Genomic DNA, 55,458 nt, shown 5'->3' on the forward strand with positions numbered 1-55,458 from the left:
CCGGAGGGTGCTCATGCGGGGGAAGAGGGCGATGGCGGGGGAGGTGGCGAAGAGGCCCAGGAACATCTGGAAGACCACCTCCGCGTTGTAGAAGCCGGTGACCGCGGCCTGGGGGTAGCGGGTGAGGATGTGGGTGAGGACCAGGTTCAAAAACTGGCGCAAGGAGGTGGTGAAGGCGAAGGGCCCGATGCGGAGGAGGGCCTCACCCAAGGCGGGGTGCCAGCGCCACTCGGGGAAGAAGCTCCGGAGGAAGGGAAGCTGGACCAGGGCCTGGAAAAGCCCCCCTAAGGCCACGGAAAGCCCTAGGGCCGTGGGGTCCCCCGGGAAAAGGGCCATGAGCAGGATGGCCGCCAGGTTGAAGGCGATGGGGCCCAGGGCGTAGGGCAAAAAGCGCTCCTCCGCCTGCAACAAGGCGGAAAAGAGGGCGGCCAGGGAGATGCCGAGGAGGAAGGGCAGGAGGAGGCGGACCAGGCGCACCGTTTCCTGGAAAAGGCCGGGCTCGCGGAGGTGGCTCTCCTGGGCCACCAGGAGGTCCACCAGGAAGGGCGCAAGGAGGTAGCCCAGCCCCAGCACGAAGAGGTTCACCCCCAAGAGGAAGGCATAGAAGCGGCGGGCGAAGGCCCGGGCCTCCTCCGGGGGGAGGCCTTTAAGGAGGGGGATGAGGGCGTTTTGCACCGCCCCTTCCGCAAGGAGCTCCCTTAAGAGGTTCGGCACCCGGTAGGCCACGTTGAAGGCGTCCTTAAGGGCATCGGGGTAGAGGGCATTGAAGACCGCCTGGCGCACCAGGCCCAGCACCCTCGAGGCCAGGGTGCCCCCCATGACCAGGAGGACCTTACGGAGCATCCTTCTCCAGAACCTCCTGGAAGGCCTCGAGGAAGTTCGCCTGGTTCACCACCGTGAGGCCGTGGAGGGCGGAGAGCTCCTTGGCCCGGGTCTTTTCCATGCCCAGGAGGACCAAAAAGCTCTCCCGCCCGGAGAGGCCCAGGGTCTTCTTGAGGGCGGCGTACTTGGCGATGTGGGCCTGGAACTCCCCCGTCTTGGCCTCAAACCAGAAGAACCGCTCCCCCACCCGCACCAACACGTCCAGCTCCATGGCCTCGCCCCCCGGGAGGGTCACCTGGTAGCCCACGGCCACCTCGTGGGGCAGGTTCTTGGAGCGGAGGAACTTCTTGAGCTTTTCCGCCACGTAGCGCTCCAGCCAGCCCCCGGTGAGGAAGTTCTGCACCCAGCCTTCGGTGCTGGCCTTGGCCCGGATGCGCCGCTCCTCGCTCTTGTAGTGGTAGCTGGTGAGGAGGGCGTACTGCTTGAGGAGGGTGCAGAACTGGGTGGAGTTGGCGATCTCCTCCTGGGAGGCCTCCGCCAGGGAAAGCTCAAACTGGCGCTTGGTGGAAAGGCTTTGCTTCAGGCGCTCGTAGAGCTTTTCCAGGCTGGGGTAGCGGTCCCCCAGGAAGAGGGCCAGGCGGGTGAGGACCTTTTCCTTTTCCTCCTCCTGGGCTTCCGGACGGCGCACCACCTGGATGCCCAGGCCCGAAAGCCACTCCTCCAGACTCCCGGGGCCCTTTTTGGGCTTTTCGGGGGGCCTTTTCTCCTCCAGAAAAGGCTCCCTAAGGAGGCGCCACATCTCCTGGGCCAGGGCGAAGAAGCGGGTCCTTACGGGGTCCTCGGGGGCCTCGAGGCCGGGGGGAACCACCCCCTGGCGCAAGGCCTCCAGGAGGTGGGCCTCCAAGGCCTCCTGCAAGGCGGCGCGGGCCGCCTCCAGGTGCTCGGCCTCCACCTTGAGGCCCAGCTCGGGGATCTCGCCCACGTAGCGGCCCGGACCCAGAAGGTCGTAGCGGGCCCGGGCTAGGGTGGCGGAGAGGTACCGGGTGAGAACGCCCACGGGCTCCATGCTACAAGAGGACGGGGCCCTTAGGCCCACTCCACCCAGCTCCCCCTGGGGGTCTTGCGCACCTTTAGCCGGGCGGGAAGGCGCTCCGCCAGGGCCTCCACGTGGGTGACGATGCCCACCAGCCTGCCCCCCGTGGGCAGGGCCTCCAAGACCCCGGCCACCATCTCCAGGGTCTCCCCGTCCAGGGTGCCGAAGCCCTCATCCAGGAAAAAGGCCCCAAGCCGCCCCTTGGAGAGCTCCTCGGAAAGGGCCAGGGCCAGGGCCAGGCTCACCAAGAAGCTTTCCCCGCCCGAAAGGGTGCGCACCGGGCGCTCCACCTCCGCCCAGCGGTCCAGGACCAGGTAGTCGTCCCCATCGGCCAAAAGGCGGTAGCGGTCCCCGGAAAGGGCATGGAGGAGCTCGTTGGCCCGCGCGAGGAGGGCCTCCTGGCGCTGGCCCAGAAGGTAGGCGGGGAAGTTGTCCTCCTGGAGGTCCTGCGAAAGCTTGGCCCAAAGGTCCAGCTCCTGGACCAGGCGGGCCAGCCTGCCCTCCACCTCCCGGCGCCGCTTCAGGGCCTCCTCCAGGGCCTCAAGCCGCTCCTGCAACCGCCCCCCCTCCTGCACCAACGCCTCCCATCTCGCCCTCAGCCCATCCAGTTTTTTCCGGAGTTCCTCCACCCTTTTTACCGCTTCCTCCAGGGTGGGAAGGGGTTCGGAAGGGGAAAGGCGCGCCCGAAGCGCCCTCTCCGTCTCTTCCAGGCCCCTTCGCGCCTCCTCCAGGCCCCGCTCGTGCGCCCTAAGGCGGGCCTCGAGGGCGGCCCTTTCCTCCGGGGCAAGGACCTTGGCCTTGGCCTCCTCATAGGGCATGAGGCCCTGGGTGCGGGCCTCGGCCTCCTTCAGGGCCTTCTCCTGCTCCTCCTTGCGGGCGGAGAGGGCCTTGAAGTCGCCCTCGAGCTCCAAAAACTTCTGGGAAAGCTCCTGGAAGCGCCGCCCGGCCCACCTAAGCGCCTTAACCCTCCCCTCCAGGGCCTTCAGGTGGGCCTCCACCCCCTTCCCCCCCGTGGCCTCCTCCAGGTGGGCCCTAAGCCCGAGGGCCAGGTCGGCCCTTTCCCTCTTGAGGTGACGCTCCTCCTCCTCCAAGGCCCTAAGCCGGGCTCTAGGGTCCTGGACCCCACCTTGCCGGGCCTTTTCCTCCTCGCCTTCCAGCCTGGCGATCTCCCGTAGCAGCTTCTCTTCGTCTCGTAAAAGCGATCCGTAAAGTGTCCGGAGTTCCTGCAACTCCCTATCCTTCTCCGCAAGCCGCTCCTTCAACGCCTCGGGATCGCCGGGCCGGGGCTCGGCCTCGAGGGCCCTAAGCTCCTGATCGAGGCGGTCCTTTTCGGCCTCCTTGCGGGAGAGGAGGGCCGTGAGGGCTTTGATCTCTTCCTCGAGCGCCCGCTTGGCCTTGGGATCGAAGGCCCGCCCCTGGGGCACCTCGGGGAGGGCGTGAACCACCCCCCCGCAAAGGGGGCAGGGCGCTCCCACCTGGAGGAGGTCCCGGTAGGCCAGCACCCCCTGCCTCCGTTCCTCCAAGCGCAGGGCCTCCAGGGCCCGTTCCTTCTCCTCTAGGCCTTCCCGTAGGCCAGAGATCTCCCCTTCCAAGGCCTTGAGGGCGTCCTTGAGCGTCCAGGCCAAAGCTGCCCGGTAGGCCCCCTGTAGCTCGTCGTAGAGCCTGCGGGCTTCTTTCCCCTTGGCCTCCACGGCCCGGCGCTCCTCCCCAAGCGCCAAAAGCTGGGCCCTTAGGTCCTCCAGACGATCCAGGAGGGCCGCCCAAGCCTGTAGGGCCGTCCGCTCCACCTGAATCTGGACCAGCCGTTCCAGAACCCCCTCCAGGGCCTCGGGGTCAAACCTCGGGGCCAAGGCGCCTTCGCTGGGACCCGCCCGCCGGAGGAGGGCTTCCAGCGCCTTCAGGCCCTGGGCCTCCTGCAGGGCGGTTTGCGCCTCCTCCAAGGCCTCCGGGTCAAAGCCCAAAAGGGCGCGCTCCTCCTCCAAACGGCCCCTTTCCCCTTCCAGCTTGGCGAGGCCCTCCAGGGTTTCCCTCAACGCCTTCTCCTTAGCCAGAAAGTCTTCCCAAAGAGGCAGGGCCTTGGCCGCCTCCTCTGACTTTTCCAGGCGGAGCCGGAGCTCGGCCATACGGGGGGCCTCGGCCTCCAGGGCCTTCAGGCGGGCCAGGAGGCGGTGGCGGTCTTCCAGAAGCGCAAGCAGGGCCTCCGCCCCCTTAAGGGCCTCCTCCACCGCCCCCACCTCCCCCTTGAGCCGGGAGGCCTCCCTCTGCACCCCCTCAAGCCCCGTTTGCAGCTCCGCCTGGAGCTCAGGGGTGGCCCACTCCAGGGCCTTGGCCTCCCCCTCCAGGGCCTCTTTCTCCAGGAGGAGGGCCTTTCGCCGCTCCTCGGCCTTGGCCCGGGCCTTCTTGAGCTTCTCCAGCTCAAAAAGCTGGAGGAGGAGCCCCCTCCTTTCCCGGGCCTCCCCCTTCAGGAAACGGTCAAACTCCCCCTGGGGGAGGAGGAGGGCCCGGGTGAACGCCGTGTAGTCCAGGCCCAAGAGGTCCTCTAGGGCCTCGTCCACCTGCCTGAGCCTTTCCAGGGGGATCAGCCTATCCCCCTCGTAGAGCCGGGCCTCGCTCCGCCGCCCCCGGGTGCGCTCCACCCGATAGACCCGATCCCCCAGGGCGAAGGTGAGGGCCACCCAGGCCTCCTTGGCCGCGGGGTGTTTGAGGTCCACCCCCCGGTCCACGCGGGGGGCCTTGGCGTACAGGGCGAAGGCCATGGCCTCCAAAAGGGTGGACTTTCCGCTTCCCGTGGGGCCGGTGATGGCGAAAAGCTCCACGTCGGAAAAGTCCACGGACTGCTCTTCCAGATAGGGGCCAAACCCCTTAAGCGTCAGGCGCAAGGGCCTCACGGTCCACCTCCTCTAGCACCTCCCCAAAGCGGGCCAGAAGCCCCTCCTCCTCCCGGCCCTTGGCCTTGAGGTACGCCCGGTAGGCCTCCACCAGGGAAGGGGGGCCTTGGGTGGGGGCGGGAAGGGGCTCCTCGCCCCCAAAGTGCTGGACCTCCAAAAGCCCCGGCAGGGCCCGGAAAAGGCGCTCCTTCACCGGGGGGGAGAGCCGCCCCTCCACCACCACCTTGAGGTACCCCGGGAACCCCCGAAGCTCCTCCAGCCGCCCGTCCAGCTCCTCTGGGGCAAGCCGCAGGGTCCTTAAGGGCTTCCCCCAGCGCTCCCTTATGGGGTGGACCCGTGGGGGCCCCGAGGGGGGAAGCTCCACCAAAAGGGCCCCCCGCTCGGCGCCCTCCCCCTCCCCGAAGTCCAGCTGGACCAGGCTCCCCGGATACCAGGCCAGGGGGGCCTCCGAGGCCTGCTGCTGGCGGTGGATGTGCCCCAAGGCCAGGTAGCGGGCAGAAAGGGGCAGGGCGGAGGGGGGCACCGCGTAGCTCCCCGCAAGGTGGAAGAAGAACTCTCCCCCTCCGGGCCTCGCCCCTTCCAAGGCGAAGTGGGCCAGGATCAGGGGGCTTTGGAGGTTATCCAGGATGCGCCGCATGGCCTCCGCGTAGCTCCGGTGGCGCTCCTCCTCTTCCTGGAAGACCCGCTTCACCAGGATCCGTTCGGAGACGAAGGGAAGGAGGGCGGCCCTAAGGCCCTTCACCTCCACCACCCCCCCTTCCTCCCGGAAGAGGGGCCGGCCCCGCACGGTGGCCCCCACCCCGGCGAAGAGAGGGCTTAGGGCCTCGAGGCGCTCCTTGGGGTCGTGGTTGCCGGCGATGACCAAAGCGGGCACCCCAAGCTCCCTGAGGCGCAGGAAGAACTCCACCGCGTGGGCCTCGGCCTCCGCGGAGGGTTGGGGCCGGTCAAAGAGGTCCCCCGAGACCAGCACCAAATCCACCCGCTCCTTCTTTACGATCTCCAGGAGGGCCTTTAGGGCCCCTGCGACCTCCGGGGTGCGGTCGATCCCCTTCAAGACCTTGCCCAGGTGCCAGTCCGCGGTGTGGAGGAGGCGCATGGGAGGGATTTTAACCGCAAGCTTGCACCTAGTGCGGATGGGGGTGGTCGGGCGCCCCGCCCCGCCCGCCCCGAAAGGCCCAGGCGGCCACCAGGGTGGTGAGGGGCACCGCCAAAAGAAGCCCCAAGGAGCCCAGGAGCATGGCCACGATCTCCGCGGCAAAGGGCTCGGTGTTGAGGAGGAAGCGCCAGGGGGTGGGGTCCTTGGTGAGGAGGAGGAAAAGGGGCAGGCTGCCCGCGCTGTAGGCCAGGACCAGGGTGTTCACCAGGCTCCCCATGTGGTCGTAGCCCACCTCCATGGCCCGGCGGTAGAGGAGGCGGAAGGGGGCCTTGGGGTCCGCGTGGGCCAGGGCCTGGACCACGGCGGCCTGGGTCACGGTGACGTCGGTCAGCGCCCCCAAGGCCCCCACCACCACCCCCGCCAGGTACAGGGCCAGGAGGTCCACCCCGCCCCACTGGTGGAGGAGGAGGGCCTCCTCCGAAGCCAGGCCGGTAAAGCCCAGGGCCCGCACGAAGAAAAGGGCCAGGAGGAGGACCACGAAGGCGGAAAGGAGGGTGCCCAAAAAGGCCGCGGTGGTCTTCCGGTTCACCCCGTGGACCAGGTAGACGGTGAGGAGGAGCACCCCCAGGCTCCCCAAGAGGGCGTAGAGGAGAGGGTTCCCCCCATGGGCCAAGTGGGGCACCACCCAGAGGACCAGGACGAGAAGGCTTAAGAAGGTGCCGAGAAGCCCCCGCACCCCCTTCCCCCGGGCCAGGAGGGCGGCCAGGAGGGCGAAGAGGGCGAAAAGGGCAAGGAGGGCCGGCATCCGGTCGGGCTCCGTGAGGTAGAGGCGCCCTCCCTCCTCGTAGAGCACAGCCCGCATCCCCGGGGCGAACCCCCCGCCCCCCTGGGGCAGGAGGGCCTCCCGCACCTCCGCGCCCACCTGGACCCGGGCGGTGCCGGAAAGGGGGTCCACCTCCAGCACCCGCCCCACCAGGTAGCCCTGGGCCAGGGCCAGCCCCAAAAGGAGGAAGAGGACCACCGCGCGCATGCCCCCCACTTTGCCAGCCCGGGGATTAGAGGAGATGAAAACCCCTTCTCACTGGTATCCTGGAAGCGATGGAACGCTCCACCCGCCAACGCCGGGCCATCCGGGAGGCCTTCCTGGAGGCGGGCCGCCCCCTCTCCCCCCAGGAGGTCTTGGACCTGGCCAGGAGAAGGGTCCCCAGCCTGGGCCTGGCCACCGTGTACCGCAACCTGAAGGCCCTCCTGGAAGAGGGCTTCCTGGCCCCGGTCCACCTCCCGGGGGAACCCCCCCGGTACGAGCCCGCAGGGCGGGGGCACCACCACCACTTCCACTGCCGGGTCTGCGGCCGGGTCTTTGAGCTTCCGGGGTGCGCCCTCGAGGCCGAAGCCCACCTCCCCCCCGGCTTCCGCCCCGAGGGGCACGAGGTCACGGTCTACGGGCGCTGCCCCGACTGCCCCTAATCCAGGGCGTAGCGGGCCCGGGCCTCCTTGAGGCTCCAGCGGACCTCCTCCAGGGCCCCGTCAAAGCGGAGGAGGGCGGCCAGGCGGGATCGGGAGTACACCCGGTGGGGCTCTTTGGGGATGAAGGCGGTGACGATGTCCACCCGCCTGGGCGGGGTGTAGTCCAGGACCACGTGGAGGGGCAGCCTGAGCCTCGGGGGGAAGACCATGTACCCCAGGACCAGCATCCGCCCGTCCTCGGGGTAGATGGCCAGCTCCCGGCCCCATTCCAGAGCCTTCAGGACATCCAGCTCCGTGAACCCCTCCTGGAGCATGTGCTTGGCCACGTGGGGGCCAAGCCGGTAGCGGCCTTCCTTGAGGTGGGGGAGGAGGTCTTCCAGGCGGCGAAGCTTCTTCATGGAACCCCCCTTTGACCCCCAGTCTAGCCGAGCCCCCCTGGGGGAAAAGGCGCTTGGCCCACTTAGCGGTAGGGCCCCAGGGCCTTGGGGCCCTTAAGGGCGATGAAGGCCCCGTACACCCTCTCCGCCCCGGCCTCCAAAAGGGCCTCCTCCGCCCTCAAGAAGGTGGCCCCGCTGGTGAGGACATCGTCCACCAGAAGCCAGGCCCCCTCTACCCGCCCCCTTGGGCGGAAGAGCCCTTCCGGGAGGCGGGCCCGCGCCCTTCCCCTCACCAGGGGGCGGCTTGGGGCGTAGCGGGCCCGGTAGAGCACCGGGCGGTAGAGAAGGCCTAGGCGCGCCGCCAGGGCCCGGGCCAGGAGGTCCGGGGGGTTATACCCCCTTCGGAGAAGGCGGGGAAGGAGGGTGGGAACCGCGGTGACCCCCTTTAGGGGCCAGCCCGCCTCCTCCACCCCCAGGGCCAGGGCCTCCGCCAGAATAGGGGCCAGGCCCCACCGCCCCCCGTACTTCAGGGCCCGCACCAGGCCCCCCACCCGGCCGTAAAGGCCCAGGTAGACGAAGCGGTCCGTGCGGAAAGGCCTCAAGCTCCCTCGGCAGAGGGTGCAGAGCAGGGGGCGGTCCAAGGGGCCCCCGCACCCCGGGCACCGGTGCCCCAATAGCGCCTCAAGAAAGGCCCAGGGCACGGCGGAGGGCCTCGCCAAAGGGGGGGTAAAGCACCCCCTTTTCCGTGATGATCCCCGTGAGGTAGCGGTGGGGGGTCACGTCAAAGGCGGGGTGGTAGGCGGGAAAGCCCTCGGGGGCGATGGGAAGGCCCCGGAGGTGGGTCACCTCCTCGGCGGGGCGCTCCTCTATGGGGATGCCCTCCCCGCTTTCAAGCTTTGGGTCCACGGAGGAAAGGGGAAGCGCGGCGTAGAAGGGAATCCCGTGGTGGTGGGCCAGGACGGCCAGGGCGTAGGTGCCGATCTTGTTGGCGAAGTCCCCGTTTAGGGCCATGCGGTCCACCCCCACGATCACCGCGTCCACCTGTCCCCTCGCCATGAGGAAGCCCGCCATGTTGTCCGCGATGAGGGTGGCGGGGACCCCGGCTTTCATGAGCTCAAAGGCGGTGAGCCGGGCCCCCTGGAGGTAGGGCCTCGTCTCGTCCACCCAGACGTGGCGCACAAGGCCCCGGCGGTGGGCCTCGAGGATGGCCCCCAAAGCGGTGCCGTACCCCCCGGTGGCGAGGGGTCCGGTGTTGCAGTGGGTGAGGACCTGGCCCCTTAAGACCTCCGCCCCGTGGCGGCTAATCGCCGCTTCCGTCTCCTCCACCTCCCGCCAGAGGGCGTAGGCCCCCTCAAGGGTCCCCTCCAGGCTCCCCCAGTGGGGCCGGAGGCGGTCTAAGGCGTGGAAGAGGTTCACCGCCGTGGGGCGGCTCGCCCGGAGGAGCCGGTCCGCCTCCTCGGGATCCTCCCCGGAAAGGTGGGCCAGGACCATGCCGAAGGCCGCGGAAACCCCGATGGCCGGGGCCCCCCGCACCACCATGGCCCGGATGGCCTCGGCCATCCCCTTGGCCGTGCGCACCGGGACCCAGACCTCCTCCTGGGGCAGGCGCCGTTGGTCCAGGAGCCAGAACACCCCCTCTTCCCGGTCAAAGCGGAAGGGCAGAAGCCTCATGCCCCTAAGGTACCCCACCCCAGCACCCTCCCCGTGGAAAAACCCCCACCCAGGGGAAGAAGGCAGCCTAAAGGCCCTTCCCTTGGGGCGCTTAGAAAGCCCGGATCTCCACCCCGTGGGCCAAAAGGGCCTCCCGCACCGCCCGCACCACCAGGGGGGCGTTGGGGTTATCCCCGTGGATGCAAAGGGTTTCCGCCCGCACCTCCACCTCCCCCCCGTCCAGGGCCTCCACCCTCCCCTCCAGGACCATGCGCACCGCCCGCCGGGCGGCCTCCTCGGGGTCGGTGATCCAGCTTCCCGGCATGGAGCGGGGGGCAAGCTGGCCGTTTTTCAGGTAGGCCCGTTCGGGAAAGGCCTCCAGGACCACCCTAAGCCCCAAGGCCCGGGCCTCCTCCTCGTAGACCGTGCCCGGGAGGACCACCAGGGGCAGGGCGGGGTCAAAGGCCCGCACCGCCTCGGCGATGGCCCGGGCCGTCTCCCGGTCCCGGCAGGCCTTGAGGTAGAGGGCCCCGTGGGGCTTCACGTGGTGGAGGGAAAGGCCCTCCGCCTTGAGGAGGGCGGAAAGGGCCCCGATCTGGTAGAGAACGTCCGCGTAGACCTCCTCCGGGCTTAAGGCCATCTCCCGCCGGCCGAAGCCCACCAGGTCGGGAAAGCCGGGGTGGGCCCCCACCTGGACCCCATGGGCCTTGGCCAGGCGCAGGGCCTCGAGGATGCGCGTGGGGCTTCCCCCGTGGAAGCCGCAGGCCAGGTTGGCCGAGGTGATGTGGGGGAAGACCTCCCGGTCGTGCCCGTAAAGGAAGGCCCCGTAGGACTCCCCCGCGTCCGCGTTCAGGTCCACCCGCATGTCCCCCACCCTAAAGCCAAGAGGAAAGCCAGCGCAACCAGTTCCCCCCGAGGAAGGCCTCGTCCCCCAGGCGCTTCAGGTCCCCATGGCCCTCGAGGCCCAAGGGCACGCTCTCCAGGCCGAACCCCCCGTCCCAGTCCGAGCCCAAGCCCACCCCCTCCCGCCCCAGGAGGCCCTCCGCGTAGGCCTTGTGCTCCAGAAAGCGGGCTAGAGGCAGGCGGGGCATCCCCCTTTTCCAACCCGCATCCAGGAAGGCGTTGAAAGGGACGAGGCCCAGCACCCCGCCCCGCGCCCTAAGGGCAAGGAGCATCCCGTCGGAGAGGTTTCTCGGCGTGGGAGCGAGGGCGCGGGGGTTGGCGTGGCTCACCAGCACCGGCCCCTCGTACCGCTCCAAGGCCTGGAAGAAGGCCTCGTCCGCAAGGTGGGATAGGTCCAGGGCCACCCCGAGCTCCTCCATCTTGAGGAGGAGGGCCTCCCCCATGGGGGTGAGGGGGCCAGGGTGGGCGTTTCCCCCGGCGTAGGGGCTCCCCGTGGCCCAGGCGGGGCCGAGAAGGCGCACCCCTTCCCGGTAAAGGTCCTCCAGGGCCTCCGGCTCCGGGAGGGGGTGGGCCCCTTCCAGGAGGAGGACCAGGCCCAGAACCCCGTCCCTGGGGTAGGCCTCGAGGTGGCACTTCAGGTCCTCCCCGTCCCGGAGGAGGCGCACCAGGCCCCTTTCCTCCCAGGCCCGGTACAGGGCCACTTGGCGCCGGGCCTCCTCCCAAAGCCGGCCCGCGTGGGCCTTGGGGTCCACGAACACCGTGGCGAAGGCCAAGCCCACCCCCGCTTCCTTCAAGGCGGGGAGGGTCACCATGGGGGTTTCCTCCCCCTCTCCCTTCCTCTGCCGGAGCTGGGAAAGGGGGAGGGTGAGGTCCCGCCCCAGGTCCAACGCGTTATAGGCCAGGTCTAGGTGGGCGTCCACCATCATAGGAGCCTAAGGATCCGGTCGTCCCCCGGGCGCACCCGGCCCCGGCCGTCCCGGTTGGAGGTGGTCACGTAAAGGGCCCCCTCGGGCCCCACCCGGACCTCCCGCAGGCGGCCAAAGCCCTCCAGGACCCGCTCCACCCGCGCCACCCGCCACCTTCCCTTGCCCCCTTCCAGCACCAGGCGCAAAAGGGCCTCGCCCCGGAGGCCCGCCACGTAAAGGGCCCCCCTCCAAAAGGCCAGGTTCCCCGGGGGGAAGCCCTCGGGCCAGAAGTAAAGGGGGTCCTGGAAGCGGGGGTCTCCTCCCCGCCCCACCACCTGGGGCCAGCCGTAGTTTTCCCCGGGAAGGATCAGGTTCACCTCGTCGTGGCCAAAGCCCTGCTCCCCGCTGGGCCCGTGCTCCGAGGCAAAGAGCTCCCCCGTCTCGGGGTGCCAGGCCAGGCCCTGGGGGTTGCGGTGGCCGTAGGAATAGATCTCGGGCCGCGCCCCCCTCTGGCCCAGGAAGGGGTTCCCCGGGGCGGGGGCCCCCTCGGGGGTGAGGCGGAGGATCTTGCCCCCTAAAGAGGCGAGGTCCTGGGCCAGGGCCCGCTCGTAGACCTCCCCCGTGGTCACGTAGAGCATCCCGTCGGGGCCGAAGGCGATGCGCCCCCCCGAGTGGAGGCCGTGGGGGCGGGCGGGGATCCCGTCCAGGATGACCCGCTCCAGAACCCCCCGGCTCCCCTCGTGGCGCAGGCGCACCACCTGGTTCCTCAGGCCCCCCTCCTCCACGGTGCGGTAGGCGTAGACGTAGGGGGCCTCGGGAAAGCGGGGGTGGAGGGCGAGGCCTAAAAGGCCCGACTCCCCCCGGGCGTAGACGGGAAGCTCCGCGTAGGGGGTAAGCCTTCCCCCTCGGAAAAGCCGGATCCGCCCCGGCCGCTCGGAGACCAGGAAGCCCCCGTCCGGGAGGAAGGCCAAGGCCCAGGGCGCCTCGAGGCCCCCCACCACCTCCTCCACCCGCCCCTGGGCCCGGGCCAGGGGCAGGGCCGCCAAGAGGGCGAGCACCCGCCTCCTTGAGAGCATGCCCTAAGGATACCCTAGGCCTTGGGGTCCAGGATGACCTTCACCCCCTGCCCCTTTTCCAAGAGGGCGAAGGCCTCCTGGTAGCGGCTTAGGGGCAGGCGGTGGGTGATGAGGGGGGTGAGGTCCACCCGGCCGGAGTAGACCAGGGCGGTGCCCTGCATCCAGGTCTGCCAGAGCCTGCGGCCGGCGATGCCGTAGGCGGTGATCCCCCGCATGACGAGCTCCCCCGCCAGGTCAAAGCGGATGGGGTCTGAGGGGATGCCGAGGATCCTGGCCTCCCCCCCGGGGATGAGGGCCTTCAGGCCCTGGTGGATGGCCGCCTCGTTCCCGGAAAACTCCAGGAGGACCTCCACCCCGCTTCCCGTAACCTGCCGCACCACCTCCAGGAGGTCTTCCTCCAGAGGGTTCACCAAGCGGTCCGCGTAGGGGCGGGCGAAGCCCAAGCGGTAGGGGTTGGGGTCGGAGACCAGGATGGGGCCGGCCCCGCTGGCCCGGGCCACCATGGCCGCCATGAGGCCGATGGGCCCCGCTCCCGTAATGAGGACGCTCTTCCCCGAAACCCCGCTTCCCGCGTAGACCGTGTGGACCGCGTTGCCAAAAGGCTCCAGGATGGCCGCCACCTCAAAGGGGAAGCCCTCCGGGTGGACCCAGGCGTTTTCCGCCGGGACGAGGGCGTACTCGGCGAAGCCCCCGTCCCGGTCCACCCCCAGGATCTCCGTGTTCAGGCAGACGTGGTAGTGGCCCACCCGGCAGGCGGGGCAGGTATGGCAGACCACGTGGCTTTCCAGGCTCACCCGGTCCCCCACCTTGGGCCTTTTCACCCCCGGGCCCACCGCCTCCACCACCCCGCTGAACTCGTGCCCCAGGACCAAAGGCGGGCGGATCCGCCCCTGGGCCCAGGCGTCCCAGCGCCAGATGTGGAGATCGGTGCCGCAGATGCTGGCCGCCTCCACCCGCACCAGGATCTCCCCGGGGCCGGGCTCGGGCACGGGGCGTTCCACCAGGGTTAGGCCAGGGCTTCCTTCCAGTTTGGCGAGCGCGCGCATACCGGGGGCATCCTACCACCGGTAAAGGGCCCCCACGCTGAAGCGCACGGTGTCGGAGGCCTCGAGGCCGAGGGAGAGGGCCAGGTCCGGGGCGAGGTCGTAGCCCAGCTCCAAGTCCAGGCGGCTCAATCGCCCGTCCCCGAAGAGGAAGGTAGAGCCCAGGCTCACGGTGAGCCCGTCCCGGCGGTAGCCCACGGAGAAGGTCTGCGCCCCCTGCAGGTCCAGGGTGTAGCCCAGGAAGAGCTCGGGGCTTAAGTATTTGCCGATGGAGAAGCGGGTGTCCTCCAAAGCCCCCCCCTGGAGGGCGGGCAGTTCCACCCGGAGCCGGTCCAGCCCCAGGGCGCGGGCCAGCTCCCGCTCCAGCTGGCCCACCAGGAGGTTTTCCAACACCGCCCCCAGGGCCACCTGGGGGAAGGTCTCCGCCAGGCGGGTCACGTCGGGGGTGCCGAGGGCGAGGAGGGCGTAGATCTCCGGCTCGGAAAGGGGGGGCTCGGAGGTGAAGCGGGGCTCGAGGCGCACCTTCACCCGGCCGTTTTCCCGGAGGAACTCCCCTTGGGCCTCGAGGGCCACGGCGTAGCCCCGCACCTGGGCCGAGGCCTTTAGGGCGAACTCGGGGAGGAGACCCCGGTCCGGGCGGAAGCGGAGGGCGCTTTCGGGCTCCAAGGCAAACTGGGCGTCCCACAGGCGGAAGGCCCCCCAAAGGGGCCGGACCTCCCCCACCAAATAGGGGTCGGCGTAGGGGCCCTCCAGGTACACCTCCCCCTTAAGCTCCCCCTGGGCTAGGCTCTCCTGGACCAAGATCCCCCGCTCCGCGTAGATCCGCACCCCCTCAAAGCGGAGGGGGAGGGGCGCCCCTGGGGCCTCCCCGGTGGGCACCCCCTCCTGCACCAAGGCCCGCTGGCCCGCCTCGGGGATGGCCAGGCGGGCCCTCAAGACCTCCGCGTTCCCCGTAAGGTGGTAGGTGCCCTTCTCCTCGTAAAGGAAGAAGCTCTTCACGTCCAGCAGGCCCTCTTGCAGGTAGTAACGGGGGTAGTAGAGGGGAAGCTTGCCGTAGCCCGCAAGCCGCAAGGGAAAGAGGGTGCCCGAGGCCTGGGCCTCCCCTAGGGCGATCCCCACCCCGTAGCCGGGGTAGCGGAGGGCGAGCTCCGCAGGGGTGGCTTCCTTAAGGCCGGGCAGGGAGACCTCCCCCCGGGCCAGGACCCGGAAGTCCTCTAAGGTGCCCTGGAGGCCCAGCCGGGCCCGCCCCGGGAAGGGCTTGGAGAGGAGGAGCTCCCCCTCCGCCCTAGCCCCCCCGTTTAGGGCAAGGAGGCCCTTGGGCACGCGCCCCTCCAGGGGGCCTAAGCGGAAGGCGAAGTCCTCCAGGTCCACCCGGAACCCCTCCCCGGTAAGGCGAAGCTCCAGGGTGCCCGAGGCCTGGGGCCGGTAGGGCTTTAAGAAGGGCACCACCTGGAGAACGGGGGTGTAGACGGTGTCCTTAAGGGTGAGGCGGAGGTCGCTCCCCTCCGGGCTCCAGTAGCCCGCCCCCTCCCAGCTCCCCCGGCCCGAGAGGCGGAGGTGGTCCACGGTAAGCCGCCTTCCCCCGTAGCGGAAGGCGGCCTGCCCCCTAAGCTCATCCCCCCCGCCCCGGAAGACCAGGCTCTCCCCCACCAGCACCCCCTCCCCCGCCCAGGGGTCCCCAAGGGGCAGGCGGAGGCGGAGCGCGCCCGTCCAGTAGGCCTGGCCCTCCAGGGGGCCCGCCACCGCGGCGAGGAGGAGGTGGAGGGGGAAGCCCCGGGGGTCGGCCCGGAGGTCCAGAACCCCCCGCTCCCAGGCCAGGGCCAGGGGGGTGCGCCCCAGGACCCCCAAAACCTCCACCCTGGGGCCAAAGCCGCCCTGCAGGCTAAAGGGCAGGGTCTCCCCCGCCACCCCCACCTGCCCCTCCAAGCGGGCCTCTCCCCTACCCCCCTTAAAGGCCACCTCCCCCGAGGCCCGGCCCTTCAGGTAGGGGGCGTATCGGCCCAAGAAGTCCTCCAAGGCGGCGTCTTCCAGGCGAAGGCGCCCCTCCAGGGGAAGAAGGGTGCCCTGCCCCTGGAGCCGGCCCACCTCCCCCGAGAGGACCCCCTCCACGGGGAAGCCCGGGCCATCCCGCACCTCCCCCAGGAACCGGGCCCCCAAGGGGGCCAAGGGCAGGTCCACCTTCAGGACCCCCCCACCCTCCCCGGGGTAGCGGAGATGGCCCCGCAGATAGGGGCCCTCCGCCTTAAGCTCCACCTCCAAAAAGCGCCCCGATAGCTCCACGGCCTGCGGGCCCGCCCGGTAGTGGACCCGGTAGCCTCCGGCCAGGTCCACCCGCCCCTCCAAAGCCCCCTCCCCCGCCGCCCACCAGGGATGGGCCGGGTGGGCCCCCTCCAGGAAAACCTCCTTCCCCTTCCCCTCCAGGCGCAAACTGAGCCCGGAAAGGGGCAGGGCCAGCGCCCCGGACACCTCCCCCCCCTGGTAGCGCAGGGCCCCCTCCCCAAAGGTGGCGGAGAGGGTGAGGGCCAGAGCCTCCAGGTCCAAGACCCCCCGCACCTCCCCTTCCGCCAAAGGGTTTGGGGGCAGGGTAAGGGCCAGGGCCACCCTTCCGCCCTCGCCCTCCACCCGGATGGGGGGGAGGGAAAGGACGCGCACCTCCCCCGACCCCCGGGCCTCCCGCCGGGCCAGGTCCACCCCCACCCCCCCCACCTCCAAGAGGGGCCAGGCCAGGCGGAAGGCCTGGCCCAAGGCCTCCCCCTCCAGGAGAGGCACCCCCCGCCCGGAAAGCCGCGCCCGCCCGTAGGGGAAGGCCACCTCCCCCTCCCAGGCCCCCCGGTAGGCCACCTCCCCCTCTAAATCCCCCGAAAGGCGGGCCTCCAAAGCCCCCTCCCTCCAAGCCCCCTCCGCCTCCGCCCGCCGCCCAAAGGCCTCCAGAAGGAGGCGGCCCTTTAGGTGGGCAAAAGAACCCTCCACCCCCCCCGTGAGGCGCAAGGGGCCGTAGGCAAACCCCTGGAGGCGGAGGCCCACCCCGCCGGGTCCCACCTCCCCCGAAACCCCATCCCCCTCCACCCTCAGGCGGAAGCCGGGAAGGCCCGTGAGGGCCAAGGCCACCTCCCCGTACCGGTAGACCCCCTTAAGCCACACCCCCGGATAGGCCCCCTCCGCCTCCAAAACCCCAAGGCCCCAGGGCAAGGGCCCCTCGTACCGGTAACGCAGGGCCAAAGGGGAAAGGTCCAGCCGCCCGGTAAGGGGAAGGTCCACCCCCAAAAGGTCCAGCCCCAGCCCCCGCCCCACCGCCCGCACCGCCCCGTAGGGGGTGGAAAGCACCCCCTCCCCGGCCACCCCCCCCTGGTAGCGGTACGCGCCCCGGAACCCCACCCCCCGGTAGGCCAGGTCCAGTCGCGCCCCCCCTTCCACCCCCGCGCAAGGCCCCAGGGGCCGGGGCAGGCAGAAGACCCCCTCCCCACCCCCCTCCAAAGCCCCCTCGCCCCTCAGCAGGATGCGCCCCGAGCCTAGGTCCGCCTCCGCCAAAACCGCACCCTCAGGCACCGGGTAGCGCACTTGGAGCCGCCCAGAAAGCCCCTCCCGGTAAAAAGCCTCCCCCCTTACCCTAGGCCCCAGGAAGCGCGCCCATAAGCCCCCCTCCCCATACCCCGCCTCCAGGGCCTCCCCGAGGAGGGTTCCCCTAACCTCCGCCCGCAAGGGGGAAAGCCAAAGCCGCCCCGAGGCCTCCCCTTCTAAACCCAGCCCCGCCCCCGGACGGAGGGTGAGGGAAAGGGGCCCTGTCCAAGGCCCTTCCCCGGAAAGCCCCACGAAGAGGGGCAGGCCCAAGGGGGTGAGGTCCAAACCCCCTTGGGCCTTTAGGCGCCCTCCCTCCAGGGCCAGGTCCAGCCCCTCTCCCCGGGCCTCCAGGCTTAGGGCCTCCACCCCGTAAGCCCCTCCTCCCTGCCGGTAGGCGAGGCGGAAGGGAAGCCTCAGGCCCTCCCCTTCCAAGGCCCCCCGCCCCTCCGCCCGGAGGTCGGGGAGGGTGCCCAAAAGCGCCACCTCCCCCTTTAGGGCCCCTTTCAGAAGGGGAAGGTCCAGCCCCACCCGTCCGGAAAGGGAAAGGCCCTGGAGGAGGCCCTCCCCCCGGACCGCCCCCGGCCCCACCCGCCCGGAAAGCCTGAGGCGCAAGTGACCCTCCCCCACGCCCTCCAGGCGAAGCCCAAGCCCCTCCGCCCGAAACCCCCCCCGGTAGCCCCCGGGACCGTAGGCCAGGTCCGCTTGGAGGGCCACCCCCTCCACCGCCCCCTGCCCTTTCAAGTGAAGGTGCAGCCCCTCCTCGTAGCGGGCCTCCAGGGCTAAGGGCGCATGCCAGGTCGCCCGCACCCTGGCCCCCTCCCCCAGGAGCTCCACCGGCCCCTCCTGCTCCAGATAGGCCAGGCTCCGGAGGAAGCCCTGCCCCCGGTACCCCGTCCCCGACCAGAGGAGGTCCAGCGCCCCTTCCGCATAGGAAGAGCGGTGGCGGAGCCGGCCTTCCCCCTTCTGGGCCAGGAGGTCCAGGCGTGCCGAAAGGCGGGTTTCCCCAAGCCCCTCCCCCGCGTGGCGGGCCTCGAGCCCCAGGGCGCTCCAGGGGCCTTCCACCTGAAGCTCCCAATCCTGGTAGCGGAAAGCCCCCTCCAGGCGCCTTCCCCCAAGGTCCAGCCGGCCCGTTCCGGAAAGCGCCCCCAGGCCCTGTAGCGCCCCCGTTCCCGGGGTCCAGGCCAGGCCCACCTCCCGCCAGAGGAGCCGGAGCGTCCCCTCCCCATAGCGGAAGCGGAAGGCCTCCCCGCCGTAGGCCACCTCCCCCTGGGCCTCCCCCCCGCCCCTCAGGTCCAGCGCCCCTTCCGCCCGCCCCCCCAAGGGGAGGCCCAGGGCCTTCCCCAAAGGCCCGAGGTCCAGGCGGAAGGCCACCTCCTCCCCCAAAAGGCGCAGATGGGAGCCCTCGTAGGCCACCTCCAGGAAGGTCCCTTCCCCGTACCCTCCCCGGAAGCGGAAGGGAAGCCCGGCCCAGACCCCCTCCCCCTCGCCCGAAACCTTAAGGCCCTCCCCCCGGAAGGCCCCTTCCAGCGCCCCGCCGCGCTCCAGGAGGCGGAAGGGGAGGCGGAAGGCCCCCCGGTAGCCAAGCCCCTCCCCCTCCAGCCGGATGGGACCCTCCAGGGCGTAGCGGAAGCGGCCCCCCTCGAGCCGGGCCCTCCCCTCCAGGTCCACGGGCTCCAGGTAGGGCGCTTCCGCCCGGCCCTTCAGGGCGAAGGCCAAGGCGGTCCAAGGCCCCCCGCCCGAAGCCTCCAGGCGGAGGGCCACCCCCCCTTGGCGGTAGCCCCCTTCCAGACGGGCGGAGAGGCCTTCCGGGGAAGCCTCCCCCTCCCCTTCCCCATAAGGCCCCTGGAAGCGGAGGCGGGCCTTTAGAAGTTCGTGCCCTAAGGCCTCGAGGCGCCCGTAGGGGGTCTCCCAAAGGAGCCTTCCACCCCCCTCCCCCCAGGCCCCCGAGACCTTCCCGAAAAGGCCAAAAGGGCTTAGGTCCAGGCCCTCGGCCCTCAGGTCCAGGCGAAGGGCCCCCTCGTACCCCCCGGAAAGGCGAAGCCCCGGCCCCGCCCCCTGGAAGCGCACCCGAAGGCCCTCCCCCGAGAAGGCCAGGGCCAGGGCGGAGAACCGGGCCTCCCCCCGGTAGCGGAGGGCCAAGAGGTCCGCCTCGCCCCGGAGGGCCCCCGCCCCCAGGGCGGGAAGCCGGGCCTCGCCCTGGAGGCGAAGCCCCCGCCAGGGCCCCTGGGCGGAAAGGGCCCCGTACGGGGTCTTGAGGGCAGCCCTCCCCCCCTGGAGGTCCCCCTCCGCCTCCAGCACCCCTTCCTGCCCCCGGTAGGCGAAGGGGAGGCGGAGCCGGAAGGGGAACCCCCCCCGGAAGGCCACCTCCCCCACCCCCTCCACCCTTAAGCCCTCCCGGTCCAACTGGAGGGGGAGGGGCGGCAGGGCGAGGCCCTCCACCGCCGGGGGGATCAGGCGCCCGGAAAGCCGAAGGCTAGGGTAGACCTCCCCTTCCGCCTCCACCCACCCCCAGGTGGAAAGGGAAAGCCTAGGCCCCTCCCCCAGGAGCCTCCCTTCCACCCCGTAGGCCCGGAAGCGGGCCCAGCCGGAAAACCCCTCCCGGTAGGCCAGGTCGGCCTCCAAGAGGAGGGGGCCCAGGCCCCCCTTCCCCACCACCCGTAGGCCCTCCCGGTAGCGCACCCCGAGCCCCCCGGCCCGGAGGTCCAGGCCCCTTTCCGGGTCGTAGACCCCCTCCAGGGGCACCCGGCCCAAGGGGGTGAGGGCCGCCCCCCTAAGCTCCGCCCCCAGGCCCCGGAGATGGGCCTCGGCCTCGAGGTAGCGCCCTTTTAAGGAGAGGCGCCCCGAAAGCCCTTCCCCCCCATACCGGGCCCGCCCCGAAAGGCGGAAGGTGTCCAGGAGGGAAAGGGGGAGGTCCCTCAGGGCGAGGTCCAAAACCCCCTTCCGGTAGCGCCCCTCCCCGTAGGGGCTTAGGAAGCGGAAGCCCCCATCCTCCTGGACCACAAAGAGGGGAAGGCGGGCGTAAGGGGAGTCGTAGCGGAGGTCCGCCCGAAGCCGCCCCAAGCGGAGCCGCCCCTCCCCCTCAAGCGCCCCCAGGAGGAGGGGCGTGGCCTTCAGGCTTAGGGCGAGGTCGGACCAAGGGCCAAAGAAGGCCAAAGGCCCAAGCCGCCCCCTCACCCTTCCCCCTTCCCCCTCCAGGCTTCCGGAAAGGTCTAAGGGCTGGAAAAGGGGAAGCCGCACCCCGGGGCTTTCCACCCCCACCCGGAAGCGGCTCCCCTCGCTCAAAAAGCGCACCCGGGCCAGGCCCTCCAGGGGCCTGGGCCAGGCCACCGCCCCTTCCCCTCGGGCCTGGACCCCCTCCCCCTCCAGGCGGAGGGCGCTTCCCAGGCTGTCCCGGAGGTGGGCCCGGTAGGCCTGGCCCCTCAGGGCGAAGTCCAGGGCGTAGGTCCGGTCAAAGAGGCGGCCCTCCGCCAGGGCCTCCAAGGAGAAGACCCCGTCAAACCCGAGCCTTCCCCGGTGGCGGAAAGGCTCCCCCAGAAGCCGCCCCTCCCCCTCAAAGGCCCCTTCCAGGGCGAGCCTCTCCCAGCCCGAGCCCTCGAGGCGGAGAAGCCCCTCCCCCTCCAAGGGAAGCTCCAGCCCGTAGTGGCGGGCCAGGGCCTGGAGCCTGGGGCGGCCCTCTAGGCGGAAGCGGTAGAAGGCCCGGCCCCAGTCCACCTCCGCCCAGGCGGTCAGGGGCCCCTCGAGGCCTTCCCCCCTAAGCTCCGCCTCCGCCCGCCCCCCAAGAAGGCGCACCTCCCCCCCCACCCCGCTGAGGCGGAAGCCCACCAGCTCCACCGCGCCCCCCTCCACCCGCGCCCGGCCCAGGACCCCCTTGGGCCCCACCTCCACCTCCCCGGAAAGGGCCCCGCCCAAGAGCCCCGGGTAGAAGAAGGAAAGGGCCCCCACCCCGCCCCTGAAGGCCACCCGCCAAGCGGAAAGGTCTTCCGCAAGAGGCCGGGCCTCCCCCTCCAGGGTCCCGCCGGGCAGGCGGGCCAGGAAGCGGTAGGGGTTTTGCCCCTCCAGGGTGAGGCGCAAGGGGGGGAGGAAGAGCCTTTCCCCTTTTGGGAGCTCCACCGCCACCTCCTCCAGGACCAGGCTCCGGAAGAGGGTCCTTATGGGGGGCGGGGGGCCCGGCTTTTCCGGAATCAGGGCCTCCCAGGTGGGCCGGATGAGCCCCTTCCGCACCCTAACCCTTAAGGGGAGTTCCCGGCGGAGCAGGCCCAAAAGGTCATAGGCCACCTCCACCTCCTCGGCCTTCAGGCTCAGGCCCTCCCCCCTAAGGTCCACCCCCCGGAGCCGGAGGCCCAGGAGGAGGTAGCCCCGAACCCCCTCCACCTTCCCGGAAAACCCTGCTCCCTCCAGGCCCCAGCGCACCACCCCCTGCAAAAGGGGGGGCCAGGCAGGGAGGGCCAGGAGAAAGAGGAGGGGAAGGAGGAAGAGGAGGCGCCGCACTCCTCCCGTAGGATAGACCCCCAGTGTGAAAAGGTCATGGAGGGGGGTTTAAAATGCCCCCATGCCGCGCCTGGTGGCCTTGGTCAGGGGAAGGGTGCAGGGGGTGGGGTACCGGGCCTTCGTGCAAAGGAAGGCCCTGGAGCTCGGGCTTTCCGGCTACGCGGAAAACCTTCCGGATGGGCGGGTGGAGGTGGTGGCGGAAGGCCCCAAGGAGGACCTGGAAGCCCTCCTCCACCACCTGAAACAGGGCCCAAGGCTGGCCCGGGTGGAGGAGGTGGAGGTGCAGTGGTCGGAGGAGACGGGCCTGAAGGGGTTCTACGTGTACTGAGCCCAGGCCTGGGGCCGCACCCCCGCCCGGAGGAGGGCCTCGGCCAGGGCCTCCCTTAGGGCGGGAAGGCCCGTGCCCTTCAGGGCGGAGACCGCCACCCCCCCCAGCCGCTCCTGGAGGTAGTAGAGGTCGTAAGGGGCCGCCCGGTCCGCCTTGTTCAGGGCCAGGACCCGGGGGGCCTCCACGGAAAGCTCCCGAAGAAGCTCCTCCACCACCCCATACCGCCCCAAAGCCCCATCCTCGGAGGCGTCCAGCACGTGGAGGAGAAGATCGGCCTCCCGCACCTCCTCCAGGGTGGCCCGGAAGGCCTCCAGGAGGGTTTCCGGCATCCTGCGGATGAAGCCCACGGTGTCCGTGAAGAGCACCTCCCCCACCCCGGGCAGGAAGCCCCGGCGGGTGAGGGGCCTCAGGGTGGCGAAGAGCTTGTCCTCCCCCGGCTCCCCGCCCCGGGCCAGGGCGGAAAGGAGGGTGGTCTTGCCCGCGTTGGTGTAGCCCACCACGGCGATGAGGGGAACCCCCCGGCGGCGCCGTTGCCTTCTCGCCTCCTCCCGCCGCTCGGCGTAGCCCTTCAGGCGGTGGGTGAGGTGGACGATCCGTTCCTGAAGCCGCCTGCGGTCCACCTCCAGCTTGGTCTCCCCGGGGCCCCGGGTGCCGATCCCACCCCCCAGGCGGGAAAGCTCCTTCCCCTTGCCCACGAGCCTAGGGAGGAGGTACTTGAGCTGGGCCAGCTCCACCTGGTCCTTGGCCTCGGGGGTCTTGGCGTGGAGGGCGAAGATGTCCAGGATGAGCTGGGTCCGGTCCAGGACTTTAAGGCCCGTGGCCCCCTCTATCTCCCGGGCCTGGGTGGGGGTGAGGTCCAGGCTGAAGATGAGGGTGGAGGCGTTCTCGTGGTAGGCCAGGCTTTTCAGCTCCTCCAGCTTCCCCAGGCCCACCAGGTAGCGGGGGTCCAGCTCGAGGCGGTAGACCAGGACTTTCCGCACCACCACCCCCCCTGCGGTGCGGGTGAGCTCGGCGAGCTCCTCTAGCGCGGCCTCCGCCTCCGGCCCCTCCCCCCGGTCCACCCCCACCAGGATGGCCCGCTCCCGCCCCCCGTCCTGGATCTCCAGCACCCGGGCCTGGCGGGCAAGCTCCTCCTCCAGGGCGTTCACCTCCGCCCAGAGGTCAAAGTCCAGGTACTGGTGGAAGGGCCTGGGCGGGAGGATGCGCCAGTCCTCCTCCTCCGCCTTGGGGGGGGAGAGGAAGGCCACGTGGAGGAGGCCGGGCTGGCCCCCCTCCACCTCGAGGGCCGCCAGGCTGTCCAGCCGGTTCAGGAAGAGGACGGAGAGGTCCGGCCGGGAGAACCCCCCCGGGGCCAGGTGGGTGTGGAGGAGGCGGTAGCCGGAAAGCCGCCGCTCTGTCCTAGCCCCCTCGGGCAGGGGGAGGTCCTTGGCGTCCCCCACCCCCACCCGCACCACCCGCCCCTCCCGGTCCAGGAGGAGGGCCACGGGCCGGCCCATCTCCGCGGAAAGGGCGGCCAGGGTGTGGGCCAGCTCCGGGGTGAGGAGCCGCTCCTTGGGCACGCGCCTGCGGTACAGGTTGGAAAGCTTCTTAAGCTCGCTCTTCTTGAGCCCTTGGGTCTTGCCGAAGATCTTCTCCACTTGGCCCCCTCAGTATACCAGAAAACCCCAAGGAGGGCGTAGATTGGGGGGCGTGTGGGTGCTCCTTCTCCTGGCCCTGGCCCTGGCCCAGTACGACTGGATCGTGGTCCTGGGGGCCGCCCAGTACGGGGGTAGGCCCTCCCCCGCCCTGGAACGTCGGCTCCTCACCGCCTTGGAGCTTTACCGGAAGGGGGTGGCCCCCCGCATCGCCGTGACCGGGGGCAAGGCCCCGGGGGACCGGCTGAGCGAGGGGGAGGTGGGCTGCCGCTACCTCCGGGCGCGGGGCGTGCCCGAAGAGGCCCTTCTCTGCGAGGGGAAAAGCCAGAACACCTTCGAGAACCTCCTCTTCCTGAAAGGCAGGGTGCGGGGGCGGCTCCTTTTGGTCACCGACGCCCCCCACCTGCCAAGGGCCCTCTTCCTGGCCCGGCTTCTAGGCCTAAAGGCCCAGGGGCACCCCGTGCCTGGGCGCTACCCCCTGGGCTACTGGGCGCGGGAGGCCCTCTACCGCCTCTGGCTCTACCTGGGCCTGAAACCCCTTCCCAGGTCTATAGCCTTTCCAGGGATTCCAGGTACCCTTGCAAGAGCGCTTTAAACTGGCTTAGGAAAAGGGCCTTTTCCTGCCGCGCCCGCTCGATCTCCCCCCGAAGGCGCTTGAGCTCCTCCGCCGCCTCCCTTAGGACCTGCTCCTTGGCCGCTTCCGCCTCCTTGCGGATGAGCTCGGCCTCCTTTTCCGCCTGGGCCTTGAGCTCCCGGGCGATCTTCTCCGCGGCCACCACCGCCCGCTTCAGGTCCGCTTCGGCCTCCTTAAGGCGGGCGTTCTCCTCTTCCAGGGCGCGGATCCTCTCCTTAAGGGCTTCGCCCTCCCGGACGAGGCCCTCCAAGACCTCGGCCACCTGGCCCAGGTAGGCCCGCACCGCGGCCTTATCGTAGCCCCGGAAGGCGGTGGGGAACTCCTGGTAGCGGACGTCCAAAGGGGTTAGGTCCATGCCCCTTCAGTCTACAAAAAGGGCCCGCCCCACCCGCACGTAGGTGGCCCCCTCCTCCACCGCCCACTCAAAGTCCTCGGACATGCCCATGGAGCGCTCGGGAAGGCCGTAGCGGTCGGCAAGCTCCGAAAGCCTCCTGAAAAGGGGGCGCACCAGGCCCTCGGGGCCTATGGGGGGCACGGTCATGAGGCCAAGAACCTCCAGGTGGGGCATCTCCTTAAGGCGCGCCAGGGCCTCGGGGAGCTCCTCTTCCAAAAAGCCATGCTTCTGGGGCTCCCGGCCCAGGTTCACCTCTACGAGCACCCGAAGCCGCACCCCCGCCTTGGCCCCCACCCCCTCCAGGGCCTCCGCCAGGCGCAGGGAGTCCAGGGAGTGGAGGAGGGCGAAGCGGGGGGCGAACTTGGCCTTGTTGCGCTGAAGGGGGCCGATGAGGTGCCACTCCGCCTGGAGGACCTCCATCTTCTTCAGGGCCTCCTGCACCCGGCTTTCCCCCAAGGGGAAGGCCCCGTGGCGGAGGACCTTCTCGGCGATCTCCTCCGGGCTCCGCCCCTTGGTCACCGCCACCAGCCGGACCCCCCTAGGGTCCCGCCCGGCGCGGCGGCAGGCCCTTTCTATGCGTTCCAGGACTTCGGGAAGGCCCATCAGAGCGCGGCGAGGATCCCCCGCACCAAGCGGCGGAATACCGGCCCCGTGGCCTCCGCCACCCGCAGGACCTCCTCCTCCGTGGCGTGGTGCTCCCGCTCGGGCACCGCCATGTCGGTGATGGTGGAAAGGCCTAAGACCCTGGCCCCAAGGTGCCTCAAGGCGATGACCTCGGGCACGGTGGACATGCCGATGGCGTCCGCCCCAAGCTCCCTTAAAAGCTTAAGCTCCGCCCGGCTGGCGAAGGCAGGCCCCATGAACCAGGCGTACACCCCCTCAAAGAGGTGGAGGTCCTGGGCGCGGGCCACGCGGCGGGCAAGCTCTATAAGCTCGGGGTCATAGGCCTCAAACATCACGGGGAAGCGGGGGCCTAGCCGCTCGTCGTTTGGGCCCCTTAGGGGGTTCGCCCCGGCGAAGTTGATGTAGTCCAGGTGGAGCATGATGCCCCCTGCGCGGAAGCGGGGGTTGAGCCCCCCAGCGGCGGAGGTGAGGAGAAAGGTCTTGGCCCCCAGGAAGTAGCCCACCCGCACGGGGAAGGCCACCTCCTCGGCGCTGTAGCCCTCGTAGTAGTGGACCCGGCCCTTGTAGACGAGAACGGGTTTGCCCTCGAGGCGCCCCAGGATGAGCCGGCCCGCGTGCCCGGGGGCGGTGGAGAGGGGGAAGTGGGGGATCTCGGCGTAGGGGATCTCCGCCACCTTCTCCACCTCCTCCGCCAAGGGGCCAAGCCCCGAGCCCAGCACGATCCCCACCTCGGGGGCGAAGTCCGTCCGCTTGCGGATGGAGGCCACCGCCTCCTGGATCTTCTCGTACACGCCCATACCCGCCCATTTTACTCTCACCGCCCCTTCACCCCTTTCCGGTATGCTTTCCGCCATGAAGCGTTTTCTGACCTTAGCCCTCTTCGGCCTTCTGGCCCTGGCCGCCCCCTTGGAGGAGGTGGCGGTGGAGGGGGCCGACCCCGTGCTCCAGGCCCTGGCCCGGGCCGCCCTCCCCTTTGGGGTGGGGGACGAGCCCGGGGATCTGGAGGCGGCCCGGAGGGCCATCCTGGCCACGGGCTACTTCAAAGCGGTGGAGGTCCGGCTGGAAGGGCGGGTCCTGCGGGTGCGCCTCGTCCCCAACCCCCCCCTAAAGGCGGTGCGGGTGGAGGCCAAGGCCTTCCCCGAGGCGGGCCTCCTCCGCTTCCTGGAGGAGAACTTCGCCCTGGGCCCCGGGGCCACCTACAACCCCCTAAGGGCGGAGGAGGCCGCCAAAGGCCTGGCCCAGGCCTACCGCCAGGCGGGCTTCCCCTTCACCCCCAAGGTGGCCCTGGAGGCCAAGGAGGAGGCGGACGGGGTGAGCCTGGCCTTCCGGGTGGAGGAGGGCCCGGAGGTGAAGGCGGTGCGCCTGGAAGGGGTCTCCCTCCTGCCCGAAGGGGAGCTCCTCCGGCTCCTGGAACCCCTCAAGGGCCCCTTTGACTTCGCCCGCTACCAGGAGGCGCTAAGGGCCATGGCCGAGCGCTACGAGCGGGCGGGCTACCGCTTTAGCGGCCCTGACCCCGCAGGGAGCACCCTGGAGGAGGGAACCCTGCGGGTGGCCGTGCGGGAGCTCAAGGTGGCGCGGCTGGAAGGGGAGGGCCTGGACCTCAGCGCCTTTCCCCTAAAGCCGGGGGACTACCTGAACTACGAGAAGCTCCTGGAAGGGGTCCAGGCCCTCTCCCGGGCCCTTTCCCGGGTGGTGGAGTTCGCCCTCCTCCCGGAAGGGGAGGGGGTGGCCGTCCGCCTCCAGGTGGGCCCCGAAGGGGGGCGGATCGCCGGGGTGGAGCTTACGGGGGTGACGGCTTTCCCCCAAGAGACCGTCTTTGCCCTCCTCCGGCTGAAGCCGGGGGAGGTCTACACCCCCACCCTGGCCCAGGAGGACGCCCGCCGGGTGGCCGCCTTCTACCGGGAAAAGGGCCTCGAGGTGGCGGACGTGCGCCCCGGCTTCCGGGAAGGGGTGTACCGCCTCGAGGTGGTGGAGCTCAAGGTGGGGGGGTACCGGCTGGAGTGGGCGGGCGAACACCGCACCCAGGACGAGGTCATCCTCAGGGAGCTCCCCAAGCCGGGAAGCCTCTTCAGCGTTCCCGCCCTGCGCCAGGCCCTGGCCCGGCTCATGGCCACGGGGCTTTTGGCGGAGCCCCCGAGGGTGGGCCTGGCCCCCGGGGAGAGCCCGGAGCAGGTCACGGTGGTCTTGGGGCTTAAGGAGGCCCGCACCGGGCTTTTCCAGCCGGCCATCGGTTGGAGCTCTTTGGAGGGCTGGTCAGGGAGCCTCTCCTTCAAGGAAACCAACCTCTTCGGCCTGGCCCACCAGATTTCCCTGGACCTGGCCTTCCTGCAAAACGACGCCCGGGACAACTTCTCCTTGAGCGCGGGCTACACCGTGCCCTGGCTCTACCTGGACTTCGCCGACCTCAAAGAGGTGCGCACCAGCGTCTCCCTAAGCGCCTTTTCCAACCCCATCGGGAACAACAAGCTCCTCCAGGGCTCCACGGACACCGGCTGGGAGTACACGGAAAGGCGCACGGGGTTTGGGGTAAGCCTAAGCCGCCCCTTCTCCAAGGAGCTGGAAAACCTCCGCCTCTCCACGGGGCTAAGCCTCCGCCGCTCCTCCTACGCCCTCGAGGTCTACGACCCCAACGCCCCCTGCGACCCCAGCGTCACGGACACCACGAGCCCCAAGTACTGCGACGGGACGGGGTATAAGGACGTGAACCTGGCCCAAGGCCTCCTCCCCACCCCGGGCTGGACCCTGAGGCTGGACTTGGGCGGGGCGTACGTGGACGTGGACAACCCCCGCTTCCGCACCCAGGGGTACGAGGCGGGGCTTTCCACGGGCCTCGGCCTTTCCCTGCCGGACACGGGGGGGCGGAGCTTCTTCGTGCCCCTGGTGGCCACGGCCAAGACCTACCTCCCCCTGGACGAAGCCCGGCGGCAGGCCCTGGCCTTCAAGGTCTCCCTCGGCACCCTCCTCGGCTACCCCCCGGAAGGGGAGCGGTTCTACCTCTCGGGGGGCGGGGGGGAGGCCTTCCTCCTAAGGGGCTACGAGGACCGGAAGTACGGGGGGCTTTCCTTCGCCACGGGGAACGTGGAGTACCGGTACGACTTCAACCTCTCCCCCCAAGGGGGGACGAACCTCTACGGCATCCTCTTCGCCGACCTGGGCCTCGCCGACAACACCGGGGGGGCCAAGTGGGGGGTGGGGCTTGGCTTCCAGCTGGACCTGGACGTCTTCGGGGCCCTCCTCCCCTCCCTGAGGCTGGACTACGCCTTCAGCCCGGAGAAGCCCACCGGCATCCTCCACTTCCGCATCGGGCCCATGTTCTAAGCCCCTCTAAGGCAAAATGGGAAGCGTGAAGGCGTACCTCGGCCTCTACACCGCCCGGCTGGAAACCCCCGCCCGGAGCCTCAAGGAGAAGCGGGCCCTGGTGAAGCCGGCCCTGGAAAGGCTTAGGGCCCGCTTTCCCGTTTCCGCCGCCAGGCTTTACGGCCTGGACGCCTGGGGGTACGAGGTGGTGGGCCTGAGCGTCTTGGGGAACGACCCCGCCTGGGTGGAGGCCACCTTAAGGGAGGCCGCCCGGTTTTTGGCCCAAAACGGGGCCTTCCAGGTGGCCCTGGAGGAGTTCCGCCTCGAGGCCTTTGAGCTGGATGGCCTTCTTTAAGCACCCCCCCACCGAAGCTGGGGCTTCGGTGGGGTACTTTAAACCCGCTCCAGGGCCAAGGCGGCCGAACCCCCGGTGCCGTGGCAGATGGCGGCCAGGCCCCGCGCCTCCCCCTTCACCCTGAGGGCGTTCAGGAGGGTGACGAGGATCCGGGCCCCGCTGGCCCCGATGGGGTGGCCCAGGGCCACCGCCCCCCCGAAGACGTTGAGCCGCTCGTAGGGCACCCCCAGGAGGCGGTGGAAGAGGACGTTGTTCAGGGCGAAGGCCTCGTTGTTCTCAAAGAGGCCGAAGTCGGAGACGGCCATCCCGAGCCTATCCAGAAGCCGCTTGGCCGCGGGGATGGGGGCCTCGGGGAAGCGCCAGGGCTCCCCCGCGGCCCAGGCCCCCCCGAGGACCCGGGCCAGGGGCCTGAGGCCGTGGGCCTTCACCGCCTCCTCCGAGGCGAGAAGGAGGGCCGCGGCCCCGTCGGAGATCTGGCTGCTGTTCCCCGCGGTGAGGATCCCGTCCTTGCGGAAGGCGGGCCTCAAGGCGGAAAGGCTTTCCAGGGTGGTTTCGGGGCGGATGCCCTCGTCCTTGTCCACCACCACAGGGCCCCCTTTGCCGGGGACCTCGAGGGGGGCGATCTCCCAGGCGAGGATCCCCGCTTCCGTGGCCTCCGCCGCCCGCTTCTGCGAGAGGAAGGCCGCCTCGTCCACCTCCTGCCGGGTCACGCCGTAGGCCTGGGCCAGCCTTTCCGCCTGCTCCCCCATGGCCTCCCCGCTAAAGGGGTCGGAAAGGCCGTCCCGGAGGAGGATGTCCTGGAGCCCCTCCGGAGCCCCCAGGAGGAACTTGTACCCCCAGCGGGCGCGGTGGGAGAGGTAGAAGCCCGCCTGGCTCATGGACTCCATCCCCCCCGCCAGAACCAGGTGGGCCTCCCCGGTGCGGATGAACTGCACCCCGTTGAGGACCGCCATCATCCCCGAGGCGCAGACCATGTCCACCTGGTAGCCGTCCACCTCCTTGGGGATGCCCGCCTTTAGGGCCGCCTGGCGCACGGGAAGCTGTCCGTGCCCGGCCCTTAGGACCTGGCCGAACACGTAGAGGTCCAGCGCTTTCCCCTCCACCCCCGCCCGCTCCAAGGCCGCCCCCATGGCGTGGGCCGCCAGGTCCACGGGGCTTAGGTCCTTGAGGCTTCCGCCAAACCGGCCGATGGGCGTGCGGGCCACCGCCACGATGTACGCGTCTTTCATGCCCCCATCTTACCCGAGGGTAAAATCAAGGCCGGAGGTAAGGCTATGGAATACCGCGTGGAAAAGGACACCATGGGGGAGGTCAGGGTGCCCGCGGACCGCTACTGGGGGGCGCAGACCCAGCGCTCCTTGGAGCACTTCAAGATCGGGGCCTGGCGGTTCCGCATGCCCCTGGAGATCATCCGGGCCTATGGGCTTTTGAAAAAGGCCGCGGCCAGAGCCAACCTGGAGCTTGGGGAGCTTCCCGAGGAGATCGCCCGGGCCATCGTCCAGGCGGCGGAGGAGGTGGCCCAGGGGAGGCTGGACGACCACTTCCCCCTGGTGGTCTTCCAGACGGGCTCGGGCACCCAGACCAACATGAACGTCAACGAGGTCATCGCCAACCGGGCCTCGGAGATCCTGGGAAAGCCCTTGGGGAGCAAGTACGTCCACCCCAACGACCACGTGAACCGGGGCCAGAGCTCCAACGACACCTTCCCCACCGCCATGTACGTGGCCGTGGCCCTGGCCCTACGGGAAAGGCTTTACCCCGCGGCGAAGGCCCTCATCCAGACCCTGGAGGAAAAGGCCCGGGCCTTTGATGGGATCGTCAAGATCGGGCGCACCCACCTCATGGACGCGGTGCCCATCACCCTGGGGCAGGAGGTGGGGAGCTGGGCGGCCCAGCTCAAGAACACCCTCTCCATGGTGAAGGAGGCGGAAAAGGGCCTCCACAACCTGGCCATCGGGGGCACCGCGGTGGGCACGGGCCTCAACGCCCACCCCCGCTTCGGGGCGCTGGTGGCCCAGTACCTGGCGGAGGAAACCGGCCTCCCCTTCCGGGTAGCGGAGAACCGCTTCGCCGCCCTGGCCGCCCACGACGAGCTGGTGCAGGTGATGGGGGCCCTCCGAACCCTGGCCGGGGCCCTGATGAAGATGGGGAACGATGTGCGCTGGCTGGCCTCGGGGCCCTACGGGGGCATCGGGGAGATCTTCATCCCCGCCAACGAGCCGGGAAGCTCCATCATGCCGGGGAAGGTGAACCCCACCCAGGTGGAGGCCCTTACCATGGTGGTGGTGCGGGTCTTCGGGAACGACCTCGCGGTGGCCTTCGCCGGGAGCCAGGGGAACTTCCAGCTCAACGTCTACAAGCCGGTGATGGCGGACGCCGCCCTCGAGTCCATCAAGCTCCTCGCGGACGCCATGGAGTCCTTCAACGAGCACCTGGCCAAGGGAATTGAGCCCAACCTGGAGCGCATAGAGGAGCACCTCCAGAAAAACCCCATGCTGGCCACCGCCCTGAACAAGGCCATCGGCTACGACAAGGCGGCGGAGATCGTGAAGAAGGCCATCAAGGAGAAGAAGACCCTGAAGCAGGCGGCCCTGGAGCTCGGCTACCTCACGGAGGAGGAGTTTGACCGCTGGGTAGAGCCCCTGCGCCTGGCCAAGCCCCACGAGGGCCAGTAGGCTTTTGTGAGAGGGCCCACCCTACGCAGGGGTGGGCCCTTTATAGTGTTCCTTTGGAGGTGCAGTATGCCGTACCCGTTTAAGCTGCCTGAGCTCGGTTACCCCTACACGGCCCTCGAGCCCCACATCGACGCCCAGACCATGGAGATCCACCACCAGAAACACCACGGGGGCTACGTGAACAACCTCAACGCCGCCCTGGAAAAGTACCCCTACCTGCACGGGGTGGAGGTGGAGGTCCTCCTCCGCCACCTCGCGGCCCTCCCCCAGGACATCCAGACCGCGGTGCGCAACAACGGGGGCGGCCACCTGAACCACAGCCTCTTCTGGGAGCTCCTCACCCCCGGGGGGGCCAAGGAGCCCGTGGGCGAGCTCAAGAAGGCCATTGACGAGCAGTTTGGGGGCTTCCAGGCCCTGAAGGAAAAGCTCACCCAGGCGGCCATGGCCCGCTTCGGCTCGGGCTGGGCCTGGCTCGTCAAGGACCCCTTCGGCAAGCTCCACGTCCTCTCCACCCCCAACCAGGACAACCCCGTGATGGAGGGCTTCACCCCCATCGTGGGCATCGACGTCTGGGAGCACGCCTACTACCTCAAGTACCAAAACCGCCGGGCGGACTACCTCCAGGCGGTCTGGAACGTGATCAACTGGGACAAGGCCGAGGCCTTCTACCGGAAGTAGAGCCACCCCCGCCCCCGGGCGGGGGCTTTTTTGGCGCCTCGGCACCCTTTCTGGGGCCCCCGCCCAAGCGTTCGCCTCGGCGGGGCAGTCAGAGGAGGGCTAAGACCGCTTCCCTTAGGGCGGAAACCGCCTCCCCAAGCCGCCAGGCCCCCCGGTCCCGCACCCCCGCGGGGTTGGAGACCGCCCGGAGCTCCGCCCCCGGCACCCCTAAAGCTAGGCAGGCCCGGGCGAAGGCCGCCCCCTCCATGTTCTCCAGGTGGGCGTTCCAGCGGGCAGCCCGCCTCTTCGCCTCTTCCAGGCTTTCCGAAGGGCGGTCTTGGGTGAGGCCCACCCGTAAGGGAAGGCCCAAAAGGGCGGCCAGGGCTTCCGTAAGGGCAGGGTCCAGGGGAAAGCGGTTGTAAAGGGGCTCCCCCTCCACCGCCATGGCCGGGAAGCCCAAGGGCTCAAGGCCCTCCTCCAAACCCAGGTCGGCCTCCACCTCCTCCGCCACCAAGGCGGCCTCCCCCAGGCCAAGGCCGGCCTCCGGGTAGGCCCCCGCCACCCCGAAGAGGAGGGCCCTTTCCACGGGGTGCCTCGAGGCCCAGTGCGCGAGGGCCAGGGCGGCGTTCACCTTCCCCACCCCCGTTTCCAGGAAGACGAAGCCCTTCCCCTTGAGCCCCATCCGGCCCAGAAAGGGGAAGGGCTCCCCTTTAAGGAAGGGGGCCTCGAGGCGGGTGGGGGCGAGGAGGAGCCACACTACTCCACCACCCTAAACCCCAGGGCCTCCGCCCGCTCCACGAAGAACTGGATGTTCTCGGAGAGCACCTCGCCCCCCAGGCTCTTCCGCTCAAAGGCCCCTTCCGCCGCCAGGATCATGGTCTCCGCCAGGCAGGCGGGGACCTGGTCGGGGGCCCCGAAGTGGAGGTCCAAGGTGGCCCGGGCCGCCCCAGGCAGGCGCACCACCCCCCCGGGGATGACCCGCACCCCGGGAACCTCCCTAACCCTCGGGTGGACGTCGGGGGGCACGCCCTCGTCGTAGATCCAGGCCCCGGGCTTCACGTGCTCGGGGAAGATCACGGGGTTCGGGTCGCTGGTGGCGGTGAAGACCAGGTCGGCCTCCTTGATGGCCCCGACCTCCGTGGTGGCCACCATCTCCGGGGCTTCCCCCTTGCGCTCCAGGTTCTTCCTCAAGGCCTCCGCCGCCCGCTGAAGCCTCTCCAAGTCCCTTCCCACCAGGATGAGCTTCCCCACGTAGGGGGCGATCTGCCGGGCGATGCCGAAGGCCACCACCCCATTCGCCCCCACCACCGCGGCCACCGTCCCCTTGAGGTCCCGCCCCCCTTGGGCAAAGTGGGCCAGGATGGCGGGGATGGCGGCCTTCACCGTGCCCGCGGTGTAGGCCCCCCCGTTGGTGACCTGGATGTCCGGCACCGCCTCCTGCACCCTTTTCCCCTTCTCCCCCACCACGCTCCAGAAGGCCCCGAGGCCCACCACCGTGGCCCCAAGCTCCCTGGCGAGCCGCGCCCCCTGGATGGCCCGCTTCACCGCCAGCTCGGGCTTCCCCTTGATCTGGTGGGGCAGGAGGGGGGCGGAGATGAGGTGGCAGAGGATCTCCCGCCCGTCCGCCGTCTTTACCCCCCGCACCTCCCCCACCTTCATGGGCCGGAAGCGCTCCGCCAGGCGCTCCATCCACTCAGGCCTAAGGAGGCCCCACCGGACCAGGGGGCGGAGCCAGCGGAAGCGGGGGCTTTGCCAAAAGTCCTCCACCGTGAGGGGGTGGATGAGGAAGGCGCAGACCGCCTGCCGCTCGGAGGGGAGGGGAAGGGGGGAGCCGAGCTTGGGCTCCGTGCCCTCCAGGATCCGCCCCAGGTTCTCCTTGTAGCGCCAAAGGGCGAGGAGGAAAAGGGCCCCGCCCAAGCCCCGGGCGAGAGGGGAAAAGGGCCCGAAGAGGAGGACCAGGAAAAGCCCCAAGGGGAGGCCTAGGCTCCCCAAGGAGGCGTAGCCCGTGAGGGCGTAGAGAGCGAGGCCCAGGGCCACGGGGATGAGGCCAAGCTCCGGGCTTAGGGGTAGGCCGGCAAGAACCCCCAGGAGGACCCCGGCCCCCTTGGCCCTAAGCGGCCAGGGGTCGCGGAAGAAGAGGGGGTAGAGGTGGCCCAGATAGACCGCCACCCCGAGGGCCAAGGCCCCCTCGAGGCCCACCCCCAAGGCCCGGGGGAGGAGGAGGGGCAGGTACCCCTTCAGGAAGTCCAGGAGGAAGGTGAGGAGAAGGAGGCCAAAGCCCAAGCGCTTCAGGGCGTTTTCCAGCCCCAGGGTGTAGGGGCTTGCTGTGCGCAGCTCCACCCCGCGCCTATGGGCCAGCCAGTACCCCAGGGGAAGGGCCCCCACCAGATAGGCCAAGGGGAGGAGGAAGGCCGTCATCGCAGGTAGTTTAGCCCGGCCACCGCCCCCCCGGTAAGGAGGAGGACCAAGACCCCCGCGGCCACCACCCCCAGGGAGATGGCGAGGAGGGCATACCGGCGCCTAAGCCCCAGGACCACCGCCAGCACCGCCCCGCTCCAGGCCCCGGTGCCGGGCAGGGGCACAGCCACGAAGAGGAAGAGGCCGAAAGCCCCGAGCCGCTGGACCTGCTCCTCCCCCTTCAGGCGCACCCGGGCCTCCAGGGCCTCCCAAAGCCGGGCCAGGGCGGGCACGCGGACCACAACCCCCACCGCGTAGGGCAGGAGGAAGAGGGCCAAGGGGGCCACCAGGAGGTTGCCGAGGAGGGCCAGGAAAAAGGCCTCCCACAGGCTAAACCCCAAGGCCACCCCCAAGGGGATGGCCCCCCTGAGCTCCACCAGGGGCAGGGCGGCCACCGCCAGGACGTAAAGGGCCTTCATGGGAAAGCCCTCCCCACCTACGGGTGGGGAGGGAAGGGGAAAGGGCTAGGCCTGGGCGGCCTTGGCCTTGGCCACCAGCTCGGCGAAGGCCTGGGGCTCCCGCACCGCCAGGTCGGCCAGCACCTTCCGGTCCAGCTCCACCCCCGCCTTCTTCAGGCCGTGGATGAAGGTGGAGTAGTTCAGGCCGTGCTGGCGGCAGGCGGCGTTGATGCGCACGATCCAGAGCCTGCGAAAGTCCCGCTTTTTCCGCTTGCGGTCGCGGTAGGCGTAGTTCCCGGCGGCGAAGAGGGTCTCCCGCGCCTTGCGGAAGCTCTTGGAGCGCAGGCCCCAGTAGCCCTTGGCCAGCTTGAGGATCTTCTTGTGCTTTCTGCGGCGGACAACCCCGGTCTTAGCGCGCGGCATCCTTCACCTCCCTCACTCGTAAGGCAGGAGGAGCCGGATCCGCTCCGCCTCCGCCTCGGCCAGGACGAACTTCCGCCCCTTCTGGCGGATCTCGCTGCCGGACTTGTGCCAGTTCAGGTGGCGCTTCCCGGTCTTCATGGCCACCACCTTGCCCGAAGCGGTCACCTTTACCCGCTTCTTGGCGCCCTTGTGGGTCTTCACCTTCGGCATGGTTCCTCCCGTGGCCTTCGGAGCGCCCCCAAAAGGGGGTCTTGGGAGCTCCAAGGCCACCCCACTATAGCAGAAGGAGGGAAGCGGGTCTAGGCGGAAACCTTGGCCGGGGCCAGGAGCATGTTCATGTCCCGGCCCAGAAGCTCGGGCTTCATCTCCACCACGGCCAGGCCCTTAAGGTCCTCCGCCACCCGCTCCAGGAGGCGCTGGCCCAGCTCCGGGTGGGACACCTCCCGCCCCCGGAACATGATGGTCACCTTAACCTTGTGGCCCTCCTCCAGGAAGCGCTTGATATGGCCCAGCTTGGTCTGATAATCGTGGTTGTCTATCTTGACCCGGAACTTGATGGACTTGACCTCCGTGCGCTTGGCCTTCTTCCGGGCCTCCTTCTCGGCCACCTGCTGCTCGTAGCGCCACTTGGAGTAGTCCATGATCCGGGCCACCGGGGGGTCGGCGGTGGGGCCCACCAGGACCAGGTCCAGGTCCTGCTCCCGGGCCAGGCGCAGGGCCTCCCGGGTGTCCATGATGCCGAGCTGCTGGCCGTCCGGGCCGATGACCCGGACCTGTTTGGCGCGGATGCGTTCGTTGGTCAGGTACTCCTTTATCTACACCACCTCCTAGCCCGCCCAAGGCGCTTCCTTAGGTTTGCGGGCTAAGGGCAGTGTAGCAGGGGAAACCCCTCCGGTACAATGGGGCCATGGTCCAGGTGGAAGAAGGGCGCGTGGCCAAGGTCTTTCTGAACGATCCGGACCGCAGGAACCCCCTCTCCCCTCCCCTGGTGGAGGGGCTTCTGGAGGCCCTGGAGGCCCTGGAGGGGGACCAGGGGGTGCGGGCCGTGGTCCTGGGGGCGAGAGGGCCCGCCTTCAGCGCGGGGGCCGACCTGGCCTTTTTGGAGCGGGTGACGGAGATGGGGGCCGAGGAGAACTACGCCCACTCCCTCTCCCTCCTCCGCCTCTTCCACCGGGTCTACACCTACCCCAAGCCCACGGTGGCCGCGGTGCAGGGCCCCGCGGTGGCGGGGGGGGCGGGGCTGGCCCTGGCCTGCGACCTGGTGGTCATGGAGGAGGGGGCGAGGATCGGGTTCACGGAGGTCAAGATCGGCTTCGTGGCCGCCCTGGTCTCCGTCCTCCTGGTGCGGGCCGTGGGGGAGAAGGTGGCCAAGGACCTCCTCCTCACGGGGAGGCTCCTCGAGACGGAAGAGGCCAAGGCCTTGGGGCTTGCGAACCGGGTGGCCCCCCAGGGGCGGGGCCTGGAGGAGGCGGTGGCGTTGGCCGAGGGCGTGGCGGAGAACGCCCCCACCTCCTTGCGCCTCACCAAGGAGCTCCTTTCCGCCCTCCCGGGGATGGGCCTCGAGGAGGGCTTCCGCCTGGCCGCCTTGGCCAACGCCTGGGTGCGGGAGACGGGGGACCTGAAGGAGGGCATAAGGGCCTTCTTTGAGAAGCGGAAACCCCAGTTTTAAGCCCACCCCTCCTGTAGACTTTTCCCTATGGGCGTCGCCCCCGAGAGCTTCATCACCGAGATCGTGGAAAAAGACCTCCGGGAAGGCCGGTACGAGGCCCTTCGCACCCGCTTCCCCCCGGAGCCCAACGGCTACCTGCACATCGGCCACGCCCGGAGCATCGTCTTAAACTTCGGCCTGGCCCTGGACTTCGGCGGGGAGTGCAACCTCCGCTTTGACGACACCAACCCTGAGACGGAAAAGGAGGAGTACGCCCGGGCCATCGAGGAGGACGTGCGCTGGCTGGGCTTCACCCCCACCAGGGTCCTTTACGCCTCGGACTACTTTGACCAGATGTACGAGTGCGCCCTCACCCTCATTCGCGAAGGGAAGGCCTACGTGGACGACCTTTCCGAGGAGGAGATGAGCGCGCTCAGGGCTGAGGGGAAACCGAGCCCCTACCGGGAGCGGAGCGTGGAGGAAAACCTGGATCTATTCCAGCGCATGGCCCAGGGGGAGTTCCCCACCGGAAGCCGGGTCCTGCGGGCCAAGATCGACCCCGCCCACCCCAACTTCAAGCTGCGGGACCCCGTGCTCTACCGCATCGTCCACGCCCCCCACTACCACGCGGGGGACCGCTGGGTGATTTACCCCATGTACGACTTCGCCCACCCCCTGGAGGACTTCATTGAGGGGATCACCCACTCCCTCTGCACCCTGGAGTTTGAGAACAACCGGGCGATCTACGACTGGGTGATTGAAAACCTGAAGGGGAAGTGCGGCCTCCCCGAGGCCCCGAGGCCCTACCAGTACGAGTTCGCCCGCCTGGACCTCACCTACACCGTCCTCTCCAAACGGAAGCTCATCAAGCTGGTGGAGGGGGGGTACGTCTCGGGTTGGGACGACCCCCGCCTCCCCACCCTCCGGGCCCTGAGGCGCCGGGGGGTGCGGCCCGAGGCCATCCGGACCTTTATTCACAAAACCGGCGTTTCCCGCCACGAGGCCCGGGTGGAGATGGAGCTTTTGGAAGAGGTCATCCGGGACGACCTGAACCCCCTCGCCCCGAGGGTCCTTGGGGTGCTGGACCCCCTGGAGGTGGTCCTCACCAACTACGAGGGGGAGGAATGGATTGAAGCCCCCTACTGGCCCCGGGACATCCCCAAGGAGGGAAGCCGCCTTCTGCCCTTCTCGGACCGGATCTACATTGAGCAAAGCGACTTCAGCCTGGACCCCCCGAAGGGCTGGAAACGCTTCGCCCCGGGGCAGCGGGTGCGCCTGCGCCACGCCTACGTGATGGAGCTTGAGGAGGTGGTGGAGGAAGGCGGGGAGGTAAAGCTCCTCAAAGCCCGCATCCTCCCCGAGACCCTGGGCCAGAACCCGGCGGACGGGGTGAGGCCCAAGGGGGTGATCCACTGGGTCTCCGCCCGGCACGCCCTGCCCGCGGAGTTCCGCCTATATAACCGCCTCTTCCTCAGGGAGGACCCCGAGGAGGGGGGGGACTTTCTCAAGAATCTGAACCCGAAGGCCCTCGAGGTCAAGCGGGGCTACGTTGAGCCCAGCGTGGCCAAGGACCCCAAGGACACCCGCTACCAGCTGGAGAGGCTCGGCTACTTCTGGCAGGACCCCGTGGACTCGAGGCCGGACCGCCTGGTCTTCAACCGCATCGTGCCCCTGAAGGAGGGGTACAGGACCTAAAGTCCCAGGCTCACCCCCAGGGCCGCCCCCAGGCCAAACCCCTGGCCCGGGGTTAGGTAGTAGACGGGGTGGAGCTCCACGTAAACCCCCAGGAAGGGCAGGGGCAGGTTGAGCCAGGTGCCCAGGACCCCCCGCACGCCCCCCTGCCCCGCCCCTTCCCGGGGAAGGCTTAAGGCCGGCCCCGTGCCGTAGAAGACCCCCACCCCGCCGTAGAGGTCGGTGAGGGGGGCCTTTAGGAGGAGGTCCACCCCGCCCCCTAGGGCCTCCGGGCCCACCCCCCCGTAGGCCCGCCCCTCCAGGAGGAGCAGAAGGGGAAAGCGCACCCCACCCTGAAGCCCAAAGGGGCTTCCTAGACCCACCTCCACCCGCTGGGCCAAGGCCATGCCCAAGAGGACCAAAAGCACCAACCCCTTACGCATTTTGAACCTCCTTCAAGAGATCCCCCACCTCCACCACCCGGGCCCGGTGGGCCCCGGGCCGGTAGTCCACCAAGACCGCCTCCACCCCAAGAAGCCCCAAGGCCCTCAGGAAGGCCTCCTTCAGGGCCCGGCTCCCCAAGGGGCTCACCCGCATGCCGAGGTGGGGGTGGTGGGCCAGGAAGCCTTGGGCCAGGGCCTCCTCAGTCCACACCCCGGAAAGCCTCCGCCCCAGGGCCTCCACCACCAGGTGCTCCCCCGGCTCCCCCTCCAAGACGTACCACACCCCGGAAAGATCCGGCTCCACGGGGCCATAATACCCTTGTGCGCCTGGACCGGTACCTGGTGGAACAGGGCCTGGCAGAAAGCCGGGAGAAGGCCAAGGCCCTCATCCAGAAGGGCCTGGTGCGGGTGGGGGGAAAGGTGGTGACCAAGCCCGCCCACCCCGTGACCGGGGAAGTGGAGCTCCTGGAGGAGGAGCGCTACGTGGGCCGGGGGGCCTACAAGCTCCTGGGGGCCCTTTCGGCCTTCCCCCTGGAGGTGGCGGGCAAGGTGGCGGCGGACCTGGGGGCGGGCACCGGGGGCTTCACCCAGGTCCTCCTGGAAAGGGGGGCGGGGCGGGTCTACGCGGTGGACGTGGGCCACGGCCAGCTCCACCCCAGGCTCCGGGAGGACCCCCGGGTGGTGAGCCTGGAGGGGGTGGACGCCCGGGAAGCGGCCCTCCCCGGACCCGTGGACCTCGCGGTGGCCGACCTCTCCTTCATCTCCTCCACCCTGGTCCTCCCCGCCCTGAAAGGGCTCCTGAAGCCTGGGGGCGAGGCCCTCCTTCTCGTCAAGCCCCAGTTTGAGCTCTGGCCCGGGGCCCACAAGGGGGTGGTGCGGGACGAGGCCCTGAGGCGGGAGGCCCTAAGGCGGGTGAGGGCCAAGGCGGAGGAGCTGGGCTTTACCGTTTTGGGGGAAACGGAAAGCCCCTTGCCGGGCAAGGAGGGGAACCGGGAGTACTGGCTTTGGCTTAGGGCCCCTTAAGCCACTCCTCGGCGATCTGGACCGCGTTGAGGGCCGCCCCCTTAAGGAGCTGGTCCCCCACCACGAAGAAGTCCAGGCCGTTCTCAAAGGCCAGGCTCTTCCGGATGCGGCCCACCTCCACGTCCCACTTGCCGCTGGCCGTGAGGGGCATGGGGTAGCGCTTGTTCCCGGGCTCGTCCACCACCTCCACCCCCGGGGCCCCCCTCAGGACCTCCCGGGCGGCCTCCGGGGTCACGGGGTGGGCGAACTCCACGCTCACCGCCTCCGCGTGGGCCCTCAGGGTGGGGACCCGCACCGCGGTGGCGCTGATGCGGATGGAGCTATCCCCAAAGATCTTGTGGGTCTCCCACACCACCTTCATCTCCTCCCGGGTGTACCCGTTTTCCTGGAAAGCGTCTATGTGGGGGATGACGTTGAAGGGAAGGGGATGAGCGAAGGCCTCGGCCCTGGGAGCCTCCCCGTGGAGGAAACGGTGGGTTTCCGTAAGGAGCTCCTCCATGGCCCTGGCCCCCGCCCCCGAGGCCGCCTGGTAGGTGGCCACGACGACCCGCTGGGCGCGGAAGGCCTTATGGAGGGGCCAGAGGGCCATAGCCAGGATGGCGGTGGTGCAGTTGGGGTTGGCGATGAGGCCCTTGTGGCGGAAGATGGCCTCCCGGTTCACCTCGGGCACCACCAGGGGCACCTCGGGCTCGTAGCGGAAGGCGCTGGAGTTGTCTATGACCAAGGCCCCCCCCTCCACCCAGCGGGGGGCGTAGGCCTTGGAGAGGCTTCCCCCCGCGCTGGCCAGGACCAGGTCCACGGGGAGAGGCCCCTCGGGCAAAGCCTCCACCGGGATCTCCTCCCCCATGAAGGGGAGCTTCACCCCCGCGGAGCGGGGGGAGGCGTAGAGCCGGAGTTCGGAAAGGGGGAAGCGGCGGGCCTCCAAGACCTTCAGGATCTCCCGGCCCACCGCCCCCGTGGCGCCCACCACCGCGACCCTCATGGGGCCCATGGTATCACCAGCGGAGCTTTTCCCGCAAAAACCCCTCCAGCTCGTCCACATGGAGCCTGATCTGCTCCATGGTGTCCCGGTCCCGCACGGTGACGGTGTCCTTGAGCTTGGTGGTGCCGTCCTTGCTCTGGCCGATGGTGTCGTAGTCCACGGTGATGGCGAAGGGGGTGCCTACCTCGTCGTGGCGGCGGTAGGCCTTGCCGATGTTGCCCGTGTCCTCGTAGAGGATGCGGCCGAGGCCCAGGGCCTGGAGGCGGGCCTTGAGGCGCTTGGCGTAGTCCGTGATCTCGGGGCGGTTCTTGGCCAGGGGGATGACCGCGGCCTTGATGGGGGCAAGCTGGGGCTTGAGCCTGAGGACGATGCGCTCTTCCCCACTCGGAAGCTCCTCGCGGGTGAAGGCCTCCGAGAGGAGGGCCAAGACCCCCCTATCCACCCCCGCGGAGGGCTCAATCACGTAGGGGACGAACCAGCGGCCTGTCTCGGGGTCGCGGTAGGCCAGGCGCTGGGTGGAGTGCTCGTTCCTGAGGACCCGGGCCGTGATCCCAAGCTCCTCCTGGTCCTTGGTGTGGCTCCCCAGGTCAAAGTCCGTGCGGTTGGCGATGCCCTCCAGCTCCTCGAGGCCGTGGGGGAAGCGGTAGAGGATGTCCACCGTGGCCTTGGCGTAGTGGGCGAGCTCCTCCTTGGGCTGCTCATAGGGGACCAGGTTCTCCCGGGAAAGGCCCATCTCCTGCCACCATTTGAGCCGTTCTTCCACCCAGTAGCGGTGCCAGTACTCGTCCTCCCCGGGGCGGACGAAGTACTCGATCTCCATCTGCTCAAACTCCCGCACCCGGAAGATGAAGTTCCTGGGGGTGATCTCGTTGCGGAAGGCCTTGCCGATCTGGGCGATGCCGAAGGGAAGCTTGCGGCTGGTGGCGTCCAGGACGTTTTTGAAGTTGATGAAGATGCCCTGGGCGGTCTCGGGGCGGAGGTAGGCCAAGGCGGCCTCCTCCTCCACCGGCCCCACGTAGGTCTTGAACATCATGTTGAAGTAGCGGGGCGGGGTCCAGTCCCCGGGCTCGCCCGTAGCCGGGTCCACCACCCCCGCCGCGGTCATGGCCCCCCCAGCCCGCTCCGGGGCGGCCATCATGGCCTGCACCAGGGCGTGGAGGCCCGCCTCCCCCTCCACCTCCATGGCCCGGTAGAGCCGGGCCAGGACCTCGGGCTTCTGGTCTTTTAGGAGGTGGTCCAGGCGGTAGCGCTTCTTGGTGATGCGGTTGTCCACCATGGGGTCGGCGAAGGTGGCCTCGTGGCCCGAGTAGTGGAGGACCAGGCGGTGGGTGAGGATGCTGGCGTCCAGGCCCTCCATGTCGTCCCGCTCGTAGACGTTCCTTCGCCACCAGGCCTGCTTGAGGTTGTTCTTGAGCTCCACCCCCAAGGGGCCGTAGTCGTAGGTGCCCTGAAGGCCCCCGTAGATCTCCGAACCCTGGAAGATAAACCCACGCCGCTTGCAAAGCGCCACCAGTTCGTCAAGGGTGCTGGCCGGCATTTTCCCTCCCTAAGGGGCCCTAAGCCCCGATTAGGGGGCATGATACCCGAAAACCTGCCTCCAGGCCCAAGGTAACCCCGGGCGCAAACGGCCCGCCCGGGGGCCTTTAGGCTAGAATGTGGGTAGAGGGGGATGATGAACAGGTACGACGACCGCGCCAGGCTGGTCTTTCACTACGCAAGGGAGGAGGGGAGCCGTCTAGGCCACTCCATGATCGGCCCGGAGCACCTCCTCTTGGGCCTGATGCGCGAGGGGGGGACCGCGGCCCGCATCCTCCAGGAGTACGGGGCGAGCCTCGAGGCCATGCGCCGCATGGTGGAGGAGCTGGTGGGCCGGGGCGAGGGGAGCCGTACGGGAGAACCCCCGGCCATCACCCCCCGGGCCCGGCGGGTCATGGAGCTGGCCAGCGCCGAGGCCCGCAACATGGGGGCCCAGGTCATCGGCACGGAGCACATCCTCCTCGGCATCATCCGCGAGGGGGACGGCATCGCCTACCGCATCCTCACCCACTTCGCCAAGGACATTGACGCCATCCGCTGGCGGGTGCTGGCCATGGCGGAAGGCCGGGAGCGGGAAAAGCCCGTGAACACCCCCTTCCTGGACGAGTACGGCCGCGACCTCACCAAGGAGGCCCGGGAAGGGAAGCTGGACCCGGTCATCGGGCGCCAGGAGGAGATCAACCGGGTCATCCAGATCCTGGCCCGGCGCACCAAGAACAACCCCGTGCTCATCGGCGACCCCGGGGTGGGCAAGACGGCCATCGTGGAAGGCCTGGCCCAGGCCATCGTGGAGGGCCGGGTCCCCCCCATCCTGCGGGGGGCCCGGGTGGTGGCCATCGACCTGGCGGGGGTGGTGGCCGGGACCAAGTACCGGGGGGAGTTTGAGGAGCGCCTGCGGCAGATCATAGAGGAGCTGAAAAACGCCAAGGTCATCGCCTTCATCGACGAGCTCCACACCCTCATCGGGGCCGGGGGGGCGGAGGGGACGCTGGACGCGGCCAACATCATGAAGCCCGCCCTGGCCCGGGGGGAGATCCAGGTCATCGGGGCCACCACCACCGGGGAGTACCACCGCTACATTGAAAAGGACGCGGCCCTGGAGCGGCGCTTCCAGCCGGTGATCGTGCTGGAGCCCTCCCCGGAGGAGACCCTGGAGATCCTAAAAGGCCTCCGCCCCCGCTACGAGGCCCACCACGGGGTGGTCATCCCCGACGAGGTGCTGGAGCTTTCGGTGAAGATCGGCATCCGCTCCCTTCCTGGGCGCAACTTCCCGGACAAGGCCATCGACCTCATCGACGAGGCGGCGAGCCGGGTGCGCCTCAACGCCTCCTTAGGCCTGCCCGTGGCCGAGGAGGAGGACGGCACCCCCGTGGTCACCCGGGAGGACCTCGAGGCGGTGGTGGACTCCTGGGGCGGGATCTACGCGGACGACCGCGACCTGGAGAAGCTGGCCCACTTGGAGGAGGAGCTCAGGAAGCGGGTGGTGGGCCAGGAGGAGGCCATCCGGGCCCTGGCCAACGCCCTGAGGCGGGCCCAGGTGGGCCTTGGGGGCCGGACCCGCGTGGCCGCCAGCTTCCTCTTCGTGGGCCAAAGCGGGGTGGGGAAAACCCAGCTGGCCAAGGCCCTGGCGGAGGTGCTCTTCGGCTCGGAACGGGCCCTCATCCGCTTTGACATGTCCGAGTTCCAGGAGCCCCACTCCATCTCCAAGCTCATCGGCGCACCCCCGGGCTACGTGGGGTACGAGCAGGGGGGCCGGCTCACGGAGGCCGTGCGCCGCCAGCCCTTCAGCGTGGTCCTCCTGGACGAGATTGAGAAGGCCCACCCCGACATCTACAACACCTTCCTGCAGGTCCTGGACGAGGGGCGCCTCACGGACGGGATGGGCCGCACCGTGGACTTCCGCCGGGTGATCCTCATCATGACCTCCAACACCGGCTACAACGTGGGCCCCGCGGTGGGCTTCACCTCCCGGGAGGTGGACACCGAGTCCCCCCTGAAGGCCCTCTTCACCCCCGAGTTCCTGGACCGGCTGGACGAGGTCATCCGCTTCCGGGCCCTTACGGAAGAGGAGCTGGTGCAGGTGGCCGGGCTCATGCTGGAGGAGATTCGGAAGGAGCTCAAGGCCCGGGACATCGAGGTCACCTTCGCCCCCGAGGTGGCCCGCTTCGTGGTGGAGCAGGCCCCCAAGACGGGGAGCGCCCGCGCGGTGCGGGGGGTGATCCGGGAGCGCATCGAGGACCCCCTGGCCCTGGCCCTCCTCAAGAAGCCGGAGGGGCGCCTCCACGTGACGGTGGAGGACGGGCACCTGGCCTTCCACGAGGTGGAGGGGGAGGAGCTGAGCCTCGTATGAGGCCCCAGCCCGGCGCACGCCGGGCTGGGGACCCCAGGAGATGGCCAAGAGCGCCTACCGCTGCGTGGAGTGCGGCTACCGCACCCCCAAGCCTTTGGGCCGCTGCCCGGGGTGCGGGGCCTGGGGGAGTTTTCAGGAAGTCCAGGAGGCCCCGAAACCGGGCCCCAAAGCCCCCTCCCCCGCCCCGGCCCTCCTCCGGCTTGCGGAGGTGGGGGAGGGGGAAGAGGGCCGGTTCTCCTCGGGGCTAGGGGAGGTGGACCGGGTCCTAGGGGGGGGCCTGGTGCCCGGGGAGGTGGTCCTCCTCGGGGGGGAGCCCGGGGTGGGCAAGAGCACCCTCCTCCTGGAGATGGCGAAGCGCCTAGAAAAGCGGGTCTACTACCTGGCGGGGGAGGAGTCCCCGGCCCAGATCCGCCTACGGGCCCGGCGGCTTGGGCTAAGGGACCTCCTCCTCCTCAAGGAAACCCGCCTCGAGCCCCTTCTCGCCTTCCTGGAGGAGAACCCCCCCGAGGTCCTCTTCGTGGACTCCATCCAGACCCTCGAGGCCGGTGGGGCGCCGGGAAGCCTGGTTTCGGTGCGGGAAGCCACCACCGCCCTGGTGCGCTTCGCCAAGGCCACCGGCACGGCCACCCTCTTGGTGGGCCACGTGACCAAGGAGGGGGTGGTGGCGGGGCCCAAGGCGGTGGAGCACGCGGTGGACGCCACCCTTTACCTGGAAACCGCCGGGGTCTACCGGGTCCTAAGGAGCGCCAAGAACCGCTTCGGCCCCGTGGGGGAGCTAGGGGTCTTCCGCATGGAGGAAAGCGGGCTTCTGGAGGTGAAAAACCCCTCGGAGGCCTTCCTTTTGGAAAGGCCCACGGGGGTTCCGGGGAGCGCCATCGCCCTGGCCCTGGCCGGGGAACGGGCCCTGGCCCTGGAGGTCCAGGCCCTGGCCGCCAAGACCCCCTTCCCCGCGCCTAGGCGGGTGGTGCAGGGGCTGGACGGGCGCCGGGTGGACATGGTGCTTGCGGTGCTGGAACGGCGGCTCGGCCTTCCCCTTTCCGGGCTGGACCTCTACGTGAACCTGGCCGGGGGGCTTAGGGTGCTGGATCCGGGCCTGGACCTCCCCGTGGCCCTGGCGGTGTATTCTGCCGTGGTGGGCCGCCCCCTCCCCCAGGACCTGGCCGCCCTCGGGGAGGTGGGCCTGGCCGCGGAGGTCAGGAGCGTGGTGGGGCTGGAGCGAAGGCTTAAGGAGGGGGAGCGGGCGGGGTTTAGCCGCTTCCTCCACCCTGGGAACGTGCGCAGGCTGGAGGAGGCGGTGGAGGCCGCCCTGGGATGATGGGGCGTCTCCTCTTCTACCTCCTCTTCGCCTACCTGGGCTTCCGGCTTTCGGTGGGCCTCGAGGCCTTGGGCCTCCTCCCCCAAAGCGCGGGCCTCCTCTCCCTAAACCGGCTTTACCTCACCCTGGCGGGCCTCCTCAGCGGCCTCCTCCTCGCCCCCAGGCTGGAGGCCCTCCTCCACCCCCTTCGTGAGCGGCTTAAGAATCTCCCCCCCGAGGTTCCCGTGGCCCTCACCCTGGGGGCCACCCTGGGCCTCCTCCTCGCCGTCCTCCTCACCACCCTCCTGGCCCAGGTGCCGGGGTTTTCCCCCTACCACAGCCTCCTCCTGGCCCTTCTCCTGGTGGGGCTTTTCGCCTATCTGGCCCTGGGCTACCGGGACTACCTGCGCCTGCCCCAAAGGCCCAAGGGCCCTGGGGGGAAGGTCTTGGACACCAGCGTCCTGGTGGACGGCCGCTTGGCGGAGGTGGCGGAGGTGGGCTTCCTGGAGGGCCCCCTCTACGTGCCCCACTTCGTCCTGAAGGAGCTCCAGCACTTCGCGGATAGCCCCGATGCCTTAAAGCGGGCCAAGGGCCGGCGGGGCCTGGAGACCCTGGAACGGCTTAAGGCCCTGGTGGGGCTCGCCGTCTTGGAGGAAACCCCCCAGGGGGAGAGCGTGGACGAAAAGCTCCTTTTTCTAGCCCGGAAGCTTGGGGCCGCCTTGGTGACCAACGACCTGGCCCTCCTGCAGATGGCCCGCATCTACGGGGTGAAGGCCCTCTCCGTCCAGGCCCTGGCCCAGGCCCTAAGGCCCAGGCTCCAGGTGGGGGACACCCTGAGGCTCTTCATCCTGAAAGAGGGCAAGGAGCCCCACCAGGGGGTGGGCTACCTGGAGGACGGCTCCATGGTGGTGGTGGACGACGGCATCGCCTACCGGGGGCAGGAGATCGAGGTGACCATCACCCAGGCCATCCAGACCCAGGTGGGCCGCCTCTTCTTCGCCCGCCCCGTGGAGCGCTGAGCGTCCCAAGAACCCCGGTATAATACGGGCGGCCGCGAGGCCAAGGAGGTGGCCGTTGAACCTGCACGAGTATCAGGCCAAGGAGATCCTAGCCCGCTACGGCATCCCCGTGCCCCCGGGTAAGGTGGCCTACACCCCCGAGGAGGCCAAGAGGATCGCGGAGGAGCTGGGCAAACGGGTGGTCATCAAGGCCCAGGTCCACACGGGGGGGAGAGGAAAGGCGGGAGGGGTCAAGCTGGCGGACACCCCCAGCGAGGCCTACGAGAAGGCCCAGGCCATCCTGGGGATGAACATCAAGGGCTTCACCGTGAAGAAGGTCCTGGTGGCCGAGGCGGTGGACATCGCCAAGGAGTACTACGCCGGCCTCATCCTGGACCGAGCGCAAAAGCGGGTGGTCCTGATGCTCTCCAAGGAGGGCGGGGTGGACATCGAGGAGGTGGCCGCGGCGCGCCCCGAGGCCATCCACAAGTTCTGGATTGACCCCCACAAGGGCTTCCGCCCCTTTGAGGCCCGGGAGATGGTGCGGAAGGCGGGCCTCGAGGGCAACCTCAACAAGCTGGCCCAGGTCCTGGTGAACCTCTACCGGGCCTACGAGGGGGTGGACGCCTCCATCGCCGAGATCAACCCCCTGGTGGTGACCGCCGAGGGCCAGGTGGTGGCCGCGGACGCCAAGATCGTCCTGGACGACAACGCCCTCTTCCGCCACCCGGACCTCGCGGAGCTAAGGGAGGTGGAGGCGGAGCACCCCCTGGAGGTGGAGGCCAGCAACTACGGCTTCGCCTACGTGAAGCTCTCCGGCAACATCGGCATCATCGGGAACGGGGCGGGGCTGGTCATGTACACCCTGGACCTGGTGAACCGGGTGGGGGGCAGGCCCGCCAACTTCCTGGACATCGGGGGCGGGGCCAAGGCGGACGTGGTCTACAACGCCCTCAAGGTGGTCCTCAAGGACCCCGACGTGAAGGGGGTCTTCATCAACATCTTCGGCGGCATCACCCGGGCGGACGAGGTGGCCAAGGGGGTCATCCGCGCCCTGGAGGAGGGCCTTCTCACCAAGCCCGTGGTCATGCGGGTGGCGGGCACCGCGGAGGAGGAGGCCAAGAAGCTCCTGGAAGGCAAGCCCGTGTACATGTACCCCACATCGGTTGAGGCGGCCAAGGCCATCGTGGCCATGGTGGGAGGTGCGGCGTGATCCTGGTGAACCGCGAAACCCGCGTCCTGGTCCAGGGCATCACCGGCCGGGAGGGGCAGTTCCACACCCAGCAGATGCTGGCCTACGGCACCCAGGTGGTGGCCGGGGTCACCCCGGGCAAGGGGGGCACGGAGGTCCTGGGCCTCCCCGTCTACGACACGGTGAAGGAGGCGGTGGCCCACCACAAGGTGGACGCCTCCATCATCTTCGTCCCCGCCCCCGCCGCCGCGGACGCGGCCCTGGAGGCGGCCCACGCGGGGGTGCCCCTCATCGTCCTCATCACCGAGGGCATCCCCACCCTGGACATGGTGCGGGCGGTGGAGGAGATCAAGGCCCTGGGGTCCCGGCTCATCGGGGGGAACTGCCCGGGGATCATCAGCGCCGAGGAGACCAAGATCGGCATCATGCCGGGCCACGTGTTCAAGCGGGGCCGGGTGGGCCTCATCAGCCGCTCGGGCACCCTCACCTACGAGGCGGCGGCGGCCCTCTCCGCCGCAGGGATCGGCACCACCACCACCGTGGGCATCGGGGGCGACCCGGTCATCGGCACCACCTTTAAAGACCTCCTTCCCCTCTTCAACGAGGACCCGGAGACGGAGGCCGTGGTCCTCATCGGGGAGATCGGGGGCTCGGACGAGGAGGAGGCCGCGGCCTGGGTGAAGGCCCACATGAAGAAGCCGGTGGTGGGCTTCATCGGCGGCCGCTCCGCCCCTAAAGGCAAGCGGATGGGCCACGCGGGGGCCATCATCATGGGGAACGTGGGGACCCCGGAGTCCAAGCTAAGGGCCTTCGCCGAGGCGGGGATCCCCGTGGCGGACACCATTGACGAGATCGTGGAGCTCGTCAAGAAGGCCCTGGGCTAAGGAGGAACCATGAAAGCGCCCGTACGCGTAGCGGTGACCGGTGCCGCAGGACAGATCGGCTACAGCCTCCTCTTCCGCATCGCCGCGGGGGAGATGCTGGGCAAGGACCAGCCCATCGTCCTCCAGCTTCTGGAAATCCCCCAGGCCATGAAGGCCCTGGAAGGGGTCATCATGGAGCTGGAGGACTGCGCCTTCCCCCTCCTCGCGGGGATAGAGGCCAGCGACGACCCCAAGGTGGCCTTTAGGGATGCGGACTACGCCCTTTTGGTGGGGGCCGCCCCCAGGAAGGCGGGGATGGAACGGCGGGACCTCCTGGAGATGAACGGCCGCATCTTCACCGAGCAGGGCCGGGCCCTGGCGGAGGTGGCCAAGCGGGAGGTGAAGGTGCTGGTGGTGGGCAACCCCGCCAACACCAACGCCCTAATCGCCTACAAGAACGCGGAAGGGCTGGACCCCCGGAACTTCACCGCCATGACCCGGCTGGACCACAACCGGGCCAAGGCCCAACTCTCCAAGAAGACCGGGGTCCCGGTGGACCGCATCCGGAAGCTTGCGGTCTGGGGGAACCACTCCTCCACCATGTTCCCCGACCTCTTCCACGCGGAGGTGGACGGGAGGCCCGCCTTAGAGCTCGTGGACATGGAGTGGTACGAGAAGGTCTTCATCCCCACCGTGGCCCAGCGGGGGGCGGCCATCATCCAGGCCCGGGGGGCCTCCAGCGCGGCCAGCGCCGCCAACGCCGCCATCGAGCACATCCGGGACTGGGCCCTGGGGACCCCGGAGGGGGACTTCGTCTCCATGGCCGTGCCCTCGAGGGGGGAGTACGGCATCCCCGAGGACATCGTCTACTCCTTCCCCGTCACCGCCAAGGACGGGGTGTATACGGTGGTGGAGGGCCTGGAGATCACCCCCTTCGCCCGGGAAAGGATGGAGATCACCGCCCGGGAGCTTCTGGACGAGATGGAGCAGGTGAAGGCCCTGGGCCTCATCTAAAGCACCCCCACCGCGGCCTAGGCCGCGGTGGGGATCCCTAAGGCCAGGCCTCGAGGGCCCAGGGGTAGACCACCCAGGCCCCTGTCTCCTCCGCGTAGAAGTCCGGGCGGTCAGGAACCCGGTTCCTTTCCGGCTTGAAGTGCAGGGTGGCCACCCAGGGTGTCCCCCCCGCCCGGCGGATCCTTTCCTTCACCGCGAAGGCCGTGCGCCCCGAGTCCCAGACGTCGTCCACCACCAAGACCCGCTTTCCGAAAAGGAGGGGGTCCTGGGGGAACTGGAGGAAGACGGGCTCGGGCAGGGGCTCCTCCCCCTCGTAGAACATCACCGCGGCGGTGAGGATGTCCCGCGCCCCCAGGGCCTGGGCCAGGAGGGCGGTGGGGATGAGCCCGCCCCGGGCCACCCCCAGGAGGAGGTCAAAGGGCTGGTCCTGCAGGCGCTCCGCCAGGCGGCGCACCAGAAGGAGGAGGTCCTCCCAGGAAAGGTGGAGCCGCTCCATCAGGCTTTGTCCAGCTCAAAGGCCTGGTGCACGGCCCGGAGCGCCGCCTCCGCGTACTCCGCGGGGATGATCACCGAGATGCGCACCTCGCTGGTGGCGATCATCTCTATGTTGGCCCCGGTGGAGGCCACCGCCTGGAACATCCTGGCGGGCACCCCGGGGGCCGAGGCCAGGCCCACCCCCACGATGGACACCTTGGCGATGTCGGGCCTCAAGATGGCCTCCCCCCCGATCTCGGCAAGCACGGGCTCCAGGGCCTCCAGGGCCTCCTGGGCGAAGTCCTTGTTCACCGTGAAGGCCATCTGCTGCCGGGAAGGGTCATGCCCGGGCACCCCCTGGATGATCATGTCCACGGCGATGCCCTTCTCCGCCAGGGCCTGGAAGACCTTGGCGGCGATGCCCGGCTGGTCGGGGATGCCGATGAGGCCGATCTGGGCGTGGTCCAGGTCCAAAGCCGCCCCCGTCACCACCTTGTCCATTTCCATGTTGACCTCCTTCACTAGGGTTCCCGGGTTGTAGGAGAAGCTGGAGCGCACGTGGAGGACCACCCCGTAGCGCTTGGCGTAGTAGACCGCCCGGGGGTGGAGAACCCTGGCCCCCAGCGCGGCCATCTCCAGCATCTGGTCGTAGCCGATGACCGCAAGCTTCCTGGCCTCGGGGATGAGGTGGGGGTCCGTGGTGTAGACCCCTTCGGTGTCCGTGTAGATCTCGCACTCCTTGGCCCCCAAGGCGGCGGCGATGGCCACCGCGGTGGTGTCCGACCCCCCCCGGCCCAAGGTGGTGATCTCCCCCTCGGGGGTGGTGCCCATGAAGCCGGCGATCACCGCCACGTACCCCTCCTCCAAGGCCTTCTGGATGCGGCTTGGGTCCACGGAAAGGATGCGGGCATCCCCGTAGCGCCCGTCGGTGGTGATGCCGATCTGGTGCTGCACGAAGCCCCGGGCGGGGATGCCCATGGCCCAAAGCTGCATGGAAAGAAGGGCCACGGAGACCTGCTCCCCGGTGGTGGTGAGGAGGTCCAGCTCCCTGAAGGGGGGTCTCGGGTTCACCCGCTTGGCCAGGGCGATGAGCTCGTCGGTGGTGTGCCCCATGGCCGAGACCACCACCGCAAGTTTATGCCCCTTTTCCCGGTAGTGGGCGATGCGCTGGGCCACCTTGTGGATCCTCTCCAGATCCCCCACGGAGGTGCCGCCGTACTTCTGCACAACCAGGGCCACGCTGCCTCCTTTCCGCCCAGAGGGCGGGTTTGAGGATGCATGTTAACACATTTGCCCCACTGGGCCAAAGCCCCCTATCCTAACGGGGTGGCCATGACCCTCGAGGAGTACCACCGCCCGATCCCCCTGCCCGCCCCGGGGGGAAGGACGCTTTTCGTGAAGCCCGGGGCCCGGGGGTGGAAAGACCCCCTCTACGAGCTCGCCTTCCGGCACGTGAAGCCCCACGGAGAGCGCGCCCTTGACCTGAACCCCGGGGTGGGCTGGGCGAGCCTCCCCCTGGAGGGGCGGATGGAGGTGGAACGCCTGGAAACCTCCAAGGCCGCCCTCCGCTGCCTGGAAAAGAGCGGCCTAAGGGCCCGTCCCGCCCCCCCCTGGGCGGCGGAGGAGGGGGCCTTTGACCTGGCGGTCCTGGTCCTCCCCGCGGGCCGGGGGACGGCCTACGTGGAGGTGAGCCTCAGGGCCGCGGCCCGGGCTTTGAAGCCTGGGGGAAGGCTCTACCTGGCCGGGGACAAACGGAAGGGGTTTGAGCGCTACTTCAAGGACGCGCGGGCCCTCCTGGGCTACGGCACGGTGCTGGAGCGGGAGGGCCCCTACCGCATCGCCCTTCTGGAGAAGGAAAACCCCGCCCCTCCCCTTCCCCCCCTTTGGCAGAGCTTCCAGGCGGAGCTCTTGGAGCGCCCCTTCACCTTCCACCACCTTCCCGGCGTGTTCTCCGCGGGGAAGGTGGACCCGGCCTCAAAGCTCCTCCTTTCCGCCCTCCTGGAGGAGCTGGGCCCGGAGGGGGTGCGGGGGAAGACCTTCTTGGATCTGGGGGCGGGGTACGGGGCCCTCACCCTGCCCCTCGCCGCCCTCGGGGGGGTGGGGGTGGGGGTGGAGGACGACCTGGTCTCCGTGCTCTCCCTCAAGCGGAGCCTGGAGGAAAACGGCCTAAAGGCCCAAGCCCTCCACTCGGACGCGGACAGCGACTTGACAGACGAGGCCCGGTTTGACATCATTGTTACGAACCCCCCTTTTCACGTGGGGGGTGCGGTCATCCTAGATGTGGCCCAGGCTTTCGTAAGCGTGGCGGCGGCCCGGCTCCGTCCGGGCGGCAGGTTTTTCCTGGTGGCTAACCCCTTTCTCAAGTACGAACCCCTGTTGGAAGAGGCCTTCGGCGCCTTCAGGACCCTGAAGGTGGCGGCCTACAAGGTGCTCCTTGCGGTCAAGGGAGGTCGGCCTTGAAGAAGGCGAAGAAGAAGACGGTGGAAAAGGAGAAGAAAGGCGGCGAGACCGGCGGGGAGCTGGAGGTCCAGGCCCTGGAGCCGGAAGCGGATAAGGCCCTGGAACCCCCCTTGGGGGAGCTGGAGGACCCCGACCCCGAGCTCCTCATGGACCCCGAGGCCCTCTTGGACCTCGAGGACCCCCTCCTGGAGGAAGGCGAGTTCCTGCCGGAGGAGGCCCTGGAGGAGGAAGAGGAGCTGGCCCTCCCCAAGGTCTCCACCTCCGACCCCGTGCGCCAGTACCTGCACGAGATCGGCCAGGTGCCCCTCCTCACCCTGGAGGAGGAGATCGAGCTGGCAAGGAAGGTGGAGGAGGGCATGGAGGCCATCAAGAAGCTCTCCGAGATCACCGGCCTCCCCGCGGACCTCATCCGGGAGGTGGTGCGGGCCAAGATCCTGGGCACCGCCCGCGTGAGCCAGATCCCCGGCCTTAAGGAGAAGCCCGACGCCAAGACGGTGGAGGAGATAGACCAGAAGCTCAAAAGCCTCCCCAAGGAGTACAAGCGCTACCTGCACATCGCCCGCGAGGGGGAGGCGGCCCGCCAGCACCTCATTGAGGCCAACCTGCGCCTGGTGGTCTCCATCGCCAAGAAGTACACCGGCCGGGGGCTTTCCTTCCTGGATCTTATTCAGGAAGGGAACCAGGGGCTCATCCGGGCGGTGGAGAAGTTTGAGTACAAGCGCCGCTTCAAGTTCTCCACCTACGCCACCTGGTGGATCCGGCAGGCCATCAACCGGGCCATCGCCGACCAGGCCCGCACCATCCGCATCCCGGTGCACATGGTGGAGACCATCAACAAGCTCTCCCGCACCGCCCGCCAGCTCCAGCAGGAGCTGGGCCGGGAGCCCACCTACGAGGAGATCGCCGAGGCCATGGGCCCGGGGTGGGACGCCAAGCGGGTGGAGGAAACCCTGAAGATCGCCCAGGAGCCCGTCTCCCTGGAAACCCCCATCGGGGACGAGAAGGACAGCTTCTACGGCGACTTCATCCCCGACGAGAACCTCCCCTCCCCCTCCGAGGCCGCGGCCCAGAGCCTCCTCTCCGAGGAGCTGGAAAAGGCCCTCTCCAAGCTCTCCGAGCGGGAGGCCATGGTCCTAAAGCTCCGCAAAGGGCTCATCGACGGCCGGGAGCACACCCTGGAGGAGGTGGGGGCCTACTTCGGGGTGACCCGGGAACGGATCCGCCAGATCGAGAACAAGGCCCTGAGGAAGCTCAAGTACCACGAGTCCCGCACCCGCAAGCTCCGGGACTTCCTGGACTAAGCGCCCCGGAAAGGGGCTAAGGGAAAGCGGGCCACCTCCACAAGCTCCTCCCCCTCGCTCCGCACCAGGGCCACCTCCCGCACGGTGAAGGAGCCCATCGGGGGTGGGGGGAGGCTTCGGGCCAGGGCCTCCGCCGCCTCCGGAGGGAGGCCCAGGGCCAGGGTGAGGTGGGGGATGTAGCTTGGCCCCTCAATCTCCTTTAGGGGCGGGGCCAGGGGCTCCAGGGCGTGGTGGAGGCGGCGGAAGGCCTCCCCCCCGTAGGCCCTGAGGTAGACCACCCCTTGGGGCCAGGCCCCCCAGGGGCCAAGGCGCAGGCGGAAAGGGGCGTGGCCCCGGAGGATCCCCTCCAGGGCGATCCTCAAGGCCTCCTCCTCGTAGGGCCAGTCAAAGGGCTGGCGCAGGTTCAGGTGGGGGGGGCCGAAACCCTTCACCCCGTGGGCCGCCTGGAGCTCCTCCATGAAGGCCCTCAGGCGCGCAGGCGGCCAGACCAGCACCCCGTACACGGGGGCAGTATACCTTAAGATTGGTTCAGAAAATCTCCAACCTCCCCCGGTACACCCGGCCCACGGGCTTCCCCCCCTCCCAGAGGGTGAGGTCCGCCCGGGCGCCTGGGAAAAGGCCCTGGTCCGCCCAGCCCGCCGCCCGGGCCGCCCCCAGGGTGTGGGCCTCCAGCACCTCTTCCTCCTCCAGGGCCTCCCTGGGATGGAGGGGGTTTAGGGCGGCCTCCAGGTTCAGGGCGTACTCGGGGGGCGCCACGGGGGCATCGGAGCCGAAGGCCAGGGGGAGGCCCGTGGCCTTGAGGCTCCGGAAGCGGAAGGCCTCCTCCCTAGGGAAGCCCAAGGCCCCGATGAGGGCCCGGTCCTCCAGGAGGTGGAGGGGCTGGAGGGAAAGGGCCAGGGGAAGGCCCTTGAATAGGGGCAAGGCCTCGTCCCGGACGTGCTGGACGTGCTCCATCCGCAGAAGAACC

At 69.6% G+C, this 55,458-nt stretch carries 50 protein-coding genes (2 of these 50 cut by a window edge); 18 read left to right on the forward strand and 32 right to left on the reverse strand.

Translation table 11 applies throughout. The features are described from left to right. The 5 genes in view from murJ to B043_RS0109015 are tightly spaced (at most 28 nt apart) and all read right to left on the reverse strand, a layout consistent with a single transcriptional unit that may run on beyond the window. Window positions 1-843: the 5' portion of a murein biosynthesis integral membrane protein MurJ gene (gene murJ, locus B043_RS0108995; RefSeq protein ID WP_018461752.1), read on the reverse strand. The gene continues 615 nt to the left of window position 1, outside the view; 843 of the gene's 1,458 nt are visible here — the first part of the coding sequence; the start codon lies at window positions 841-843; its stop codon lies off the left edge, out of view. Continuing rightward, on the reverse strand, window positions 833-1,888 hold the full coding sequence (locus tag B043_RS0109000) for a PDDEXK family nuclease (RefSeq protein ID WP_018461753.1): 1,056 nt from the start codon (window positions 1,886-1,888) through the stop codon (window positions 833-835). Before B043_RS0109000 ends, murJ begins: the two co-directional genes overlap by 11 nt. A 20-nt stretch (window positions 1,889-1,908) precedes the next feature. Then, on the reverse strand, window positions 1,909-4,803 hold the full coding sequence (locus B043_RS0109005) for an AAA family ATPase (protein WP_018461754.1): 2,895 nt from the start codon (window positions 4,801-4,803) through the stop codon (window positions 1,909-1,911). Then, on the reverse strand, window positions 4,778-5,899 hold the full coding sequence (locus B043_RS0109010) for a metallophosphoesterase family protein (RefSeq protein WP_018461755.1): 1,122 nt from the start codon (window positions 5,897-5,899) through the stop codon (window positions 4,778-4,780). Before B043_RS0109010 ends, B043_RS0109005 begins: the two co-directional genes overlap by 26 nt. A gap of 28 nt (window positions 5,900-5,927) precedes the next feature. Continuing rightward, window positions 5,928-6,929 (reverse strand): YibE/F family protein, encoded by a 1,002-nt coding sequence (locus B043_RS0109015; protein WP_018461756.1) that lies wholly within the window; start codon window positions 6,927-6,929, stop codon window positions 5,928-5,930. A 68-nt stretch (window positions 6,930-6,997) separates the two neighbouring features. Here B043_RS0109015 and B043_RS0109020 point away from each other — a divergent pair, with 68 nt between their 5' ends. Further along, window positions 6,998-7,366 carry a zinc uptake transcriptional regulator gene (locus B043_RS0109020; RefSeq protein WP_016329055.1) on the forward strand — a complete coding sequence of 123 codons (369 nt, stop codon included), beginning with the start codon at window positions 6,998-7,000 and terminating at the stop codon, window positions 7,364-7,366. Here the strand turns inward: B043_RS0109020 and B043_RS0109025 are convergent. The 8 genes from B043_RS0109025 to B043_RS0109060 all read right to left on the reverse strand — a co-directional run bounded on the left by B043_RS0109025 (window position 7,363) and on the right by B043_RS0109060 (window position 21,366). Beyond that, entirely contained in the window at window positions 7,363-7,764 is a 402-nt protein-coding gene (locus tag B043_RS0109025) for a DUF4258 domain-containing protein (RefSeq protein ID WP_016329054.1), read from the reverse strand. The genes B043_RS0109020 and B043_RS0109025 overlap by 4 nt on opposite strands. Before the next feature lie 62 nt (window positions 7,765-7,826). Beyond that, window positions 7,827-8,444 (reverse strand): ComF family protein, encoded by a 618-nt coding sequence (locus B043_RS0109030; protein WP_026234205.1) that lies wholly within the window; start codon window positions 8,442-8,444, stop codon window positions 7,827-7,829. Continuing rightward, entirely contained in the window at window positions 8,425-9,414 is a 990-nt protein-coding gene (mtnA, locus tag B043_RS0109035) for an S-methyl-5-thioribose-1-phosphate isomerase (RefSeq protein WP_038037028.1), read from the reverse strand. Before mtnA ends, B043_RS0109030 begins: the two co-directional genes overlap by 20 nt. Window positions 9,415-9,505: 91 nt before the next feature. Then, window positions 9,506-10,258 (reverse strand): LamB/YcsF family protein, encoded by a 753-nt coding sequence (locus tag B043_RS0109040; RefSeq protein ID WP_018461759.1) that lies wholly within the window; start codon window positions 10,256-10,258, stop codon window positions 9,506-9,508. 10 nt (window positions 10,259-10,268) lie between these two features. Then, complete coding sequence (locus B043_RS0109045; protein ID WP_018461760.1) at window positions 10,269-11,222, reverse strand: dipeptidase; 954 nt, start codon at window positions 11,220-11,222, stop codon at window positions 10,269-10,271. Next, a complete protein-coding gene (locus B043_RS0109050) occupies window positions 11,219-12,277 on the reverse strand; it encodes a PQQ-dependent sugar dehydrogenase (protein ID WP_018461761.1) in 1,059 nt (352 codons plus the stop codon). Before B043_RS0109050 ends, B043_RS0109045 begins: the two co-directional genes overlap by 4 nt. A gap of 14 nt (window positions 12,278-12,291) precedes the next feature. Continuing rightward, a complete protein-coding gene (tdh, locus tag B043_RS0109055) occupies window positions 12,292-13,323 on the reverse strand; it encodes an L-threonine 3-dehydrogenase (protein WP_018461762.1) in 1,032 nt (343 codons plus the stop codon). Window positions 13,324-13,335: 12 nt separating this feature from the next. Beyond that, entirely contained in the window at window positions 13,336-21,366 is an 8,031-nt protein-coding gene (locus B043_RS0109060) for a translocation/assembly module TamB domain-containing protein (protein ID WP_018461763.1), read from the reverse strand. 61 nt (window positions 21,367-21,427) lie between these two features. Between B043_RS0109060 and B043_RS0109065 the strand changes: the two genes are divergently transcribed. Further along, window positions 21,428-21,694, forward strand: coding sequence for an acylphosphatase (locus tag B043_RS0109065; RefSeq protein WP_016329046.1), 267 nt, complete (start codon window positions 21,428-21,430; stop codon window positions 21,692-21,694). Here the strand turns inward: B043_RS0109065 and hflX are convergent. Further along, complete coding sequence (gene hflX / locus B043_RS0109070) at window positions 21,682-23,331, reverse strand: GTPase HflX (protein WP_018461764.1); 1,650 nt, start codon at window positions 23,329-23,331, stop codon at window positions 21,682-21,684. The genes B043_RS0109065 and hflX overlap by 13 nt on opposite strands. A gap of 43 nt (window positions 23,332-23,374) precedes the next feature. Between hflX and B043_RS0109075 the strand changes: the two genes are divergently transcribed. After that, on the forward strand, window positions 23,375-23,923 hold the full coding sequence (locus tag B043_RS0109075; protein WP_026234206.1) for a YdcF family protein: 549 nt from the start codon (window positions 23,375-23,377) through the stop codon (window positions 23,921-23,923). On the opposite strand, the gene B043_RS0109080 is transcribed toward B043_RS0109075, so the two are convergent. The 3 genes from B043_RS0109080 to B043_RS0109090 are packed head-to-tail and all read right to left on the reverse strand — an operon-like array spanning window position 23,877 to window position 25,777. Then, window positions 23,877-24,317 (reverse strand): DivIVA domain-containing protein, encoded by a 441-nt coding sequence (locus B043_RS0109080; RefSeq protein WP_016329043.1) that lies wholly within the window; start codon window positions 24,315-24,317, stop codon window positions 23,877-23,879. The two genes, B043_RS0109075 and B043_RS0109080, sit on opposite strands and share 47 nt — an antisense overlap. Window positions 24,318-24,323: 6 nt before the next feature. Next, window positions 24,324-24,959, reverse strand: a complete 636-nt coding sequence (locus B043_RS0109085; RefSeq protein ID WP_018461766.1) for a YggS family pyridoxal phosphate-dependent enzyme — start codon at window positions 24,957-24,959, stop codon at window positions 24,324-24,326. Then, entirely contained in the window at window positions 24,959-25,777 is an 819-nt protein-coding gene (locus tag B043_RS0109090; RefSeq protein WP_016329041.1) for a purine-nucleoside phosphorylase, read from the reverse strand. Before B043_RS0109090 ends, B043_RS0109085 begins: the two co-directional genes overlap by 1 nt. Window positions 25,778-25,832: 55 nt before the next feature. Here B043_RS0109090 and B043_RS0109095 point away from each other — a divergent pair, with 55 nt between their 5' ends. Both B043_RS0109095 and B043_RS0109100 read left to right on the forward strand, forming a co-directional pair. After that, window positions 25,833-28,298 (forward strand): BamA/OMP85 family outer membrane protein, encoded by a 2,466-nt coding sequence (locus tag B043_RS0109095; protein WP_018461767.1) that lies wholly within the window; start codon window positions 25,833-25,835, stop codon window positions 28,296-28,298. A gap of 25 nt (window positions 28,299-28,323) precedes the next feature. Next, window positions 28,324-28,632, forward strand: coding sequence for a DUF503 domain-containing protein (locus B043_RS0109100; protein ID WP_026234207.1), 309 nt, complete (start codon window positions 28,324-28,326; stop codon window positions 28,630-28,632). Between the two features lie 38 nt (window positions 28,633-28,670). On the opposite strand, the gene B043_RS0109105 is transcribed toward B043_RS0109100, so the two are convergent. Continuing rightward, window positions 28,671-29,861 carry a thiolase family protein gene (locus tag B043_RS0109105; protein ID WP_018461768.1) on the reverse strand — a complete coding sequence of 397 codons (1,191 nt, stop codon included), beginning with the start codon at window positions 29,859-29,861 and terminating at the stop codon, window positions 28,671-28,673. 45 nt (window positions 29,862-29,906) lie between these two features. On the opposite strand from B043_RS0109105, the gene fumC reads away from it, so the two are divergent. Beyond that, the gene (gene fumC / locus B043_RS0109110) at window positions 29,907-31,307 is read left to right on the forward strand and encodes a class II fumarate hydratase (RefSeq protein ID WP_018461769.1); all 1,401 of its coding nucleotides are present in this window, start codon (window positions 29,907-29,909) and stop codon (window positions 31,305-31,307) included. A 66-nt stretch (window positions 31,308-31,373) separates the two neighbouring features. Beyond that, window positions 31,374-31,985 carry a superoxide dismutase gene (locus B043_RS0109115; protein WP_016329036.1) on the forward strand — a complete coding sequence of 204 codons (612 nt, stop codon included), beginning with the start codon at window positions 31,374-31,376 and terminating at the stop codon, window positions 31,983-31,985. An 88-nt stretch (window positions 31,986-32,073) separates the two neighbouring features. On the opposite strand, the gene mqnB is transcribed toward B043_RS0109115, so the two are convergent. From mqnB to infC, 6 genes are all read right to left on the reverse strand, one after another. After that, a complete protein-coding gene (gene mqnB / locus B043_RS0109120; RefSeq protein ID WP_018461770.1) occupies window positions 32,074-32,721 on the reverse strand; it encodes a futalosine hydrolase in 648 nt (215 codons plus the stop codon). Next, complete coding sequence (locus B043_RS0109125; protein ID WP_018461771.1) at window positions 32,721-34,382, reverse strand: glycerol-3-phosphate acyltransferase; 1,662 nt, start codon at window positions 34,380-34,382, stop codon at window positions 32,721-32,723. The genes mqnB and B043_RS0109125 overlap by 1 nt, the downstream gene beginning before the upstream one ends. Then, window positions 34,379-34,840: a COG2426 family protein gene (locus B043_RS0109130; RefSeq protein ID WP_016329033.1), complete on the reverse strand. Its 462-nt coding sequence runs from the start codon at window positions 34,838-34,840 to the stop codon at window positions 34,379-34,381. The genes B043_RS0109125 and B043_RS0109130 overlap by 4 nt, the downstream gene beginning before the upstream one ends. A gap of 45 nt (window positions 34,841-34,885) precedes the next feature. After that, entirely contained in the window at window positions 34,886-35,242 is a 357-nt protein-coding gene (rplT, locus tag B043_RS0109135) for a 50S ribosomal protein L20 (RefSeq protein ID WP_018461772.1), read from the reverse strand. Between the two features lie 12 nt (window positions 35,243-35,254). After that, complete coding sequence (rpmI, locus tag B043_RS0109140; protein ID WP_018461773.1) at window positions 35,255-35,452, reverse strand: 50S ribosomal protein L35; 198 nt, start codon at window positions 35,450-35,452, stop codon at window positions 35,255-35,257. Between the two features lie 89 nt (window positions 35,453-35,541). Further along, a complete protein-coding gene (gene infC / locus B043_RS0109145; protein WP_016329030.1) occupies window positions 35,542-36,057 on the reverse strand; it encodes a translation initiation factor IF-3 in 516 nt (171 codons plus the stop codon). 92 nt (window positions 36,058-36,149) lie between these two features. Here infC and B043_RS0109150 point away from each other — a divergent pair, with 92 nt between their 5' ends. Next, window positions 36,150-36,911, forward strand: coding sequence for an enoyl-CoA hydratase/isomerase family protein (locus B043_RS0109150; protein WP_018461775.1), 762 nt, complete (start codon window positions 36,150-36,152; stop codon window positions 36,909-36,911). A 27-nt stretch (window positions 36,912-36,938) separates the two neighbouring features. Then, the gene (locus B043_RS0109155) at window positions 36,939-38,585 is read left to right on the forward strand and encodes a glutamine--tRNA ligase/YqeY domain fusion protein (protein WP_018461776.1); all 1,647 of its coding nucleotides are present in this window, start codon (window positions 36,939-36,941) and stop codon (window positions 38,583-38,585) included. Here B043_RS0109155 and B043_RS0109160 read toward each other — a convergent pair. Both B043_RS0109160 and B043_RS0109165 read right to left on the reverse strand, forming a co-directional pair. Next, window positions 38,582-39,004, reverse strand: a complete 423-nt coding sequence (locus tag B043_RS0109160) for a hypothetical protein (protein WP_018461777.1) — start codon at window positions 39,002-39,004, stop codon at window positions 38,582-38,584. The two genes, B043_RS0109155 and B043_RS0109160, sit on opposite strands and share 4 nt — an antisense overlap. Continuing rightward, window positions 38,997-39,308 (reverse strand): DUF3234 domain-containing protein, encoded by a 312-nt coding sequence (locus tag B043_RS0109165; RefSeq protein ID WP_016329026.1) that lies wholly within the window; start codon window positions 39,306-39,308, stop codon window positions 38,997-38,999. Before B043_RS0109165 ends, B043_RS0109160 begins: the two co-directional genes overlap by 8 nt. 17 nt (window positions 39,309-39,325) lie before the next feature. On the opposite strand from B043_RS0109165, the gene B043_RS0109170 reads away from it, so the two are divergent. Beyond that, window positions 39,326-40,027 (forward strand): TlyA family RNA methyltransferase, encoded by a 702-nt coding sequence (locus B043_RS0109170; protein WP_018461778.1) that lies wholly within the window; start codon window positions 39,326-39,328, stop codon window positions 40,025-40,027. Here B043_RS0109170 and B043_RS0109175 read toward each other — a convergent pair. Beyond that, the gene (locus B043_RS0109175) at window positions 40,014-41,009 is read right to left on the reverse strand and encodes an aspartate-semialdehyde dehydrogenase (protein WP_026234208.1); all 996 of its coding nucleotides are present in this window, start codon (window positions 41,007-41,009) and stop codon (window positions 40,014-40,016) included. The genes B043_RS0109170 and B043_RS0109175 overlap by 14 nt on opposite strands. Window positions 41,010-41,022: 13 nt before the next feature. Next, window positions 41,023-42,546 carry a glycine--tRNA ligase gene (locus B043_RS0109180; RefSeq protein WP_018461780.1) on the reverse strand — a complete coding sequence of 508 codons (1,524 nt, stop codon included), beginning with the start codon at window positions 42,544-42,546 and terminating at the stop codon, window positions 41,023-41,025. A gap of 135 nt (window positions 42,547-42,681) precedes the next feature. Here B043_RS0109180 and B043_RS0109185 point away from each other — a divergent pair, with 135 nt between their 5' ends. Genes B043_RS0109185 through B043_RS0109210 form a run of 6 tightly spaced genes read left to right on the forward strand, consistent with a single transcriptional unit; the run spans window position 42,682 to window position 50,256 of the window. Further along, the gene (locus tag B043_RS0109185; RefSeq protein WP_026234209.1) at window positions 42,682-44,895 is read left to right on the forward strand and encodes an ATP-dependent Clp protease ATP-binding subunit; all 2,214 of its coding nucleotides are present in this window, start codon (window positions 42,682-42,684) and stop codon (window positions 44,893-44,895) included. A 40-nt stretch (window positions 44,896-44,935) separates the two neighbouring features. After that, window positions 44,936-46,210, forward strand: coding sequence for a DNA repair protein RadA (radA, locus tag B043_RS0109190; protein WP_016329021.1), 1,275 nt, complete (start codon window positions 44,936-44,938; stop codon window positions 46,208-46,210). After that, window positions 46,207-47,208, forward strand: a complete 1,002-nt coding sequence (locus B043_RS0109195) for a PIN/TRAM domain-containing protein (RefSeq protein WP_026234210.1) — start codon at window positions 46,207-46,209, stop codon at window positions 47,206-47,208. The genes radA and B043_RS0109195 overlap by 4 nt, the downstream gene beginning before the upstream one ends. Before the next feature lie 55 nt (window positions 47,209-47,263). Beyond that, a complete protein-coding gene (sucC, locus tag B043_RS0109200; RefSeq protein WP_016329019.1) occupies window positions 47,264-48,400 on the forward strand; it encodes an ADP-forming succinate--CoA ligase subunit beta in 1,137 nt (378 codons plus the stop codon). Further along, entirely contained in the window at window positions 48,397-49,263 is an 867-nt protein-coding gene (gene sucD, locus B043_RS0109205) for a succinate--CoA ligase subunit alpha (RefSeq protein WP_016329018.1), read from the forward strand. Before sucC ends, sucD begins: the two co-directional genes overlap by 4 nt. A 9-nt stretch (window positions 49,264-49,272) precedes the next feature. Then, window positions 49,273-50,256, forward strand: a complete 984-nt coding sequence (locus B043_RS0109210) for a malate dehydrogenase (protein WP_016329017.1) — start codon at window positions 49,273-49,275, stop codon at window positions 50,254-50,256. Between the two features lie 37 nt (window positions 50,257-50,293). Here B043_RS0109210 and B043_RS0109215 read toward each other — a convergent pair whose 3' ends face one another. After that, window positions 50,294-50,752, reverse strand: coding sequence for a phosphoribosyltransferase (locus B043_RS0109215; RefSeq protein ID WP_018461783.1), 459 nt, complete (start codon window positions 50,750-50,752; stop codon window positions 50,294-50,296). Next, a complete protein-coding gene (locus B043_RS0109220) occupies window positions 50,752-51,969 on the reverse strand; it encodes an aspartate kinase (RefSeq protein WP_016329015.1) in 1,218 nt (405 codons plus the stop codon). The genes B043_RS0109215 and B043_RS0109220 overlap by 1 nt, the downstream gene beginning before the upstream one ends. 93 nt (window positions 51,970-52,062) lie before the next feature. Here B043_RS0109220 and B043_RS0109225 point away from each other — a divergent pair, with 93 nt between their 5' ends. Together B043_RS0109225 and rpoD are read left to right on the forward strand one after the other, a co-directional pair. After that, entirely contained in the window at window positions 52,063-53,190 is a 1,128-nt protein-coding gene (locus B043_RS0109225) for a methyltransferase (RefSeq protein ID WP_425425188.1), read from the forward strand. Then, window positions 53,187-54,491 (forward strand): RNA polymerase sigma factor RpoD, encoded by a 1,305-nt coding sequence (gene rpoD / locus B043_RS0109230; RefSeq protein ID WP_016329013.1) that lies wholly within the window; start codon window positions 53,187-53,189, stop codon window positions 54,489-54,491. The genes B043_RS0109225 and rpoD overlap by 4 nt, the downstream gene beginning before the upstream one ends. On the opposite strand, the gene B043_RS0109235 is transcribed toward rpoD, so the two are convergent. Next, on the reverse strand, window positions 54,488-54,994 hold the full coding sequence (locus B043_RS0109235) for a 2'-5' RNA ligase family protein (RefSeq protein WP_016329012.1): 507 nt from the start codon (window positions 54,992-54,994) through the stop codon (window positions 54,488-54,490). The genes rpoD and B043_RS0109235 overlap by 4 nt on opposite strands. Window positions 54,995-55,019: 25 nt before the next feature. Next, a protein-coding gene (locus tag B043_RS0109240) for an amidohydrolase (RefSeq protein ID WP_016329011.1) crosses the window boundary here: on the reverse strand, window positions 55,020-55,458 show its final stretch. Its footprint extends 929 nt past the window's final position; the window shows 439 of its 1,368 coding nt (coding positions 930-1,368); the start codon falls outside the window, past its right edge; the stop codon is at window positions 55,020-55,022.

Source organism: Thermus oshimai DSM 12092 (assembly GCF_000373145.1).
Lineage (GTDB): Bacteria > Deinococcota > Deinococci > Deinococcales > Thermaceae > Thermus > Thermus oshimai.

Bases quoted from the DNA above. Each gene is read 5' to 3' on its own strand.
- B043_RS0109155 (WP_018461776.1), top strand. From the start codon at position 36,939: ATGGGCGTCGCCCCCGAGAGCTTCATCACCGAGATCGTGGAAAAAGAC.
- B043_RS0109045 (WP_018461760.1), bottom strand. From the start codon at position 11,222: ATGATGGTGGACGCCCACCTAGACCTGGCCTATAACGCGTTGGACCTG.
- fumC (WP_018461769.1), top strand. From the start codon at position 29,907: ATGGAATACCGCGTGGAAAAGGACACCATGGGGGAGGTCAGGGTGCCC.
- B043_RS0109180 (WP_018461780.1), bottom strand. From the start codon at position 42,546: ATGCCGGCCAGCACCCTTGACGAACTGGTGGCGCTTTGCAAGCGGCGT.
- B043_RS0109210 (WP_016329017.1), top strand. From the start codon at position 49,273: ATGAAAGCGCCCGTACGCGTAGCGGTGACCGGTGCCGCAGGACAGATC.
- B043_RS0109085 (WP_018461766.1), bottom strand. From the start codon at position 24,959: ATGGGCCTTCCCGAAGTCCTGGAACGCATAGAAAGGGCCTGCCGCCGC.
- B043_RS0109115 (WP_016329036.1), top strand. From the start codon at position 31,374: ATGCCGTACCCGTTTAAGCTGCCTGAGCTCGGTTACCCCTACACGGCC.
- B043_RS0109050 (WP_018461761.1), bottom strand. From the start codon at position 12,277: ATGCTCTCAAGGAGGCGGGTGCTCGCCCTCTTGGCGGCCCTGCCCCTG.
- B043_RS0109065 (WP_016329046.1), top strand. From the start codon at position 21,428: ATGCCGCGCCTGGTGGCCTTGGTCAGGGGAAGGGTGCAGGGGGTGGGG.
- rpmI (WP_018461773.1), bottom strand. From the start codon at position 35,452: ATGCCGAAGGTGAAGACCCACAAGGGCGCCAAGAAGCGGGTAAAGGTG.
- rplT (WP_018461772.1), bottom strand. From the start codon at position 35,242: ATGCCGCGCGCTAAGACCGGGGTTGTCCGCCGCAGAAAGCACAAGAAG.
- B043_RS0109130 (WP_016329033.1), bottom strand. From the start codon at position 34,840: ATGAAGGCCCTTTACGTCCTGGCGGTGGCCGCCCTGCCCCTGGTGGAG.
- B043_RS0109040 (WP_018461759.1), bottom strand. From the start codon at position 10,258: ATGCGGGTGGACCTGAACGCGGACGCGGGGGAGTCCTACGGGGCCTTC.
- B043_RS0109160 (WP_018461777.1), bottom strand. From the start codon at position 39,004: ATGCGTAAGGGGTTGGTGCTTTTGGTCCTCTTGGGCATGGCCTTGGCC.
- mtnA (WP_038037028.1), bottom strand. From the start codon at position 9,414: ATGAGGCTTCTGCCCTTCCGCTTTGACCGGGAAGAGGGGGTGTTCTGG.
- B043_RS0109195 (WP_026234210.1), top strand. From the start codon at position 46,207: ATGATGGGGCGTCTCCTCTTCTACCTCCTCTTCGCCTACCTGGGCTTC.
- B043_RS0109125 (WP_018461771.1), bottom strand. From the start codon at position 34,382: ATGACGGCCTTCCTCCTCCCCTTGGCCTATCTGGTGGGGGCCCTTCCC.
- B043_RS0109000 (WP_018461753.1), bottom strand. From the start codon at position 1,888: ATGGAGCCCGTGGGCGTTCTCACCCGGTACCTCTCCGCCACCCTAGCC.
- B043_RS0109185 (WP_026234209.1), top strand. From the start codon at position 42,682: ATGAACAGGTACGACGACCGCGCCAGGCTGGTCTTTCACTACGCAAGG.
- B043_RS0109080 (WP_016329043.1), bottom strand. From the start codon at position 24,317: ATGGACCTAACCCCTTTGGACGTCCGCTACCAGGAGTTCCCCACCGCC.
- B043_RS0109215 (WP_018461783.1), bottom strand. From the start codon at position 50,752: ATGGAGCGGCTCCACCTTTCCTGGGAGGACCTCCTCCTTCTGGTGCGC.
- radA (WP_016329021.1), top strand. From the start codon at position 44,936: ATGGCCAAGAGCGCCTACCGCTGCGTGGAGTGCGGCTACCGCACCCCC.
- B043_RS0109175 (WP_026234208.1), bottom strand. From the start codon at position 41,009: ATGAGGGTCGCGGTGGTGGGCGCCACGGGGGCGGTGGGCCGGGAGATC.
- tdh (WP_018461762.1), bottom strand. From the start codon at position 13,323: ATGCGCGCGCTCGCCAAACTGGAAGGAAGCCCTGGCCTAACCCTGGTG.
- B043_RS0109015 (WP_018461756.1), bottom strand. From the start codon at position 6,929: ATGCGCGCGGTGGTCCTCTTCCTCCTTTTGGGGCTGGCCCTGGCCCAG.
- B043_RS0109090 (WP_016329041.1), bottom strand. From the start codon at position 25,777: ATGGGCGTGTACGAGAAGATCCAGGAGGCGGTGGCCTCCATCCGCAAG.
- B043_RS0109225 (WP_425425188.1), top strand. From the start codon at position 52,063: ATGACCCTCGAGGAGTACCACCGCCCGATCCCCCTGCCCGCCCCGGGG.
- B043_RS0109105 (WP_018461768.1), bottom strand. From the start codon at position 29,861: ATGAAAGACGCGTACATCGTGGCGGTGGCCCGCACGCCCATCGGCCGG.
- B043_RS0109010 (WP_018461755.1), bottom strand. From the start codon at position 5,899: ATGCGCCTCCTCCACACCGCGGACTGGCACCTGGGCAAGGTCTTGAAG.
- B043_RS0109150 (WP_018461775.1), top strand. From the start codon at position 36,150: ATGGTCCAGGTGGAAGAAGGGCGCGTGGCCAAGGTCTTTCTGAACGAT.
- B043_RS0109095 (WP_018461767.1), top strand. From the start codon at position 25,833: ATGAAGCGTTTTCTGACCTTAGCCCTCTTCGGCCTTCTGGCCCTGGCC.
- B043_RS0109025 (WP_016329054.1), bottom strand. From the start codon at position 7,764: ATGAAGAAGCTTCGCCGCCTGGAAGACCTCCTCCCCCACCTCAAGGAA.
- B043_RS0109020 (WP_016329055.1), top strand. From the start codon at position 6,998: ATGGAACGCTCCACCCGCCAACGCCGGGCCATCCGGGAGGCCTTCCTG.